Annotated in this window: 63 protein-coding genes (2 of these 63 cut by a window edge); 46 read left to right on the top strand and 17 right to left on the bottom strand. The window is 53.8% G+C overall.

Annotated features, from left to right (window positions below):
* From ybiO to rhtA, 6 genes are all read right to left on the bottom strand, one after another.
* Positions 1-556 carry the start of a mechanosensitive channel protein gene (gene ybiO, locus ACOT0L_RS11280; RefSeq protein WP_038415723.1) on the bottom strand. The gene continues 1,655 nt to the left of window position 1, outside the view, so only the first 556 of its 2,211 coding nucleotides appear in the window; its start codon is at positions 554-556; its stop codon lies off the left edge, out of view.
* 120 nt (positions 557-676) lie between these two features.
* A complete protein-coding gene (gene glnQ / locus ACOT0L_RS11275) occupies positions 677-1,399 on the bottom strand; it encodes a glutamine ABC transporter ATP-binding protein GlnQ (RefSeq protein WP_022647522.1) in 723 nt (240 codons plus the stop codon).
* Entirely contained in the window at positions 1,396-2,055 is a 660-nt protein-coding gene (glnP, locus tag ACOT0L_RS11270; RefSeq protein WP_010428919.1) for a glutamine ABC transporter permease GlnP, read from the bottom strand. Before glnP ends, glnQ begins: the two co-directional genes overlap by 4 nt.
* A gap of 93 nt (positions 2,056-2,148) precedes the next feature.
* A complete protein-coding gene (gene glnH / locus ACOT0L_RS11265) occupies positions 2,149-2,892 on the bottom strand; it encodes a glutamine ABC transporter substrate-binding protein GlnH (protein ID WP_003858455.1) in 744 nt (247 codons plus the stop codon).
* 361 nt (positions 2,893-3,253) lie between these two features.
* Positions 3,254-3,757 (bottom strand): DNA starvation/stationary phase protection protein Dps, encoded by a 504-nt coding sequence (gene dps / locus ACOT0L_RS11260; RefSeq protein ID WP_000100801.1) that lies wholly within the window; start codon positions 3,755-3,757, stop codon positions 3,254-3,256.
* Between the two features lie 298 nt (positions 3,758-4,055).
* Positions 4,056-4,943 (bottom strand): threonine/homoserine exporter RhtA, encoded by an 888-nt coding sequence (gene rhtA / locus ACOT0L_RS11255; protein ID WP_023305742.1) that lies wholly within the window; start codon positions 4,941-4,943, stop codon positions 4,056-4,058.
* 355 nt (positions 4,944-5,298) lie between these two features.
* On the opposite strand from rhtA, the gene ompX reads away from it, so the two are divergent.
* Positions 5,299-5,817 carry an outer membrane protein OmpX gene (gene ompX / locus ACOT0L_RS11250; RefSeq protein WP_003858450.1) on the top strand — a complete coding sequence of 173 codons (519 nt, stop codon included), beginning with the start codon at positions 5,299-5,301 and terminating at the stop codon, positions 5,815-5,817.
* Positions 5,818-5,933: 116 nt separating this feature from the next.
* Here the strand turns inward: ompX and ACOT0L_RS11245 are convergent, their stop codons facing one another.
* The 4 genes from ACOT0L_RS11245 to ACOT0L_RS11230 all read right to left on the bottom strand — a co-directional run bounded on the left by ACOT0L_RS11245 (position 5,934) and on the right by ACOT0L_RS11230 (position 9,701).
* Positions 5,934-7,517 (bottom strand): phosphoethanolamine transferase, encoded by a 1,584-nt coding sequence (locus ACOT0L_RS11245; protein ID WP_126503598.1) that lies wholly within the window; start codon positions 7,515-7,517, stop codon positions 5,934-5,936.
* Positions 7,518-7,786: 269 nt separating this feature from the next.
* Positions 7,787-7,915 (bottom strand): manganase accumulation protein MntS, encoded by a 129-nt coding sequence (mntS, locus tag ACOT0L_RS11240; protein WP_022647525.1) that lies wholly within the window; start codon positions 7,913-7,915, stop codon positions 7,787-7,789.
* Between the two features lie 166 nt (positions 7,916-8,081).
* On the bottom strand, positions 8,082-9,122 hold the full coding sequence (locus tag ACOT0L_RS11235; protein WP_032657694.1) for a phage integrase: 1,041 nt from the start codon (positions 9,120-9,122) through the stop codon (positions 8,082-8,084).
* Complete coding sequence (locus tag ACOT0L_RS11230; protein WP_032657697.1) at positions 9,123-9,701, bottom strand: phage repressor protein CI; 579 nt, start codon at positions 9,699-9,701, stop codon at positions 9,123-9,125.
* Between the two features lie 119 nt (positions 9,702-9,820).
* Between ACOT0L_RS11230 and ACOT0L_RS11225 the strand changes: the two genes are divergently transcribed.
* From ACOT0L_RS11225 to ACOT0L_RS11175, 11 genes are all read left to right on the top strand, one after another.
* Positions 9,821-10,042: a hypothetical protein gene (locus ACOT0L_RS11225; RefSeq protein ID WP_001247709.1), complete on the top strand. Its 222-nt coding sequence runs from the start codon at positions 9,821-9,823 to the stop codon at positions 10,040-10,042.
* Positions 10,043-10,072: 30 nt separating this feature from the next.
* Entirely contained in the window at positions 10,073-10,576 is a 504-nt protein-coding gene (locus tag ACOT0L_RS11220) for a phage regulatory CII family protein (RefSeq protein ID WP_032657699.1), read from the top strand.
* Positions 10,577-10,585: 9 nt separating this feature from the next.
* Positions 10,586-10,780: a phage filamentation protein Fil family protein gene (locus ACOT0L_RS11215; RefSeq protein WP_032657702.1), complete on the top strand. Its 195-nt coding sequence runs from the start codon at positions 10,586-10,588 to the stop codon at positions 10,778-10,780.
* A complete protein-coding gene (locus ACOT0L_RS11210; protein ID WP_032657705.1) occupies positions 10,770-11,207 on the top strand; it encodes a hypothetical protein in 438 nt (145 codons plus the stop codon). The genes ACOT0L_RS11215 and ACOT0L_RS11210 overlap by 11 nt, the downstream gene beginning before the upstream one ends.
* Positions 11,207-11,608, top strand: coding sequence for a hypothetical protein (locus ACOT0L_RS11205; RefSeq protein WP_063444158.1), 402 nt, complete (start codon positions 11,207-11,209; stop codon positions 11,606-11,608). Before ACOT0L_RS11210 ends, ACOT0L_RS11205 begins: the two co-directional genes overlap by 1 nt.
* Before the next feature lie 66 nt (positions 11,609-11,674).
* Positions 11,675-11,908: a DUF2732 family protein gene (locus ACOT0L_RS11200; protein WP_047743687.1), complete on the top strand. Its 234-nt coding sequence runs from the start codon at positions 11,675-11,677 to the stop codon at positions 11,906-11,908.
* Positions 11,899-12,195, top strand: a complete 297-nt coding sequence (locus tag ACOT0L_RS11195; RefSeq protein ID WP_063444157.1) for a hypothetical protein — start codon at positions 11,899-11,901, stop codon at positions 12,193-12,195. The genes ACOT0L_RS11200 and ACOT0L_RS11195 overlap by 10 nt, the downstream gene beginning before the upstream one ends.
* Positions 12,192-13,058 (top strand): DNA adenine methylase, encoded by an 867-nt coding sequence (locus tag ACOT0L_RS11190; RefSeq protein WP_063444156.1) that lies wholly within the window; start codon positions 12,192-12,194, stop codon positions 13,056-13,058. Before ACOT0L_RS11195 ends, ACOT0L_RS11190 begins: the two co-directional genes overlap by 4 nt.
* Complete coding sequence (locus tag ACOT0L_RS11185; RefSeq protein WP_063444155.1) at positions 13,055-13,267, top strand: hypothetical protein; 213 nt, start codon at positions 13,055-13,057, stop codon at positions 13,265-13,267. The genes ACOT0L_RS11190 and ACOT0L_RS11185 overlap by 4 nt, the downstream gene beginning before the upstream one ends.
* Positions 13,236-15,284 (top strand): replication endonuclease, encoded by a 2,049-nt coding sequence (locus ACOT0L_RS11180; protein ID WP_126503600.1) that lies wholly within the window; start codon positions 13,236-13,238, stop codon positions 15,282-15,284. Before ACOT0L_RS11185 ends, ACOT0L_RS11180 begins: the two co-directional genes overlap by 32 nt.
* Positions 15,285-15,405: 121 nt before the next feature.
* Positions 15,406-15,612 (top strand): hypothetical protein, encoded by a 207-nt coding sequence (locus ACOT0L_RS11175; RefSeq protein WP_045626031.1) that lies wholly within the window; start codon positions 15,406-15,408, stop codon positions 15,610-15,612.
* Here the strand turns inward: ACOT0L_RS11175 and ACOT0L_RS11170 are convergent.
* Genes ACOT0L_RS11170 through ACOT0L_RS11160 form a run of 3 tightly spaced genes read right to left on the bottom strand, consistent with a single transcriptional unit; the run spans position 15,586 to position 18,730 of the window.
* Complete coding sequence (locus ACOT0L_RS11170; RefSeq protein ID WP_063444153.1) at positions 15,586-15,909, bottom strand: ogr/Delta-like zinc finger family protein; 324 nt, start codon at positions 15,907-15,909, stop codon at positions 15,586-15,588. The genes ACOT0L_RS11175 and ACOT0L_RS11170 overlap by 27 nt on opposite strands.
* Positions 15,906-16,958 (bottom strand): phage portal protein, encoded by a 1,053-nt coding sequence (locus tag ACOT0L_RS11165; protein ID WP_063444152.1) that lies wholly within the window; start codon positions 16,956-16,958, stop codon positions 15,906-15,908. The genes ACOT0L_RS11170 and ACOT0L_RS11165 overlap by 4 nt, the downstream gene beginning before the upstream one ends.
* Positions 16,955-18,730, bottom strand: a complete 1,776-nt coding sequence (locus ACOT0L_RS11160; RefSeq protein WP_063444151.1) for a terminase large subunit domain-containing protein — start codon at positions 18,728-18,730, stop codon at positions 16,955-16,957. Before ACOT0L_RS11160 ends, ACOT0L_RS11165 begins: the two co-directional genes overlap by 4 nt.
* 172 nt (positions 18,731-18,902) lie before the next feature.
* On the opposite strand from ACOT0L_RS11160, the gene ACOT0L_RS11155 reads away from it, so the two are divergent.
* From ACOT0L_RS11155 to ACOT0L_RS11040, 24 genes are all read left to right on the top strand, one after another.
* Positions 18,903-19,706 (top strand): GPO family capsid scaffolding protein, encoded by an 804-nt coding sequence (locus tag ACOT0L_RS11155; protein WP_126503602.1) that lies wholly within the window; start codon positions 18,903-18,905, stop codon positions 19,704-19,706.
* A gap of 61 nt (positions 19,707-19,767) precedes the next feature.
* Entirely contained in the window at positions 19,768-20,790 is a 1,023-nt protein-coding gene (locus ACOT0L_RS11150) for a phage major capsid protein, P2 family (protein WP_126503603.1), read from the top strand.
* A gap of 3 nt (positions 20,791-20,793) precedes the next feature.
* On the top strand, positions 20,794-21,495 hold the full coding sequence (gene gpM / locus ACOT0L_RS11145) for a phage terminase small subunit (protein WP_063137269.1): 702 nt from the start codon (positions 20,794-20,796) through the stop codon (positions 21,493-21,495).
* Between the two features lie 98 nt (positions 21,496-21,593).
* Positions 21,594-22,046 (top strand): head completion/stabilization protein, encoded by a 453-nt coding sequence (locus tag ACOT0L_RS11140; protein ID WP_045891406.1) that lies wholly within the window; start codon positions 21,594-21,596, stop codon positions 22,044-22,046.
* Positions 22,043-22,549 carry a phage tail protein gene (locus tag ACOT0L_RS11135; RefSeq protein WP_032657743.1) on the top strand — a complete coding sequence of 169 codons (507 nt, stop codon included), beginning with the start codon at positions 22,043-22,045 and terminating at the stop codon, positions 22,547-22,549. The genes ACOT0L_RS11140 and ACOT0L_RS11135 overlap by 4 nt, the downstream gene beginning before the upstream one ends.
* Positions 22,546-23,253, top strand: coding sequence for a hypothetical protein (locus tag ACOT0L_RS11130; protein ID WP_058663725.1), 708 nt, complete (start codon positions 22,546-22,548; stop codon positions 23,251-23,253). The genes ACOT0L_RS11135 and ACOT0L_RS11130 overlap by 4 nt, the downstream gene beginning before the upstream one ends.
* Positions 23,250-24,377, top strand: a complete 1,128-nt coding sequence (locus ACOT0L_RS11125) for a DUF2586 domain-containing protein (protein ID WP_032657748.1) — start codon at positions 23,250-23,252, stop codon at positions 24,375-24,377. Before ACOT0L_RS11130 ends, ACOT0L_RS11125 begins: the two co-directional genes overlap by 4 nt.
* The gene (locus ACOT0L_RS11120; protein WP_032657750.1) at positions 24,374-24,829 is read left to right on the top strand and encodes a phage protein; all 456 of its coding nucleotides are present in this window, start codon (positions 24,374-24,376) and stop codon (positions 24,827-24,829) included. Before ACOT0L_RS11125 ends, ACOT0L_RS11120 begins: the two co-directional genes overlap by 4 nt.
* A 9-nt stretch (positions 24,830-24,838) precedes the next feature.
* On the top strand, positions 24,839-25,126 hold the full coding sequence (locus ACOT0L_RS11115) for a phage holin family protein (protein WP_032657752.1): 288 nt from the start codon (positions 24,839-24,841) through the stop codon (positions 25,124-25,126).
* Positions 25,123-25,464, top strand: a complete 342-nt coding sequence (locus tag ACOT0L_RS11110) for a M15 family metallopeptidase (protein WP_032657755.1) — start codon at positions 25,123-25,125, stop codon at positions 25,462-25,464. Before ACOT0L_RS11115 ends, ACOT0L_RS11110 begins: the two co-directional genes overlap by 4 nt.
* On the top strand, positions 25,464-25,832 hold the full coding sequence (locus tag ACOT0L_RS11105; protein ID WP_032657757.1) for a hypothetical protein: 369 nt from the start codon (positions 25,464-25,466) through the stop codon (positions 25,830-25,832). Before ACOT0L_RS11110 ends, ACOT0L_RS11105 begins: the two co-directional genes overlap by 1 nt.
* Before the next feature lie 119 nt (positions 25,833-25,951).
* Positions 25,952-26,212 carry a putative phage tail assembly chaperone gene (locus ACOT0L_RS11100; protein ID WP_063135641.1) on the top strand — a complete coding sequence of 87 codons (261 nt, stop codon included), beginning with the start codon at positions 25,952-25,954 and terminating at the stop codon, positions 26,210-26,212.
* A complete protein-coding gene (locus ACOT0L_RS11095; RefSeq protein ID WP_395314218.1) occupies positions 26,209-26,403 on the top strand; it encodes a DUF6890 family protein in 195 nt (64 codons plus the stop codon). Before ACOT0L_RS11100 ends, ACOT0L_RS11095 begins: the two co-directional genes overlap by 4 nt.
* Positions 26,400-28,712 carry a phage tail tape measure protein gene (locus ACOT0L_RS11090; protein ID WP_063444150.1) on the top strand — a complete coding sequence of 771 codons (2,313 nt, stop codon included), beginning with the start codon at positions 26,400-26,402 and terminating at the stop codon, positions 28,710-28,712. The genes ACOT0L_RS11095 and ACOT0L_RS11090 overlap by 4 nt, the downstream gene beginning before the upstream one ends.
* Positions 28,709-29,038 (top strand): DUF2590 family protein, encoded by a 330-nt coding sequence (locus ACOT0L_RS11085; RefSeq protein ID WP_062939446.1) that lies wholly within the window; start codon positions 28,709-28,711, stop codon positions 29,036-29,038. Before ACOT0L_RS11090 ends, ACOT0L_RS11085 begins: the two co-directional genes overlap by 4 nt.
* The gene (locus tag ACOT0L_RS11080) at positions 29,035-30,219 is read left to right on the top strand and encodes a baseplate J/gp47 family protein (protein ID WP_126503605.1); all 1,185 of its coding nucleotides are present in this window, start codon (positions 29,035-29,037) and stop codon (positions 30,217-30,219) included. Before ACOT0L_RS11085 ends, ACOT0L_RS11080 begins: the two co-directional genes overlap by 4 nt.
* The gene (locus ACOT0L_RS11075) at positions 30,212-30,799 is read left to right on the top strand and encodes a hypothetical protein (protein WP_032657774.1); all 588 of its coding nucleotides are present in this window, start codon (positions 30,212-30,214) and stop codon (positions 30,797-30,799) included. The genes ACOT0L_RS11080 and ACOT0L_RS11075 overlap by 8 nt, the downstream gene beginning before the upstream one ends.
* A gap of 9 nt (positions 30,800-30,808) precedes the next feature.
* Positions 30,809-33,268 (top strand): phage tail protein, encoded by a 2,460-nt coding sequence (locus ACOT0L_RS11070; protein ID WP_126503607.1) that lies wholly within the window; start codon positions 30,809-30,811, stop codon positions 33,266-33,268.
* A 1-nt stretch (position 33,269) separates the two neighbouring features.
* A complete protein-coding gene (locus ACOT0L_RS11065; RefSeq protein WP_032657776.1) occupies positions 33,270-33,704 on the top strand; it encodes a tail fiber assembly protein in 435 nt (144 codons plus the stop codon).
* Entirely contained in the window at positions 33,694-34,419 is a 726-nt protein-coding gene (locus ACOT0L_RS11060; RefSeq protein WP_044857639.1) for a hypothetical protein, read from the top strand. Before ACOT0L_RS11065 ends, ACOT0L_RS11060 begins: the two co-directional genes overlap by 11 nt.
* The gene (locus tag ACOT0L_RS11055; RefSeq protein WP_032657780.1) at positions 34,391-34,939 is read left to right on the top strand and encodes a protein phage; all 549 of its coding nucleotides are present in this window, start codon (positions 34,391-34,393) and stop codon (positions 34,937-34,939) included. The genes ACOT0L_RS11060 and ACOT0L_RS11055 overlap by 29 nt, the downstream gene beginning before the upstream one ends.
* 2 nt (positions 34,940-34,941) lie before the next feature.
* Positions 34,942-36,618, top strand: a complete 1,677-nt coding sequence (locus ACOT0L_RS11050; RefSeq protein ID WP_126503609.1) for a hypothetical protein — start codon at positions 34,942-34,944, stop codon at positions 36,616-36,618.
* Between the two features lie 37 nt (positions 36,619-36,655).
* Positions 36,656-37,033: a hypothetical protein gene (locus ACOT0L_RS11045; RefSeq protein ID WP_154818586.1), complete on the top strand. Its 378-nt coding sequence runs from the start codon at positions 36,656-36,658 to the stop codon at positions 37,031-37,033.
* Positions 37,034-37,235: 202 nt separating this feature from the next.
* Positions 37,236-37,568, top strand: a complete 333-nt coding sequence (locus ACOT0L_RS11040) for a hypothetical protein (RefSeq protein ID WP_032657788.1) — start codon at positions 37,236-37,238, stop codon at positions 37,566-37,568.
* 70 nt (positions 37,569-37,638) lie between these two features.
* Here ACOT0L_RS11040 and ACOT0L_RS11035 read toward each other — a convergent pair whose 3' ends face one another.
* Entirely contained in the window at positions 37,639-39,213 is a 1,575-nt protein-coding gene (locus tag ACOT0L_RS11035; protein ID WP_032657791.1) for an AAA family ATPase, read from the bottom strand.
* 361 nt (positions 39,214-39,574) lie between these two features.
* Between ACOT0L_RS11035 and mntR the strand changes: the two genes are divergently transcribed.
* The 9 genes from mntR to ACOT0L_RS10990 all read left to right on the top strand — a co-directional run bounded on the left by mntR (position 39,575) and on the right by ACOT0L_RS10990 (position 50,227).
* A complete protein-coding gene (gene mntR / locus ACOT0L_RS11030; protein WP_022647526.1) occupies positions 39,575-40,048 on the top strand; it encodes a manganese-binding transcriptional regulator MntR in 474 nt (157 codons plus the stop codon).
* Positions 40,045-41,154 carry an anion transporter gene (locus tag ACOT0L_RS11025; protein WP_126503611.1) on the top strand — a complete coding sequence of 370 codons (1,110 nt, stop codon included), beginning with the start codon at positions 40,045-40,047 and terminating at the stop codon, positions 41,152-41,154. Before mntR ends, ACOT0L_RS11025 begins: the two co-directional genes overlap by 4 nt.
* 101 nt (positions 41,155-41,255) lie before the next feature.
* Entirely contained in the window at positions 41,256-42,350 is a 1,095-nt protein-coding gene (locus tag ACOT0L_RS11020; RefSeq protein WP_023305746.1) for an HlyD family secretion protein, read from the top strand.
* Positions 42,347-43,918: a DHA2 family efflux MFS transporter permease subunit gene (locus ACOT0L_RS11015; RefSeq protein ID WP_022647529.1), complete on the top strand. Its 1,572-nt coding sequence runs from the start codon at positions 42,347-42,349 to the stop codon at positions 43,916-43,918. The genes ACOT0L_RS11020 and ACOT0L_RS11015 overlap by 4 nt, the downstream gene beginning before the upstream one ends.
* Positions 43,918-45,441, top strand: a complete 1,524-nt coding sequence (locus ACOT0L_RS11010) for an efflux transporter outer membrane subunit (protein WP_022647530.1) — start codon at positions 43,918-43,920, stop codon at positions 45,439-45,441. The genes ACOT0L_RS11015 and ACOT0L_RS11010 overlap by 1 nt, the downstream gene beginning before the upstream one ends.
* Positions 45,442-45,543: 102 nt before the next feature.
* The gene (locus ACOT0L_RS11005) at positions 45,544-46,584 is read left to right on the top strand and encodes an aldo/keto reductase (protein WP_058646138.1); all 1,041 of its coding nucleotides are present in this window, start codon (positions 45,544-45,546) and stop codon (positions 46,582-46,584) included.
* A 161-nt stretch (positions 46,585-46,745) separates the two neighbouring features.
* Positions 46,746-48,122, top strand: coding sequence for a glycoside hydrolase family 1 protein (locus tag ACOT0L_RS11000; RefSeq protein ID WP_126503613.1), 1,377 nt, complete (start codon positions 46,746-46,748; stop codon positions 48,120-48,122).
* A gap of 51 nt (positions 48,123-48,173) precedes the next feature.
* Positions 48,174-49,496 carry a PTS sugar transporter subunit IIC gene (locus tag ACOT0L_RS10995; RefSeq protein ID WP_023299655.1) on the top strand — a complete coding sequence of 441 codons (1,323 nt, stop codon included), beginning with the start codon at positions 48,174-48,176 and terminating at the stop codon, positions 49,494-49,496.
* Positions 49,497-49,510: 14 nt separating this feature from the next.
* Positions 49,511-50,227 carry a GntR family transcriptional regulator gene (locus ACOT0L_RS10990; RefSeq protein WP_015571043.1) on the top strand — a complete coding sequence of 239 codons (717 nt, stop codon included), beginning with the start codon at positions 49,511-49,513 and terminating at the stop codon, positions 50,225-50,227.
* A gap of 41 nt (positions 50,228-50,268) precedes the next feature.
* Here ACOT0L_RS10990 and ldtB read toward each other — a convergent pair whose 3' ends face one another.
* Complete coding sequence (gene ldtB, locus ACOT0L_RS10985; protein WP_003858435.1) at positions 50,269-51,189, bottom strand: L,D-transpeptidase; 921 nt, start codon at positions 51,187-51,189, stop codon at positions 50,269-50,271.
* Positions 51,190-51,411: 222 nt separating this feature from the next.
* On the opposite strand from ldtB, the gene ACOT0L_RS10980 reads away from it, so the two are divergent.
* Positions 51,412-53,007, top strand: a complete 1,596-nt coding sequence (locus ACOT0L_RS10980; protein WP_022647534.1) for an ABC-F family ATPase — start codon at positions 51,412-51,414, stop codon at positions 53,005-53,007.
* A 92-nt stretch (positions 53,008-53,099) separates the two neighbouring features.
* Here ACOT0L_RS10980 and ACOT0L_RS10975 read toward each other — a convergent pair whose 3' ends face one another.
* On the bottom strand, positions 53,100-55,463 hold the full coding sequence (locus tag ACOT0L_RS10975; RefSeq protein WP_126503615.1) for a TIM-barrel domain-containing protein: 2,364 nt from the start codon (positions 55,461-55,463) through the stop codon (positions 53,100-53,102).
* A gap of 17 nt (positions 55,464-55,480) precedes the next feature.
* Positions 55,481-55,691, bottom strand: partial view of an MFS transporter gene (locus ACOT0L_RS10970; RefSeq protein WP_023299659.1) — the 3' portion only. Its footprint extends 1,091 nt past the window's final position; the window shows 211 of its 1,302 coding nt (coding positions 1,092-1,302); its start codon lies off the right edge, out of view; it ends in the stop codon at positions 55,481-55,483.

The following is a 55,691-nucleotide window of genomic DNA, read 5'->3' as shown; positions in this document are numbered from 1 at the left end:
TCATTGCCGGAAGATGCAGCCAGCTGCTTTTATGCTGATTCTTTTTACGTCCCCAGTGGCCCATCTTCCGGTAAAGCGGCCAGACAGACAGGCGCAACAGCCAGTAAAAAATGAATACCGCGGCGGCCAGAATAGAAAACTGGGTCGCGGCTGCAGAAAAGGTGTGGGGATTAAAAGGCTTATGCGAGGTGCCAACAAGGTTGCGATAGAGCTGGGCAAAACGCGACGACAGGGCTTCCCCGTAGCGGCGACTGATATCGGTGACGTTTTCCAGTACCGTCTTTTCGTCTTCGACTTCCGGCGGCGCGATAGTCGGAACCGGATCCTGAGGCGGTGTGGCGGCCACTTTCCTCAGCTGATCGATAAGCTCCTGCCGGGACGTGTCGTTCTCAAGCACGTCGGCAAGTGCGCTGTAAGCGGCTTTTTTCTTTTCAGCGTCGGGTTCTGGCGGCGCATTTTGCTGGGTGGCGGTGGCTCCGGTGGTGACGCCGGGAATGGTTACAGCTAGTGATGGCGCGCTAAACAGGGTAAACAGTAGCAACAGGATCCACGGCACGGCGTCCTCCGACAAAAATATCGTGCAAAATGATAAGTATAGAGCGCGCGGAGCGGAGGGGAGTTTTTGGGAACAATCCGGCATAAAAAAGCCGGGCATGCCCGGCTCTGTGTATGGCTATCAGGAGACGTGTTGCAGGAACTCCTGGAGGCGTTGGCTAGGTGGGTTCGCAATCAGCGCCTGCGGATTACCGTCTTCCGCGATGCGGCCCTTATCAATGAAGATCAGACGGGACGCCACTTTTTCGGCAAAGCCGATTTCGTGGGTAACGATCACCATCGTCATGCCTTCTTCTGCCAGATCCTGCATCACTTTCAGCACCTCGTGACGCAGCTCCGGGTCGAGTGCGGAGGTTGGCTCATCAAACAGCATCATCTTTGGCTTCACCGCCAGCGCACGGGCAATGGCCACGCGCTGCTGCTGGCCACCGGACAGCTCGGAAGGATAGTGGTGGGCACGCTCCGCCAGACCCACTTTCGCCAGCAGATCTTTTGCCAGCGTTTCTGCCGCCGCTTTGCTGGCCCCACGCACGCGCAAAGGACCGAACATCACGTTTTCCAGCGCCGTCAGGTGCGGGAACAGGTAGAACTGCTGGAACACCATGCCCGCTTCCTGGCGGATCAGGCGCTCGTCCACTTTCGGATCGTTCACCTTCAGACCATCGACGATCAAATCGCCGCTGGTGATCTCCTCGAGCTTGTTAATGCAGCGCAGCAGGGTGGATTTTCCGGAACCCGACGGCCCGATGATCACCACCACTTCACCCTGCCTGATGTTCAAATCGATATTGTGCAGCACCTGGGTTGGACCAAAGTGCTTGGAAACATTTTTAAATTCAATCACAGGATTTTCATCCTTCTTTCAAGACGACGCAGAACAAAGCTCAGGACAAGCGTGATAATCAGGTAGACAACGGCGACCGCACTCCAGATTTCCAGGGCGCGGAAGTTACCCGCGATGATCTCCTGGCCCTGACGGGTCAGCTCGGCCACGCCGATAACAATAAACAGCGAGGTGTCTTTAATGCTGATGATCCACTGGTTGCCCAGCGGCGGCAGCATGCGGCGCAGCGCCAGCGGCAGGATCACGTGACGGATCGTTTCGCGACGGGAAAGACCTAACGCCAGGCCAGCTTCGCTGAAGCCTTTATGAATCGACAGCACCGCACCGCGGGTGATTTCCGCAATGTAGGCGCCGGAGTTGATCATAATGGTGACGACAGCTGCGCTGAACGGGTCAATGCGCAGATCGTTGAAGGCCATCGGCAGGGCGAAGTAGATAAACATGACCTGCACCACAATGGGGGTGCCGCGGATCACTTCGATGAAAACCAGCGCGATGTGGTTTGCAATCCAGCCGCCGTAGGTGCGGGCGAAACCGGCCACCAGACCGATAATTAACCCGCCAACCAGACCGAGGACCGAAATCCACAAGGTCATTTTAGCGCCTTCAAGCAAGAGAGGAATGGCAGGCCAGATGGCGCTCCAGTCAAACTGCATGATGTATTCCTGTATACCGTGGTGAAAAACGAAAAACGTAGGCCCGGTAAGCGGTAGCGCCACCGGGCGTTACAAACCTGAAGTCAGGTGAAATTATTTAGGCTCGGTACCGAACCATTTTTTGTAGATTTCGTTATAGGTGCCGTTCTCTTTCAGGGTTTTCAGCGCGCCGTTAACTTTATTACGCAGGTCGTCGCTGCCTTTCGGGAACGCAATACCGTACTGCTGAGCTTCCAGGGAATCACCTACCGCTTTGAACTTGCCGTTACCGGCGGTTTTGATGAAGTAAAGGATGTTAGGCGTGTCGTGCAGCACCGCGTCTGCGCGGTTGGTGCCCAGTTCCATGTAAGCGTTGTCGATGTTCGGGAACTGACGCAGGTCTTTGGTTTTGATATTGGCTTTCGCGTAATCAACGGAACCGGTGCCGCTCTTCACGGCGACCACTTTACCGTCGAGATCTTTCACGCTTTTAACGTCGTTGTTATCCGCTTTCACCATCACCAGCAGGCCGCTTTTGTAGTAGCCATCAGAGAAATCGATAGCTTTTTTACGCTCTTCGGTAATGGTGATGCCCGCCAGCGCCAGGTCAACGTTTTTGGTTTGCAGTGCCGGGATAATGCCGCTGAAATCCATTGGCTTCAGGGTGTAATCCAGTTTGAGTTCTTTTGCGACAGCGGCCCACAGATCAACGTCAAAACCAACGTATTTATCACCCTGTTTGAATTCAAACGGTACGAACGCCGTGTCAGTCGCCACAACCAGTTTGTCGGCAGCCTGCGAGGACACCGCAAACGCCAGGGTAAGTGCAGCCAGTGAAACTTTTAATACAGACTTCATAGCATTTCCTTTTATATCCACGGGGCGATCCCCTGCGAGAACCTCAGGCACAATGAAAAAATCGTGCCAGTTTTACAAGCTGTTGTTTTGCAAAGGGGATAATGTCACGCATTGCACAAAAAGCGTGGCAATTCTGTCAGGTTGCACCAGAATGGAGCACCGTTTTGGTGCGCTTCGTTAAGGTCTTCTGACAGGGGGATATTTAGCGCAGAATCTGACGAAAAAACAATCTTCCGTTAACGGTTGTGTGAGGTGATTATTACATTTTATTCACTTTTGCGGCCGTTGCGGACAAAAGTGTGCACCATAAATGTGCAAAACCCCCGCCAGGGGCGAGGGTTATTCAGACAATCCGCAGGGATTATTCGATGTTTGACTCAATGAACCACAGGAACTGATCCAGGTCGCGTGACGCGGCAGTGAAGATATCAGCGGTGTCTTCATCTTTGGCTTCGCCAATCGCTTTACGAACATCGTTCGCGACAATCGCATAACGGTCCGCCAGCTCTTTCAGGTGATCCTGAACGGTATGGATATCCAGCGGATAGCTTTTCAGTGGCGTTTTGCTGTTGATCACCTGCGTGGTACCCAGAGCCACACCGCCCAGCTGTACGGCGCGTTCGGCCATGGTATCCAGATGAGTCACCAGTGCTGTGCGGAAGCCATCCAGCATTTCATGAACGGCAATAAAGTTTGCACCGCGCATATTCCAGTGGGCCTGTTTGGTGATCAGCGAAAGATCGATGAACTGGACCACCTGGCGATTCAGCAGCTCAATGGTCGCTTTTTTATCGCTATCCGATACATCGTTACGGGTATAAAGCAGATTAGACGCTTTCGTTTTCACCAGTTTAGCGGTACTCATAATCTCATATCCTCTTGATGTTTGTGTCCCAGGTAATTACGGGATTAAGTATAGCACCGGATTTTTTCTCTGCGGTTTGGCGCTGCCTATCGGTTTAATAGCGAAAGGATGGTTGAAGTTTTAACTTAATGATTTTAAAGTTTTTTATATAAATTGATGCAGATCAATCTTAATTCGTTAAGTGACAAGGCGGGCAGGTGAAATATTTTGGCAATATTAGAGAGTTTGTAAGAAATTATTTGAAGGGCTGACGAGACCTATATTCTGCATGGCCGGTAAGCCATGCAGAATTTAAGGGCTAGTTGAGGTCAATCTTATGTACTTTTGGTTCCGGGCGCATGGTCAATGTAGAGCCCATTGACGCCGCGATAATGGAACAGAGCGCCAGCGTCTGCACCAGTGTCAGGGTTTCGCCGAGGAACATCATTCCAGAGATGGCAGCCAGCGCGGGCTCCATGCTCATGAGCGTACCAAAAATACGCGTAGGCAGACGCGTCAGGGCGATCATCTCCAGAGAGTAGGGCAGCGCCGTGGAAAGAATGGCGACCGCCAGCCCAACCGGCAGGATTGACCACTGCCATATTGAGTCCGTTGCTTGTGCCATGCCGATCGGGACAAAGATAACCGCGGCAATCAGCGAGCCTAAGGCGACCGTCGCGGGGCCGTGCTCTTCGCCCGCACGCTGACCAGTGAGAATATACACCGCCCAGCACGCCCCTGCGCCCAGCGCCAGAGCGGCCCCTGTCAAATCGATTTGTGAAACGCTTTGGCCGAGCGGCAGCAGGAACCATAGCCCCAGCACGGCCAGTATGACCCAGATAAAGTCTACCGGGCGACGAGAAGAAAAGAGGGCAACCGCCAGCGGGCCGGTAAATTCAAGCGCGACCGCGATCCCCAGCGGGATAGTCTGAATAGAGAGGTAGAACATGTAGTTCATCCCTCCCAGCGCCAGCCCATAAAAAAGCAGAGGCAGTCGCTGCTCCTTTTTAAACCGTAGCCGCCAGGGTTTAAAGACAACCACGAGGATCAGGGTGCCTAATGCGATACGCAGCGCCGTGACGCCGGGCGCACCAATCAGCGGAAACAGCGATTTTGCCAGCGACGCGCCGCTTTGTATGGACATCATCGCGATAAGTATGACTGCCACCGGCATCCAGACCGACGATTTACGAGGTAAACCTGGCATCCTTTCTCCTGTCTATTTTTGTCAAAAGAGGTAAAAGTCGCAGTGTAATGGAAATAACCTGCAATGGTTGAGCTACTGTTGAAAAAAAATCCAGGGAAAATCCGTAAAATGAGAAAACGTTGCTGATTTTATCGCCTGAAAGATTAGGAATAATCTGGATGAACTAAATGGCGATGACGCGCACTATTAGCATTTACAGGTGAAAATCTGGAGTTATTTGAACGAGATAGCTGATGCTGGAAATGTTCTGTTACAGGAAAGGTCGCATTAGACATCGTGAATGACAAAGAGTTTCACAGATTTTTTTGATATATTTAAAACTTACGGACTTACTTGAAGCACATTTGAGGTGGTTATGAAAAAAATTGCATGTCTTTCAGCACTGGCAGCTGTTCTGGCTGTTTCCGCAGGTACCGCTGTAGCGGCAACTTCAACTGTAACTGGTGGTTACGCTCAGAGCGATATGCAGGGCGTGATGAACAAAACCAACGGTTTCAACCTGAAGTACCGTTACGAGCAAGACAACAACCCGCTGGGTGTGATCGGTTCTTTCACTTACACCGAGAAAGATCGTACTGAAAATGGCTCTTACAATAAAGGTCAGTACTACGGCATCACCGCGGGTCCTGCTTACCGCCTGAATGACTGGGCAAGCATCTACGGTGTTGTAGGTGTTGGCTACGGTAAATTCCAGCAGACCGAAAACCAGGGTCTGAACCGTACTGCAAGCAACAGCGACTACGGTTTCTCCTATGGCGCAGGTATGCAGTTTAACCCAATCGAAAACGTTGCTCTGGACTTCTCCTATGAGCAGAGCCGTATCCGCAACGTTGACGTTGGCACCTGGATCGCGGGCGTAGGTTACCGCTTCTAATCACTTCGGTGAGCCAGTAAAAAATCCGCCCAATGTGGCGGATTTTTTTTGTTTGTACCCTCTCCCCGTGGGAGAGGGCCAGGGTGAGGGCATCAGCCTGCACGAGACGGCAGAGATCACTTACTCTTAATATCGAAAATATCCGTCCCCAGATGGTTATAGTCAACTTTCTGTAACCTGAAGTTGGTAATGTAAACTGGCGGGCCCTTCTTCCCGGAGATAAACGGGTAATCATTTTTTATCTCTTTCGCCTTAATCCCCGTCCACTGTGAGAAGAATTTCAGGAAATCGTTCGCGGAACGGCGCGCTTTGATGATGCGATGCGTTTTGTCATCACTCGACAGCACCATAAACGGTACCTGGAAGTTCTGCTGAAACTTGTCATCGTGGGCCAGATACTGCACCTCTTTACCGCGCTCCTTAAACGCCAGACCGTGGTCAGAGAAATAGACCATCGAGAAGCTATCGCCGCTGTTGCGCAGCTGCGCGTACAGCTTGCTGAGCAGATCGTCGGTTTGCGTCATGGTGTACAGATAACACGAGGTCTCTTTGGATTGCACAAACTCCGCATATTTTCCCCCGGTACGATCGCATGCCTGCGGGTGTGACCCCATCAGGTGCAGGACGATCAGCTGCGGCTGGGTGCGCTGAGTGGCAAAGACCTGCGCGGTCATTTTTAGCATCGCTTCATCTTTTGTGTTTTTATCGGCTTCGAAATCACCGCTTTTCAGGAACTGTACCTCGTCGGCACGCTTCGCGATGCTGGCAATGGCGGTATCATACTCGCCGATCTGCCCCTGGTTGGAGAACCACCACGTCTGAAAACCTGCCCGGTTGGCCAGGGTGACAAAATTATCCTGAAACTGCGGTTTTCCATCCACGACACGGTTGAGCGTCAGACCGAGCGATTTCTGCGTCGAGCCGCTGGCCGCCACGTAATCGGTAAACAGCGTACCGTTGACGGAGCTGGCAAACGGCGTGTTATCCCAGTGACCGCCAAACGCGCCGAGCGCATCGCGACGCGCGCTTTCACCGATCACCACCACATAGGTGTGATACTTCGGTTTCACCGCCAGCACGTTCCAGGTATCTTTCATGGTGGAAAGCTCGGCCATACGCGCCTGCTCGTCGAGCACTTCCTCGTTATTCACTACCACGTCTTTAACGAAGCGAAACACCGGATACCCGGTATCTTTAAGCTTAAACACGCCGCCCCAGGCCAGTTTTTGTACCGGCGCAACAAAAAACGTCACTACGCTAAAGGCCAGGCACAGGCTTTCAATTTTACCCCATGTTTTTTTCCCGACCTGCTTACGGCGAACCGCAATCACGCCAAGAGCAAAAATGAAAAGGCCAACCACGTAGTTGTACCACGGGAAGATCGTCAGGATCTCTGTAGACTCTTCCATATTGGTGGAGTGGAGCGCCAGCAGGGTATTAAAGTTCGGCGCGCCATAGGCCTGGCCGAACGGGAAATAGGCGGCAGCCACCAGAGAACAGATCCCGATAAGCACTTTCTGCATGCGCGGTGCGCTTCGCCATAGCAGGTGAAGAATGCAGGTGAACCCGACGGCATAAAGCAGGCTAAAGGGGTAGCCAAGAGCAAAGTTAATCAACAGCGATTGCAAAAAATAAAATCCCGTCCACGGGCTTAGGGCCCGGCTGCGGGTAACAAGTGTATCAATCAGGGTTACGTTCATAGATCACTATCACGAAAACGCCATGTGCTCACCCTGGCGTCAAGGGTCAAAGCCTGCCGGACAGTGCGTGGAAAGGGAATGGAGGTCCGCTTCAGCGAAGCCGCAAATTGTGCAGGGCTGCAAGAAGATAGTGCGAGCGTGAATCAAGGTCAACAGTTGCTAAACAGATGTTTTGCGAAGGGGGCTGCAAATCCGCAAAAATAATCAGGAAAAAGCGAGTTTACAACGAAAGTGTGACAGGAAAATGAAGCGGCGTGCCGCGACGCCGCTTAGTGAGAAGATTTGTCGTCCTGATGCGGTTTGGCGTTAAACATATCGCACAGCATGTTCAACAGCATTAGACGCACTTTAAAAGGAGAGTGGGTAAACACGTTCATACACCTCTTGAATTCATTCATAAGACCTCCTGATTCATGATCCCTTCGATCCGTGAAGGGTGACTGCATTACATACAGATATAGCACAGGCTATATTGTAAAGCATCAACTATCTACAAAAAACAATAAGTTAGATATTTATCAATAGGTTAGGCTAGTCAATAAAAGTGAGTATCAGGCAGTATTTCTAAGCTGTCGCGACATTTTTGCGACATTTTAAGGGATTGAGACGCACGGCATCTTCAAGGTGGCTAGGGGCAAAATGCGCATAACGCATCGTCATGGTGATATCAGCATGACCAAGAATTTTTTGCAGAACAAGAATGTTGCCGCCGTTCATCATAAAGTGGCTGGCAAACGTATGGCGCAGTACATGGGTAAGCTGGCCGGAGGGGAGTTCTATCTTGGCACGCTCCAAAGCAGAGCGGAAAGCGTTGTAGCAGGGCTGCGGAAACAGAGCGCCTTTCGTATCAGGTAGTTCAGCTAAAAGTTCGTCATCAAGTGGAATGGTTCTGTTGCGCTTTCCTTTGGTTTTGACAAACGTGACTTTACCGCCAGCAATCTGAGAACCTTTAAGCGTTGCAGCTTCATTCCATCTTGCCCCTGTAGAAAGACAGATTTTCACGACTAGCTCTAAGTACTTTACCTTGCTCCGTTTGCATTCCATTAAAAGCCGATCAATTTCATTAACAGAGAGAAAGGCCATTTCGGATTCATCAGTACGATACTGTCTAACATTTTCCAAAGGATTGGGAGCTGACCATTCCCCGATCCGCTTCAGTTCATTGAACATGGCAAGAAAGTAAGCATGCTCAAGATTCATTGTTTTCGGGGAAATCTTGGAGACTCTGTTGGTGCGGGCATAATGCCCTTCAAGTCTTTTAGCGCGGTAGGCAGTGAACAGCTGGGCATTGAACTCTGTAGCCAGCGGGAATCCCATGCATTCTGCCGCCCAGGCCATAGCATCTTTACGCTTTTGACCGTTGCGCAAAGCTACCCCATGGCGTTCATACCACATCGTAATAAGATCGATTAGGCTTCGTTTGTCTTTCCCTTCACCCAGCCATGGCGCACTGTCTAACTTCTGAAGCGTATGATTCTCAAATGCCAGGGCTTCGCCTTTTGTGGCAAATTTTTTACGTATTCGCTTACCGTTCTTACCATTACTGCGGTTGACGGTGTAGAAGTCGGCGATCCATTCGCCTGTCGGAAGTTTACGAACGCTCATTTATTCAATCGTCAGAACAACGCGGCCAATGATTTTTATATCGTCAATCCCGCAGTCAAAAGCCATACCTACGCCGCTTACTCTAACCTTTCCCACAGGGATTCTTGTCAGTGTTCTAACGCTGGTTTTACCTTCAACTTCAACAAGCCAAACATCGTCATAAACTTCGGTAAAGTGCTGATCGATAATGTATTGCAGTGAGTTATCAATCACACAGACTGGATTCTGCGGTAAAGGCTTACCTGGTAAAAAAATAACCTTATCGAGCATAAGAAAACCAGACTCATAGAGTTTGCCGTCCACGATCTTCTTGCGCGGCAGTTTCATGATATCTAAATCTTCATCGTTGAACTTTCTACCTTGCCCAGTCGCTAGCCATTCCAACGTTGCCCCTGTCTCAGCCATACATTTAACAACGATATCAGCTGGGAATAAATCCCTCTTATAGCGGTTAGCTAGGCTACTGCTTGCAATATCAAGATGCTCGGCTAGAGCTAATTTAGTGTTGAAGCCATACGCCTGGATAACTCTATCCAACACCTCTGATCCGCCTTTGGAAAACTCAATCTGTAGGTTCACGAAAGTTTTACCTTGAAAATTATCGCAAAGTGAGTTTAAACTTCGCTTTGTAGGTTTAAGTGAATATTGACAGTTACCGACCTGTATTGCCGTACAGGTTAACTAATGGAGTTTGCCTTATGCGTCCGAACATTACAATCATCATCCCGGAACCATACCTGCCTTTAGACGAGTACTGCCGCCGTACTGGTACCAACAAGGAAACCGCTAGAAACCTGATTGAATACGGAAAATTACCAATTAAGCCGAAGGGTAAGCAGAAGAAAGGCTTGGTCGAAGTCAACATGGCCGCGCTCACTATCCAGGCTTTAAGTGAATGTGATATTTCGCTTAACGCGTAATTCATCCTACAGATTAGAGCGGGGCTAACAATGTTTGATTATCAGACTTCTAAACATGCTCACTTTGATGCAGCTTGCCGAGCGTTTGCGCTGTCGCACAATCTGGAGGATGTCGCCGCTGCCGTTGGTATGCGTCCGCAGATCCTGCGCAATAAGTTGAACCCGATTCAACCGCATCGCCTGACCTGTGACGAGCTACTGGCTATTACCGATTACACCGAAGATGCGCGTTTACTGGATGGGATGCTGGGGCAGATTAACTGCCTCCCGTCCGTTCCGGTCAATAACGCCACTGAAGCGAATATGCAGTTTTGCGCATTAAGTGCCACCGCAAACGTGGGTGCGATCGCTGGGGAAGCCGTTTCAACTGAGCATATGACCGCCGCACGTCGCATACAAATCCTTGATCGTGCCCGTGATGCCATCCGTTCCCTTTCCGTTCTGGCTTACACCGTTGAAAGCCGCCTCCAGTCTGCGCCGGTTCTTGCTGCTGCCGTCGATATCGTGACTACCAGCGCCAGCAGCATGATGTGAGGGATAACCATGAAAGCGTTCGTTACCTATCTGAAAAAAGAATCTCCGGCCATGCAGCTGGCCAGCGGGTCAACTGGCTGGATTGAACTGCCAAACGGCCAACGCTGGAACCCTGGCCACCAGTACAAATTCAATGCCCGTTCGTCTCGTCGTCCATGGTGGTTTCGTTTGTTCGGAATTATCAGGGGGCGTTATGGCCATTAGCGAAAAGCAGCAGGAGATCGGCCTGAAGTGGCTGGAGTATATGCGCCGTAAATACTGGAGTGAAAAAAGCGAAGCCGCCGAATGGTGGGACAAATTAACACCTGAATGGCGAGGGGTTGTTTTACATGCAGCCGCAGTAAATTCCGGGTCGGACGTTTTCAAAGCCCACCTGTGTAAATGCTGCTGGCATGAGCTGTATGCACGCCTGAACTACCGCGAAATGATTCAACTGAAACAAGGTATTTCCCGCGCCCGGTTAACGTTTGAGGGGTTCGGGAGTTTGCGTGACAGCGATTTTTCCCGGCGCACCGCCAATCGCCCGGCAAAGGTGGTTAATCCGATTTACAGCAGTAACGGGGTGCAGATGGTTGTGGCACCTCAATTCGTTAGCAAAATACAATTGTTACAACAGCAGGAGAATCACTGATGTCCATTATCTCTGTAAATGCCAAAGAACTGGGACAGGAGCTGGCTGCGTGGGGTGTTCCACACAATTACGCCATTCTCTTTCTGGAGAAAAGCACCGTTAAAAATGGCCGTGTGGCCTTACATCCGTTTTTCTTTAACGACACCGAGCACATGACAAATAAACGCCATTGGCTGGCCGTGAATGTTGCGTACTGGTGCTGTGTCTATCGTGAAGCGGAAAGCCAGTTCCAGCAGGTTGAAGCAATTGCCAGCATTCGTTCCATGTATTACATCGCCGGGTCACTGGGCGCTGGGGAAGTCAAAGCGCTGATCCAGGAGTGGTGGCGCAATACCTACGAGCTGCACCAGATACCCGCGCCGAGCTACTCAGCCGCGCCTGTTACCGTCTCTTTCCACTAATTAACTGCCTGAATTTTTGGCCATCCCTGCGGTGGCCGGGGATTCTTTTGCCCTGAGGAAACCAAAATGCAAACAACACGCATGTTTTTACCCGTCAACCAATCCGGTACTGACCTGCTGGCAATGCTGGCAAAAGCTACTGAGGAAGGTAAAGCGGCCTCCGCCGATCTGTGTTCTGCCCGTCTGGATAAGCTGGCCGCGTATGCCGCGAACGAAGGTTTAAGCGCTGCCGAAATCGTAGAGTTGATCCGTGAAGAGGCTGCGGCCATTTGCAGCAAAGGCGGTGCGGCATGGAATTGAGTAAGCAATTTACTAAAGAGCAGTTAATAGAACTGGCGCAGGATGATATTGCTGCTATCAGTTCCGCTCTTCAATTGAACATGAGCGATGAAGCGAATGAGCTTCTCCAAAAGTCGCTGGCTAATCATGAAATCGCACTAGCTGCCCTCACCATGCCAGAGGTCGTTCCGCGCCCGGTGTTTGATGTTATTTATCAGGAATGTGGCGGTTTTGTTGATAGCGACGCAAATCCGCAGGTTATTTGGGATGCTTGCCGCGCAGCCATGCTCAAAGGCGGTGCTAAATGACCATTAAAACGCCTCTTAAATGGGTTGGCAGCAAAGTCCGCCTTATGCCCCAGCTGCGTGATCATCTGCCGGAAGGAAAACGCCTGGTGGAGCCTTTCGCGGGTTCGTGCGCCGTCATGATGAATACGGACTATGACGAATACCTGATCGCTGACCTGAACCCGGATTTAGTCAATCTGTATAAGGCGATGGCCTACCATACCGACGCGTTTCTTGTGGAGCTTGAAGCCCTGTTTTCTGCCGGGGCGTTAGGTGAACAGGAGAGCCGCGCCATTTTTTATTATGCCGTCCGGGATGCGTTCAATTTGTCGGGAAAGGCGCTTGGGGATGAAAGCGTTGAAGCCGCTGCCCGTTTCATGTTCCTGAACCGCCACGGCTTTAACGGACTTTGCCGTTACAACCGCCGTGGCCAGTTCAATGTCCCGTTCGGGAAGTACAAGAAAAACTATTTCCCGCTAAAAGAGGTCCAGGCATTTGCTGAAAAGGCGAAGCGCGCGACGTTCATCACCGCGCATTACTCCGAAACGCTGGCGCTGGTTCGTACCGGGGATGTGGTCTATTGCGATCCGCCATACCTGACGGAATCAGGAAATTTCACCTCATACACTGAAAGCGGTTTTTCACATCTTGATCAGGGGCGGCTGGCCAGAAAGCTGCGCCGTCTTGCTGAAAAGGGCGTGAGTGTTGTTGCGTCAAACAGCGATCTGGAGATGGTGCATTACCTGTACGCCGGGTTTGAGGCGACGAAAGTCAAAGCGCCCCGCAGTGTTGGTGCCGCAGCTGCAAGCCAGAAATCTGCCGCAGAGCTGATCCTGAAATCACCAGTTTCAACAGATTCCAGCGCTGGGGTGGTGGCGAAATGATGACTGAACCCATGACCGGGCTGTATGCGCTGACGGTATTTGCGGCTTTCATCTACTTTTCCTGGGAAGAGCGCCGGGACGCGGAGACTTCAGATGATGCAGACTTTATTTTGGTCGCTATCTCTTCCCTCGTCTGGCCTGTACTGGTGGCGGTTTGTGCCGCTGCTTACATGATTAATGCCTGGAAGAAGTGGGTTAATCGTGACTGATCTGTCTCTTGCTGGCCAACATCATGCCGTCAATGCCTGGCGGCGTGATACTTTTGCGCCAGGAACGCCAGCGAATGCAACAATCACAGAGCGCCGTTTGTGGGCAGTTAACCCACAGGACTACGAATGGCGCTCACAGTTCCTTCATGAGATACCCGACTGGCTAGCCGGGTATTTTGGCAACCGTTACGAAAAGCTGTTTGCTGGTCGTGACGGCCGCCGCCGTGCCAATACATTCCTGCGCAAAACAATCGGTGAGAATGTATTGCCACGCCTGCGGAAAGTGGCTGCGCGTTACCAGCTGGCCGCTGATGTATTCGATCTCCCTTTTGGCAAATCATTGCAGCGCTTGCCCTCGCTTGACCGTACCGATCTAAAAAAGCTGTCTGGCCAGGTCTCTGGCTGGATGGCTCAGATGTTCTATGACTTCACCGACACTCTGAAGGGTAAATCCAAAGACGAAAGGGAAATGCGCCAGCGCACGCTGGAGGCTTACCGCAATCTTTGCTCGCTTTCCCTCATGCTGAACAATCAGCCGCCTTACTGGGCAGAGCACGAAGCAAATGAAGGCCACCTGGAAACCCGAAAAGCGGAGTCCGGGATTTTGCGTCTCATGGCACCGGAATGGTGGTATCAGCGCCTGAAGCGTGCCCGTGACCTGCAACGTGAACATCTGGCCATCGCCGTTGGTCAGGTGCAGAAATCTGCCAGCGCCTACGTATCACGTAAAACCCTGGGCGAATGGATAGACCAGAAGAAACGAAATCTGGAGTTCTTCAAAAAGTTTGATCTGATGGACGAAGAGGGCAACCGTATTGCGCTGGACAGCATGGTACACCGCAGCGTTGCTAACCCGGCCATTCGTCGCTGTGAACTGATGGTGCGTATGCGCGGGTTTGAAGATATCGCCAATGAACAGGGGCTGGCTGGCGAGTTTTACACAATCACTGCGCCTTCACGTTATCACGCAGTACACAGCAAAGGTGGCTTTGTGTCTCAGTGGAACGGATTAAGCCCACGGGACACGCAGCGTTATTTATGCAACGTCTGGGCAAAAGCACGCGCGGCGATCTCCCGTGCCGGTATTCATGTTTTTGGTTTTCGCGTGGTGGAGCCACACCACGACGGGACACCGCACTGGCATATGCTGCTGTTTATGCAACCGCATGACGTTGAGGCGGTGCGCGATATTCTTTGCTATCACGCCAGGATTACCGATTCAGAAGAACTACAGACACCCAACGCGCTTAAGGCGCGTTTTCACGTTGAACCTATCGATCCCGCTAAAGGGTCGGCAACAGGCTATATCGCTAAATACATCTCAAAAAATATCGACGGCTTTGCGCTCGATGGCGAGCAGGATGAAGAAACCGGGGAAAACCTGCGCGATATGGCCAAATCCGTATCGGCCTGGGCATCCCGCTGGCGGATTCGCCAGTTTCAGCAAATTGGTGGTGCGCCTGTGACTGTATGGCGTGAGTTGCGCCGCCTGGGTGATCAGCGCCTGACTGACAGCCGTATGGATGCGGTGCTGGCGGCGGCTGATGTAGGGGACTGGGCGGCCTATACACAGTTGCAGGGTGGCGCACTGGTTGCACGTCGCGATCTGGTTGTGCGTCTGGCCTATGAAATCACAGAACAGGGTAACGAGTACGCTGAAGATGTTCAGCGTGTGCAGGGTATCTATTCGCCTTTGATCCCTGATTCCGAAGTTTGCACCCGTCTGGTTAAGTGGCAGAAGGTTGCGAAGTTGGCCGAAGCGCCAGCGGAGGCGGGTTTTTCTGGCGGCAGCGCCGCCCCTTGGAGTTCTGTCAATAACTGTACGGAGGGGGGAACCCGGAGACGGTTAAAACTGGAACTGAACCAGCGAGGGTTTGCCGGAACGGATGAAGAAATCGACATTCTGAAGCGGGGGGGCGGTCTCAAATTTGGCCGATCTGCCCTGATTTACAGGAAAGGGAGGTTACAGGAGAAGCGGAACAATCCGGAAGATGAACAATGGCCAGGCTGGCAGTAGTGGTGTGTAAGTGCGTGATTAGTAATGTGTAAATTGCGTTTTACGCTAATTATCATTTCACATATTGTGCGTTTGGGTATACTGTATGGTTATACAGTGTTTTGTTTTGTGGGAGGGCTGCATGGATATCTTAGAGGCATCAGCAAAGCTGGAGCGCATCGAATTACTGGCAAAAATTGCCCATGTAAGTGAGATAAGCGCGAAGGAAAAGACTATTGCCTTAACTTGGATCGGTGAAATTGCTGAAGAGATGCGGAACGTAGTCAGGGGGGAAATAAAAAACCCCCAGAGCGGGGGCATTTTAGGCCGCGGGCGCAGCCTTCAATAAATCCAGAGCCATTTGCTTCTGGTCGGGTGAGAGATTTTTGAGCAATGTTTGCACCAAGGAATCACCCGTTTTTGCGCTGGGGCTGAGGGTGTGGGAAAACGTCAAATTCATAACAAAAGTGTGCCCACACTCCACATCAGAACAAGCGCAGTAAATATCCGCAATCTCGCGATGTTTCCGGTTAGTCTTGCGAATTACAGCCTTAGAGCCGCATTCCGGGCATTCAATCTTCAGGACTCTCATATTCCATTCTCCGGCTGTCAAATAATGCCTGGATTTTAGCCTTTTTTGCATCATGCTGCACCCTTCACCGTTGTTTCTTCAGCAAAATTCAAATGCAGGTGGCGCGGAATCTCCGGATCGCTGTTGATGGCCATCGCAAGGCGGCGCTGAATGGGCAGCACTTCATTCTTTTTGTAGGTGCGTTCAACCTTTTCCGGGTCGCCCAGTCCGGCAGTATTCTGCGGAACGATACCCGCAAGCCCGGCCGGGAAGCGATGCGCGTTCAGAATGTCCTGGGCGCTTATGTTCTTAACACTCGCAAATTCATCTTTGGCCGAAATGTCCCCCATCTCAATAAACTTGATCGCGTCACCGTCGCCGCCTGGGATATTCACCAGGATGGTGGAGAAGTTGCCGATCCCCTTGCTGTCCCGCAGTTGCTGTTCAATTTCCTCCTCCATTTCGTCCGTCATGCTGGGGTCACGGGTATACAGAATGCCGCCCGTGTGGGCGCCGTTGTGGTAGTAGCGACGGCGGAAAATAACCGCCTCACTGTTCAGCAGGGCAGAGTGAACGCCGCCGATGTAATCCGGCAGACCATAAATGTGCTGCTGCGGATCGTACATCTTGATGAAAATGATATCTTCAGGCGGGAACGCCAGCGGCTCGCCTTCCTGTAAAACCACGTAATCCCCTGGCACAGTCTCCGCATTTTCTTTCTCCTTTCGTCGGCGGAGGTAAAGCCCCGGCAACGGCTGAAGCCCGATCACGTCTCCCCAGCCATTACGGATTTTGGCCACAGCAATATCACCAAAGGTCAGATAATCAAAAACAGCGGCCTCCAGCTCGTCGAACGTCAGGCCGCCGCCCTGATAATCTGCTGTAACCATGTTTTTACGGGCGTGGATAATCCCTCCGTGCTGGCCGTTCAGGTTGATTAGCTGCGCCAGCGCCAGACGGTCAATCGGTTGGGTGTAATGATCGGCGGCGTTGTCATACCAGATATCCCGGTAATCGGTTCCGGTAGTCAGTACCGGTTCTGGTTTGCCAAAGCTGATAATGCTCATTTTTTTGGACTTTTCGCCGCGCTGTTCACGCTTCACAAAACGTTTCTTTTTGCTCATGCTGCCTGTTTCCTTACACCCCAGCGGGATTTTGGTTTGTTTTCGTAGTTAAGTGGTTCGTTATGCAGGGCGTGGGTGATTGCCCAGAACGCCTCTGCGTGGCCAGTGTCCTGGCTGCGGTCTGCGACAAAGGTCATGGCGTTACCGCTCTGCGTGGTGGTACGCCGCACGGACATAAAGCTGGCGGGGATTTCCTTCAGGTTTTTGTCCCACTCGATACGCTGGCTTTCCACCACGTCAGCGGCCTTCAGTACCAGCTGGTTTTTGGTGTTCATGTCGTAGCGAATCGGCACGACAACCTTCATGGCAAAGTGCTGGATGTTGTCAAACACCCCCTGGCCGATCCCGGTTACGTCCACGCCCAGATACGTGAAGTTGTACTGGTCAAACAGCTTTTCGATCTGCTTTGCCTGGTAGCGGAAGTTCATTCCCTTCCAGTAAATCACCTTCAGCACGCGGAATTTTTCCACGGCAAACATCGGCGGGGCGACGATGACGAAACACGACAAATCGCCGCTGCGTGCCGGGTCAAAGCCGCCCCAGACTGGCCTGTCACCAAACGGCCGTTTTGCGTCCGGGTCGTGATCCTGCCAGGTGTCCACCTCCACGCCGCACGCTTCCAGATCGGAAAAGCTGAAAACAGAATCCTTACTGTCCACGAACACGCACATGTAAAGCATGTCGAACGTGGCGGTGTTGTAGCGGTTGCGCAGCTTCTCGATGTTGGCCAGATTGAAGCCACCCGCAATGGCATCTTCCATGGTGATGACATAGCGCCACTGGCCATCCGGACAGAGCCGACCACCGTCCCGCATTTCATCGAACAGCGGAAATTTGATGGCCGCACGTTTCTTGCTGCCCTGTTTCCACTCTTCACCCGTCCAGAACGGATACGCCTGGTGTGTTTTGGCCGATGGCGTGGAAAAGTAGGTGGTGCGCCATTTGTCATGTGTGGCCATCGCACTGGCCACTTCATTAAGTTTTGCGAAGTTGGGCACCCAAAAATATTCATCACAGTAAAGATGGCCACTGTATGACTGGGCGGTGTTTTTGTTGGTCGACAGAAAACGCAGTTCTGCGCCGTTGCTTAAGCGGATCGGGTTCCCGGTCAGCGTGATACCGAAATACTGTTCGGCAATGTTGACGATGTATGACCGGAACACCTCCGCCTGGGCTTTGGACGCGGACAGGAATATTTGCGGATCGCCCGTCATTACCGCGTTTTCGAACGCCTCAAACGCAAAGTACCAGGTTGCACCGATCTGGCGACTTTTCAGGATGTTCCTGACCAGCTGGCCAATGTTGCGGCGCAGGTGTTTCTGATATTCGAAAAGATGTTCGTCCGCCCAGGTGTCAAAATCTTCCTGGGTCAGAGACGAAATATCGTTTTTCTTGTACTTGCGTTTGCCGCGCGGTTCATCCTCGCTATCCCCTCGCGCAGCTGCCTGCCGTTCCCCCTGGCTGGAGGCCAGCTTTTCTTTATGCTTATTGCTCTGGGCGCGCAGCTTTGTGGCGTGAGTAATAAGCAAATCCATTTCTTTTAAATCCAGGTCCGTTTTATTGTCGCGGGATGCTAACAGCTGGTAACGGCGCTCAATTGCCTCCTCTGTACTTTCGAAACTGAGCAGGTCAGCCCATTTATATTTCTCCGCCCAGTAGTAAACGATCCGCGCATTCGGCAGATTTAATTCTGATGCAATTTCTTTAGGCGTATAGCGGCGCAGGTAAAGTGCGCGGACAACGCCTCTTAATTCGTCTGAGTATTTAGCCATAGATTTAATTATGCCGTGGTAATGATGAAAAAACGGCGGGGTTAATTCGGGGCTGTTCGGTAATGGCTTATAACCGAACTGTTCAGAATAAAGCGTGATGCGGGGATGCGTTTAATTAGCAATAATCAAATCCACAGCACGGTAAACAGTAAATCGACAGAGGGGGAAATATGTGTCGCATTTAAAAACTGACTGGCTGTGTGTTGCCACCGAAGGGGATACGGTAGACGGAAGAGTCATTGAACGGCAATGGATTATAGATATGGGGGAAACCTATGACTTTAACCATTACGTAGCATTGCTCTGGCCTGAACACGATCATTCTGGAGCCAGTTTCGGGGAGGTGCTTGAAGCTACCTGGCGCGATGGTGATGATGGTCTTGCCCGTTTATATGTCAGCCTCTGCCCGAACATACGTCTGCTGTATGCAAATGAAGAGGGGCAGTTACTGTTCTTTTCTATTGAGCCAGAAGAGGACTGGCGGGGGACTGGTCGTTTTTACCTTAAAGGGCTGGCAGTAACGAACCGTCCGGCCAGTGTTGGCACTACACGAATGCGTTTCAGTGAGCGCAGTTTATCTAAACAAGGTTATTACCGTTGTGTATTGACCACAGAAGGCAAAATTAAGCAGGGAGAAAAAATGTCAAAGAAAAAATGGCAGTCGTATTTTGGTATTAAGCCGAAGTTTGAAGAAGAGTCCCCGTCAGAAGAAGCGCCGCAGGGAGACGATAAATTACAGGCTCTTGCAAATGCGGTGAATGAAATTGAAGGCCGCCTGGCCACGATTGAAAATACGCTACAGGAAATGCAGGGTGATGTTGATACCATTGCAGAAGTTGTAGACACGGAAGAGTTTGCAGAATTGCGTTCCAACGCAAAAGAAATCGTTAACCGCTTTAACGATCTGGGTAGTAAAGGCGGTCAGCGCAAACAGCGCCAGGTTCCGTCCAAATCCGGGAAATTCAATTTCCTGTAATTTGCATAAAAGCAAAAAAGTAAAAACAAGTTAAATAATCGCGTAAATGCGAGGGAGTTTTATGCACCTTAATAACCGTGGGCGGGATTTACTGGATAAATATACGGCTGGAATGGCGCAGCAGTTCGGCGCACGTGATACCAGTCGCTATTTTTCCCTGAATGACCCGCAGGAAAATGCGCTGCGTCTGGCGCTGCTGGAGTCGGTCGAGTTCCTGGACATGCTCACATGCCTGGACGTTGACCAGCTGAGTGGCCAGGTGATCTCTGTTGGTTCATCTGTTCTTCATACCGGGCGCAGTGAGAACGGCCGTTTTGTCCGTCAGGTAGGCGTTGACGGTAATGATTATTCGCTGGTTGAAACGGACACCTGTGCGGCACTGCGCTGGGATTTGCTTTCCGTCTGGGCTAATGCTGGCAAAGACGAAAACGAGTTTTACAACCTGGTTCAGGCTTTCACTACCCAGGCTTTCGCACTGGATATGCTGCGCATTGGTTTCAACGGGAAGAGCCGCGCTAAAACCACTGACCCTACTGCTAACCCGAACGGCGAAGATGTGAACATTGGCTGGCATGAGCGTATGAAAACGCTGTTGGGTGGCAATCAGATTATGACCGATCCGGTCGTTCTGGATGAAGCGGGAGATTACAAATCGCTGGATGCGATGGCCTCCGATCTGATTAACGCCAAAATCCCGGCTCAGTTCCGCAATGACCCGCGCCTGGTGGTGCTGGTAGGTGCTGACCTGGTGGCCGCCGAACAGTACCGACTGTATCAGGCCGCTGATCGCCCAACGGAGAAAATCGCGGCGCAGATGCTGGGAAGCACTATTGCTGGCCGTCCGGCAATCATTCCGCCGTTCATGCCGGGTAAACGCATGGTGGTTACTCCGCTGAAAAACCTGCACATCTACACCCAGCGCAACACCCGTATGCGTAAGGCTGAGTTTGTGGAGGATCGCAAACAGTTCGAAAACAAATATCTGCGCAACGAAGGCTATGCGGTTGAAGTGCCGGAGCTGTACGCGGCGATTGATGAAAATGCCGTGACCATCGGCAAGCCGTCAGAGCCAGTGGAGGGTTAATCAATGTCTCTTTCACCCGCGCAGCGTCATAACCAGCGCATTGCGATGGAACAAAAGCTGAAGCAAAGCCTGGCAGTTGGCACCACGGAAAGCATGCACTTGCTGATTAAGGCGCTGGAAACAGATGTGGAACAGGTGCGAAGCCTGCCGCTGATTGCTGATCGCGTTGAGCATAAGCGCAATGTGCTGCTGCCGAAATGGGTTCCGACTGTGGAAGCGTATCTGGCCAGCGGCCAGGTGTATGCCAATCCGGTTCTGGCGTGGTGCGTGATCTGGCTGTTTGATGTGGGCGATCTGGATAAGGCGCTGGAATGGGCTGATATCGCTATTGCCCAGCAACAAGCTACACCGGAACGGCTGCGCAGCAATTTTCCAACGTTCGTGGCCGATACGATGCTGGCCTGGGCGGAGGAGTCTGCGGGGCGCGGGGAAAGCATTGAGCCTTATTTTTCACGCACGTTTGAGAACGTGGCCACCCGGTGGCGGCTGCATGAGCAGGTGACAGCGAAATGGTACAAGTTCGCCGGGTTGCAGCTGCTGCGCGGTGAGGATGGCCAGAAAACAGCGGCGGGTGTGGACGATGTGGAAACACTTAAGAAAGCCGATCAGCTGCTGGCCACCGCAGAACAGTATTACCTGAAAATCGGCGTTAAAACGCAGCGGCAGACCATCGCCGCACGTATCCGAAAACTGACGCAGGGTTAAAGACTACCGCAAGCCAGGCGGGCGCGGTGGAGGGCAGAAACACGATGTGAAGCTGCGCCGTGGAAACCGGACAGCCCGCCTATTTTTTCGGGGGAGCCATGTTTAGTGGAAAGCCGCTTGATTATCAGGACGAGCCGCTAAAAAACGAAGGATTCTGGCCAGACCTGAACCTGAAGGATTTTCAGGCACAGCGAGCGATCCCGGCTGATGTTGAGGCGGACACCGTTGCCCAGGCGCTGCTTGCGGCCGTGGCGGAGGTGAATGCGGAGCTGGAAAAAGTGGAAGCCAGCTGGAAGGCAAAAGGGGTTCTGAGCGCAGGGGACGCGCCGGGGGCACGGATGGGGGAGCTAAACGCCCTCTGTGCGCAGTACATGAAGGCGGTTTTTGCCAGGGCAAAAGCGGACCTGTTGGGGGAGTTTGCCACCGTTGGGCGGCGTGACTCTCACCCAGGCCAGGAAAGCACGGAAACCCGCGCCGGGTTACTGGCAGAAGCATCTGTTGTGATCCGCCGTATGAAGGGGCTGAAAAGAGCAACGGTGAAGAAGGTATGAACCAGACACAGCTTGAAAACCTGACGGCGTTCTTTACCAGCAACGTGCCAGCCCGTGCGATGAAGGCTTTTGGCAGCGTTGTGGATGAAATGGAGTTCGTACCGGCTGCAAAGGATTTGGGGCTGGGGCAGTACCGCCAGGCGGTGATCCGCTATGACGCGGTACTGAGCTGGGAGCGTTTCCCGTATCGCCTGTGCCCGCCGCAGCTGCTTATGTCGCTGATGGCTGCCTGGCTCGATGAGGCAGACAGGGAGCTGCTGGACGAAATCGGGGTAACTGAGGCCGATCCGCAGTGGGATGTGTCGGTGGCCGATGAAGAAACCGCCGATATTGTCCTGACGGTTCCCATGGCGGAAGAGCTGGTGATCCGTGAGGACGAAAAGGGATTAATCCCCTGGCAGGGAAAGCGCTGGTCTCTGGCTGAGCCGGAGATCTGGACGGCGCTGACGGCGACGGTTTACGGCGTGGATGAATCCGGTGCGCCTGTAGGCGATGCCTCGTGATTGCCGGAGGGGAGCTTAACAAGCGCCAGCTGGCGGAGCTGAAAAAGGCGCTGGCCAGCATGGAGCTGCCGCCCAAAAAACGACAGCGGCTGCTGTGGCGAATGGCGAAATATGGCGTTATTGCCGCTGCCAAGCGCAACGTGCGGAACCAGGAAACGCCGGACGGGGAAGGCTGGGAAGGGCGCAAAACGAAGCGCAAAGGCAAGATGCTGCGCAATATGCCGAAACTGCTGCATATCCGGGAAATGCCTGAAATTCAGGCCGTGCGGATTTACTTGCAGGGTGGCGGCTACCGGAACGGGGATAAACCTGTACCCGCTGGCACTGTGGGGTATTCACAGCAGAACGGTATGCGCGTTCGTGTGAGTCGCGCCAGCCAGCCGGGAAAGGTACAGGCGGGAAAGATGGCCACCGCTGCGCAGGCAAAGAAACTGCGCGCGCTGGGCTACCGGGTGCGACGGGGTAAACGCTGGAAAAAACCCACAATCCGGGAAATAACCAGCGAAATGCCATACGGACAGGCGGGTTTGCTTATCCGGAAGCTAAGCGGCAAGGCTGTAAAAACGAGCTGGACTATCGATCTCCCTTCCCGCGTATTTCTGGGAATGGGTGATGAAGATTTTAACAAGGCGCTGGCACGCCAGCTTCAGGCCATCGGCTTTGGCTGGGATGTGAATGCGCAGGATATCAGGGGGAGAACATGACCTGGCCAAATGTGACCGTTAACCAGGTAAACCAGCTACTGGGCGAGACCAATGAGGTGGAACGCACGGTGCTGTTTATCGGTACGGGAACCAAAAATACAGGCAAGACCCTGGCTGTGAACACCCAGAGCGATTTTGACGCGCTTCTGGGTGAGGCGGACAGCCAGTTAAAACGGGATGTTCTGGCGGCAATGTCGAATGCTGGCCAGAACTGGTGGGGGTTCGTCCATGTGCTGGCAGCTGACAGCGAGCCGGATGCGTGGGTTAAAGCGGTGCTGGCCGCGCAGGTGTCGTGCTCTGTTGAAGGTGTGGTGCTGTGCAATGACATTTCCACAAAGGCGGAGATTAACCAGGCCGTTAAGCTGCGCGCGGATCTGATCGCCAAATATGGCCGCTGGGTGTGGTTCATTCTGGCCACACAGGGAATACAGGAAGAGGAGGGACAGGCGGATTACCTTGCGCGCGTGGCCATCCTCCAGGACGGCATTGCGGAAAAAGCGGTGCAGCTGGTTCCCCGGCTCTGGGGGAATGAACCGGGCGTGCTGGCTGGCCGTCTGTGTAACCGTGCCGTCACCGTGGCGGACAGTCCGGCGCGTGTAAAAACGGGGGCACTTGTCAGCCTGGGCAGTGATGAACTGCCGCTGGATGGCACAGGGGCGGTGCTAGAGCTGGCCACGCTTCAGGCGCTGGAGGCGCAGCGCTTCAGCGTGCCGATGTGGTATCCGGACTATGACGGGTTCTACTGGTCAGACGGCCGCACGCTGGACGTGGAAGGGGGCGATTATCAGTCCATCGAGACGCTGCGCGTGGCCGATAAAGCCGCACGCCGGGTGCGTCTGCTGGCCATCGGCAAAATTGCAGACCGTTCGCTTAACAGCACACCGGGCAGCATTGCCGCACACCAGACGCTGTTTGCGAAGCCGCTGCGCGAAATGTCCACGGCAGCAAACATCAACGGGGTTTCATTCCCCGGCGAAGTGAAGCCGCCGCAGGATGGTGATGTGACCATTGTCTGGAAAAACAAAAAGGCGGTGGAGATTTACATTGTAGTGCGCACCTGGGAAGTGCCGCTGCAAATCACCATTAGTCTGTTACTGGATGCCAGCCTGGAGGTCGCCGCATGAGTAAGCGTATTTCGGGAATGTCGTTTGATTCATACGTTGACGGCGATCTGATCCACATCGAGAAAATTTCTCTCGATATCACGGACAACAGCGCCGCCGCGCAGACCCGTGGCGTGCCGGATGGACACGTAGATGGTGATGTGGCCGCTGAGGGTGAAATTGAAGTCAGTTCCAAAGTGCTGAGCGTGCTGACGGCAAAAGCGCGATCGGCAGGTTCCTGGCGCGGTATTGAACCTGTGGATTTCCTCTTCTATGCCAAAGCCGGTAATGAGGAAGTTAAGGTGGAGACGTTCGGCTGCAAACTTCAGCTGAGTAACCTGCTGGATATCGATCCGAAGGGTGGCAGCGTGGCCACGCACAAAATCAAATACTTTGTGACCAGTCCAAAGTTCGTAAACATCAACGGCGTTCCGTATCTGGAAGCGGAAGCCACGGAAAACCTGATCGGGTAAGGGGCAGGGATGCAGGAGTACGAAAAAGGCGCTCTGACGCTGGCGGTTATGGGGGCGCTTATCGCGCTGGGTAAGCTACTGTCCAGCAATGAGCCTGTTACGGCACGGCTGGCCATCGGGCGTGTCATTGTCGGGAGTGCGCTTTCTGTGGCGGCGGGTTCGGCGCTGTATCTGGTTCCGGAGCTTCACCCGCTGGCGCTTCTGGGGATTGGTTCAGCGCTGGGGCTGGCCGGGCTTCAGGGGGTTGAGCTTTGGCTCAAACGTAAAGGGATTAACGCAGGGGCGGGTAAATTATGACGTTAAGTGAAAAACAGCAGCTGTTTACCGTGATGGTGGGCAATCTGATCCACTGGGCTGAAGAGCACGGCTATCGTCTGACGTTTGGCGAGGCGTACCGCACGCCGGAACAGGCCGCGCTGAACGCTAAAAAGGGCAGCGGTATCACCAACAGTCTGCATACCCAGCGCCTGGCCGTGGACTTTAATCTGTTCGTGAATGGCCAGTACAAAACAGACACTGCCGATTATCTCCCACTGGGTGAATACTGGGAATCGCTGGGCGGTACGTGGGGCGGCCGCTTTAAATCCCGTCCGGACGGTAATCACTTCAGTCTGGAGCATAACGGGGTGCGCTGATGACAAACGGCCAGTGGCTGGTAGTGGTTGCGCTGGCATTTGTCTGGGGCTGGCTGACCGCTGACTGGCGGCGTGACAGTCTGGAGCTGGCGATCAACTCCGCCGCACAGGTTGCGGGTAACAAGTCCCAAAAGGCGATGCTGGAGATTGCCAGCGAATCCGCCAGGGGGCTGGAAGATAAGCTGGAGGCGCTGGAAAGTGGCAGACCGAAGGAGATCAGAACAGAAATTCTTAAGCCGGTTTTCACTAATGTTTGCGTGTCTGATGATTTTATCCGGATGTATAACGCAACCGTCGAAAATACCGAGCGTACCTTATCAGGAAAACCTGAAGCGAAAATGCCCAACGGAAAATCTTCCTCGCATTAAAGGTAATACCGGGGCGGATATTGCTGCCCCTGCTATTGAATATCAGGATTTATATTCTGTGTGTGCAGCACGTCATAACGCGCTGATAGATGAAATAAACAAACGAGAGAGTGTATTAAATGGAACAGAAAATTAATCTTGTTGTATGTGGTAAAGAAATTGTTTTCGCACCTAATCAGACCGCCTATAACAAATTCATTAATGAAATGTCGATGGATAACAAAGTTGCCCCGGCGCATAACTACCTGACCCGCATCGTGGAGCCGGAGAGTAAAGACGCGCTGGTCGAGCTTTTAAAACGTCCGGGTGCAGCATTGCAGCTGGCTGGCAAGGTAAATGAAATTTACGCACCTGAGCTGGAAATTGAAGTAAAAAACTGACAAAGCGAGTCCGGGCTATTGAAAGAAACGGACTCGATCAGTATTTAATTTTACGCCGCCACTATTTACCCCACGGGGAAGATTCTGTTGACGATATCGCCGCCGCTGTCTGGCTGGATAATCGTTTTTGGGAAAATATGCGCATTGCTACGGCAAATGGAATGAGCACTGCTTTTAAAGGCGCTGAATGAAACAGTTAGATTTTACATTAAGCCTGATCGATAAATTGTCCCGCCCTTTAAAACAGGTGCAGAACAATGTGACCGGCTTTGCGGAAAAATCAGCGGCAGCGTTTACGAAGATTGGCGGCGGCGTGCTGGCGCTGGCCGGAACGGGCATGGCCATCAAAGGCGCATTGTCCCCGGCCATAGAAATGTATGACGCACTGAACGAGGCGGCCGCAAAAGGTATCGACGATTCTGCGCTAAAAACCGTCCGGCGCGATGCGCTCATGTTCAGCACGACATACGGCGCCAGCGCCGTGGAGTTTGTTCAGTCCACTGAATCAATTAATGCGGCCATTGCCGGACTGACCGGGAATGAACTGCCGAAAGTGACCAAAGTCGCCAACGTCCTGGCGTTTGCCATGAAATCAACCGCGGCGGAAACGTCGGAGTTTATGGGGCAGATGTTCGGCAACTTTTCCTCTGATGCCGCCCGCCTGGGTAAAGTGCAGTTCGCTGAACAGCTGGCCGGAAAGATGGTTTATATGCGCAAGACGTTCGGCGCGGAAATGGGCACTATCAAAGACCTGATGGAAGGCGCGCGCGGCGTGGGAACCAACTACGGTGTCGGGCTGGATGAACAGCTGGCCGTTCTGGGGCAACTGAGCCGCACGCTGGGAACGGAAGCGAGCAGCGCTTACGAAGGCTTTATGACGGGCGCGATCGATGGCGCTAAAAAGCTGGGGCTGTCCTTTACTGACGCTACCGGAAAAATGCTGTCCATGCCTGAAATGCTGGCGAAGCTACAGGGCAAATATGGCAAGAGCCTGGAAGGGAACCTGAAGGCACAGGCGGAGCTGGATGAAGCCTTTGGGGACAGTTCGGCGGTGGTTAAGCAGCTGTATGGCAACGTGGCGCTACTTCAGCGGAATATCACCGAACTGGGCGGTGCTGACGGGCTGAAGCGCACCCAGGAAATGGCGGCCAGAATGGTGAAACCGTGGGATCGCTTTATTGCCATTCTGACGGCCATCAAAACCGTCATTGGCCTGACGCTGATCCCGGTACTGTATCCGCTGCTGAATCGCCTGGCAGATATGGGGCAAACCTTTGCCCGGTGGATGCAGCTGTTTCCCAACATCGCGCGGGTGGTGGGGTATGCCGCGTTAGCGCTGCTGAGTTTTGCCGCCGTGGGTGCTGTTGCCAATATCGTGATGGGCGTCAGTTCGTTTGTGATGATGGGCATGACGAAGGTGCTGGCGCCCATGGCCAGACTGCTGGGACTCAATCGCCTGGCAATGCTCGCCAGTAACGCCGTGACGCAGCTGTTTACTGCCGGGTTGCGGGGTTTGCGTGCCGCACTGCTCGCCGCCAGTATTGCCGCCCGTATGGGGTCTGCCTCGTTTTTACTGATGATTGCCCCGATTGCGGCTGTTGCCCTGGCCATTGCTGGCGTGGTGCTGGCGGTCATTAAGTTCTGGCAACCGATCAAGGCTTTCGTCAGCGGCTTTATCAGTGGTTTCAGCCAGGCCAGTGGCGCACTGACTCCGTTTAAAGGGCTATTCAGCGGCATCGCCACGGCGGTGGGCTGGGTCTGGAATGGCGTTAAAACGCTGTTTGGCTGGTTTGGCAACCTGCTTTCCCCGGTACAAATGACCGGGGAAAAACTGGCTGGCGTGACCAGCGCGGGGGAAACCTTTGGCCGTGTGGTGGCGGGGGCGGTTGGCATGGTTCTGACTCCGTTTGAGCTGGTTTATCGTTCCATTCAGACGGTCATTGAGATGTTCGGGATCGTTATTGAGGGCTGGGGTGATGTGGTTAACGCCTTTGATATTAATTCCCCTGTTGCCTCCTTTGAAAAAATGGCCAGCGTGATCGGTGGCGTTTTTGGGAAATTGTGGGACACCCTGAAAGGTTCATTTACCGGAACGTACAACTGGATTATTGAAAAGCTGAATAAAATTCCGGGCGTGGATATTGCCCTGGCTGCTGATTCAGGTTCGGGAGCAAATAAGGGAATCCCTTTCAACCCTAAACAGGTTGAACAGTCTGCGATTACTTCACCTGAAATAAAACAGGTTGAGTATGGCGGAAATATTACGCAGCAGTTAACGCAAAACACGTTATTACCTGAGCCACCGCCAGCAATTGCCCCCAGTGTGCTTTTAACTGGTGGGGAGCTTAAAGGCGTTGAGCGCGGCGGGATCAGTAAAACCATAAACAGCAATTCTAAATCTGTTACGGACAACAGCCGCAAAATTGACACGGTGAATATCTACCCGAAAGAAATGCTTTCACCGGGACAATTGCAGGAGTGGCAGGAGCTAAACCCATGAGTGATTTGCTTTACATCGATCTGCTGATTGAAAACGGTAATTTTGTTCTGAATACCGGGAAAGAGCCTGAGCTGTGTAATAACCGCAAAAGTATCGGGCAGGACATTATTCACAGCATTCTGGAAAGCGGTCTGGCCACGCAGCTGGTTGGCGAACGCAGCCCGACTTTACGCGCGGATATCTTCACGCAGCTGGAACTGCTGATTGAAGAAGATGAACGCATTGTGCCGGGTACGGTGGATGTGAGTGAGGAAAGCCCGAAGCGGTTATGGGTGACGGCGAGCACGTACGACTTTGGCGGAATATCAGCACAGGTGGAGCTATGACGGAAAAGCCGCAGGTTGATTTTGAAGAGGTGGTGAAGTCCAGCGGGATGCCCGTTACGGAAGAGGCGGTGCGCACCCGCTTCAACGCCATCGCCGCGCAGGAAGGGCTGATTACCAACACGTCGCGCATGTCTCCGTTCTGGCGGCTCATTACCGCCATTGTGACCGCGCCAGTAATGTGGCTGAAGGATGCGCTGGTTTCGGTGGTCATGACCAATATGTTTGTGGCCACAGCGGGTGGGCAGATGCTGCGTCTGCTGGCCTGGGCGGTGAATGTCACGGCTAAGCCTGCCAGCGCTGCGGAAGGTGTGATCCGCTTTTACAAGGAGGATTCAAAACAGGCCGTCACCGTGGCGGCGGGAACGGTAGTCCAGACCGAAAGGATTAACGGCAAGGTTTACGCCATGGCCACGGTCGCTGACGTGGTGATCCCGTCCGGCACGGCAAGTGCTTTGCTGGCCGTCAAAGCCACCGGAACGGGCGGGGCGTACAACCTTGCGCCGGGCTATTACCGCATTTTGCCCGTGGCCGTGGACGGTATCAGCCATGTGGCCAGTGAAGAGGACTGGCTGACCGTGCCGGGCGCGGATGAAGAAAGTGATGACGAGCTGCGCGAGCGCTGCCGGAACCAGTTCAACCTGGTGGGGAACTACCACACGGACGCGGTTTACCGTTCGATGATTGCGAGCGTGGCCGGACTGAGTATTGACCGGATTTTCTTTCTGCATGACGCGCCACGTGGTCCGGGTACAGCGAACGCGTATCTGTTGCTTGATAGCGGGGTCACGTCTGAGCCGTTTATTGAAGCGGTTAATGACTACATCAACACGCAAGGCCACCACGGGCACGGGGACGATATGCAGTGCTTTGCCATGCCGGAAACCCGCCACGATCTGAACGTGACGGTGTATGTCAGAAACCTGAGCAATCTTGACGAGGAACAGCAGGGCACGCTGAAGAAAGGGATTGAAAACCTGATCCGCTGCGCCTTCAGGGAAAACACGGATTATGACGTGAAAAAAACATGGCCATATTCCCGCTTTTCGTTTTCGCAGCTGGGGCGCGAGGTGCACAAAACCTTCCCGGATTCGGATTCCATCGAGTTTTCGCTGAAGGATATCACCAGCGATCTGAGCGTACCGCGCCTTAACTCCTTAACGGTGAGCCTGGAAGATGAATGATTTTCTGAAAAAACTGGCCAGCATGTCGCTGCCGTCCTGGATGAATAAAGGTGAGCCGCTGGCTTTACTGCGCACGGCGCGGACGTACTGGGCTGAGGTGTACAGCTGGATCACATGGCCATTACGTCAGTTTGATCCGCTGACCTGCATAGAGCCGGTACTCAATTTAATCGCGTATGACCGTGACATAAGCCGTTTCAGTGGCGAACCGCTGAGCCTGTACCGCAAGCGCGTGGCCTATGCCTTCATTAATGCGCGTGATGCGGGTTCCGTTGAAGGGTTCATAAACATCTTTTCACGGCTGGGGATTGGTTACGTGGAGCTGGTAGAACGCCAGCCGGACATCGACTGGGACGTGATCATGGTACGCGTCACGGACAGCCAGATTGCAGACAACACGCAGCTGATGATTCAGATAATCCGGCAGTACGGGCGAACCTGCCGCCGTTATCAGTTTGAAGTGATCACGTCTGAAAGCCTGGCTATCCGGGCGGGATGGGATCAGGGGGAATACGTGGTTTATCCGGCACGTCTGAACAGCACGGAAGCCAGTGGCGCAACGTTTAGCGCGAGTTTATAGGGAGAATTTATGTCACAGACAGCGATCACACTGGCCTTTGAGCAGTGGAAAGCAAGCCAGGCGGTAACGGGTGAAGCCGTTCTGCTGGATGAATTTGTTTTTGCCAACGTGCCGGGGCTGGATGCCACTAAGCCCGTTGACCGCAAGGAAACACTGCCACCTGCCGCGCAAATCGTTCACCGCCAGGCCGTCAGCCGTAAAGGTGTGGTCAATGAAAATGCCGTGGTTCACTCCGTTGTACTGGGCGCGGAAGTGGGTGATTTTTCGTTTAACTGGATCGGCCTGATTAACAAGGCGAGCAACACGCTGGCCATGATTGTTCATGCGCCGCTACAGCAGAAGCTGAAAACGAAGGATGGACAGCAGGGTAATGTGCTCACCCGTTCGTTTTTGATGGAGTACAACGGCGCACAGGCTGAGACCGGAATCAACACGCCAGCGGAAACCTGGCAGATTGACTTCACCGCACGTATGGCCGCAATGGATGAACGTCAGCGCATGGAAAATATCGACCTGTACGGCGCGGCGGCTTTCATGGGTAATGGCTGGCTTGTCGCAAAGAACGGCTCACAATATTTCGTGACGGCCGGGGTGGGATATGTGCGCGGGTTGCGCGCGCAGCTGGCGGCTAACCAGAATATTTCTGTTCCGGCTAAACCAGCAAAAGTCTGGCTGGATGTGGCATGGACGGGAACGCTGACCAGCGCCTGGGGTGTGGCCAGCAAAATTACAGTGGCGGCTGACCTGGCTGATTATGTGCAAAACGGTGTGCAGCATTACGTTTTTGCCGTGGCAAGTATTGATGCGAATGGCAATATTACCGATCTGCGCCCGACAGGTGATCTTGCTGACCAGGCGTTAAAGGCACATGAAAAATCGCGTAACCATCCTGATGCCACTACTACCGAGAAGGGATTCACAAAGTTAAGTAGCGCGACGGATAGCACGTCTGAGGCAATGGCTGCGACACCTAAAGCGGTTAAAGCGGCATACGACAAAGGCAAGGCCGCAGATGACAATGCGAACGGACGCGTGCCACAAACGCGAAAAGTGAACGGGCATGAGCTTAAATCTGATTTTAATATCACCCCTGGCGATATTTTTAAACTTTCTACGGGGATTGGTGGCAACGCTGATTTAAACAACTTCACCGAACCGGGATTGTATTACCAGCCAGCGAACGCTCAGGCACAAACCGGGAAAAACTATCCGGAGGCAAACGCCGGTTCGCTGGAAGTCTATAAACATGCGGGTATTACGCAGATTTACCGGGTTTACAATGGTTCCCGTACGTACATCCGTACCCTTTACAGCGGTGTGTGGTCAGCCTGGGTAAAACAATATGACGCGGCAAATAAACCCTCTGCCGGGGATGTTGGTGCGATTCCTCTGACCGGAAGTGCCGAGGTTAAAGGTCTGATTAGAAATGCTGCTGAGTTTCAGTCAACATCTGCAAACAGTTTCCGTATTGCGTACGGTGATTACGGAACATTCTGGCGTAATGACGGAAATAACCTTTATCTGATGCTCACCAATAAAGGAGATGCTTATGGATCTTATAACGCGCTTCGTCCGTTGTGGGTTAATTTGGCAACAGGTGCATTACAGACGGGTACGCCGTTAACCGTTAATAATACAATTAATGCGGATAAAGAAGTTACAGCGGGTTATACCGGACCATTTGCCTGGGCTGAGCAGTACAAAGCTAAAGCACCGTTCTTTAACTCATATTCCACAACCGGAGCGAGTGAATACCATCCGGTAATTAAACAGCAGGCAACCATTGCGGGGAAAAACTCATGGGCTTTCTCCTTAGGGTCTCTTGTCGCGGGAGATGAACTTTCATGGCATCTACACATGAAAGGCAGTGGTGGGCAAGAGGTGAATTTTAAATGGGACACCAAAGGGAATTTTAACGCGCCAGGGCAAGTTAATCCGGGCAGTTATGCCAACTTTGATTCGCGTTATTACACTAAATCGCAAACGGATGCGGGTTATATGCCGAAAACGGGCGCGTACACCAAAGCGGAGAGTGACGGACGTTTCCAGCCAAAAGGGAGCTATACCCCAGCTGGACAGGCTTATACAAAAGCAGAGTCTGACGGGCGTTTCCAGCCAAAAGGCAATTACACCCCGGCAGGTCAGGCGTACACCAAAGCAGAATCCGACGCGCGTTATGGGGTAGGTAAAACGACTACGGGAAATAACAGTGCGTACTATACACATGGCAATGGTGCTGTATTTATGCAGTCTATGAGGAATATCTCTGTCGGCAATAATGCCACCGTGACTGTAACACTGCCCACGTCATTCCCTAACGGGATTCTGGGTATAGGTTCAAGCTATTACGGAACGGGCGGGAATAACTCCGCGTCATACTGGTTCTGTACGCCTGTGGGTAAAAACCAGGTGAAAATCCAGACTCATAACTGTAGTGGTACATTCTTCTTAAACGTTACGGGCTACTGAAATGGACAAGTTTTTTAGCAATTCAGAAAATAGTTTTTATCTTGAGGAAACCGTCAATTCTTATGAGGAGCAGGGTATTCCTGTTCCCTCTGACCTGAAAAAAATTACTGACGAAGAATATGAAACTTTTATGGTTTCACCTGACAGGAAAGCGCCATATTACAGCCTAAAATCAAAATGTATGGTGTGGGTTGATATTGCGCCACCTACGCGGGAAGAGGAAATTGAAAGCGCAGAGTTATTAAAGGCGCAGCTGTTGGCTGGCGCGGCAGAAGCTATTTCCCCGCTTCAGGATGCTGTTGATTTGTCTATGGCTTCTGAGGCGGAAACAGCAAGTCTGTCGGCATGGAAAAAATACCGGGTATTACTTAACCGTGTTGATACCAGTAAGGCACCTGATATTGAGTGGCCAGAGGTGCCTGGCAATGTGGCGTGAAGCACGAATTGCATTCAGTGATTCCGTGGCCGCGCTGAATTGTTCCGTTATCCCGGTACATCCCTGGGTGTACGGGGTAGGGCAACAGACAGAAAACGGCGCGTATCTCAGCCCGGTAAACGCGATCAACTACCTGGCTGACAAGCTGGCCGGAACGGGCGGGGCGGCGGATATCGTGATCATGATGGTTTCTGGCCAGACGCATGACAGCTTTATGGCCAGCCTGAACAAGCTTGTGGATGTATTCCCCAGCCCGGCATTTACCCAGGTGCGGAGGCTGGCGCAGTCCGCCGCGCAGCTGGCTGCGGAGAAGATGCAAATTCCGGCGAAATACAGTCAGAGTTTACCCGCGGCGATCCCGCTTTCTGTGCCTACAAGCCGCACTGCTCTGGCGGCCGCTGCGGTGAAGAAAGCCCAGCAGGAGGCCGCAGCCGTCGCGGATTTGACGGGCGTAAAAAAGCTGATGGGGGATTTTAAACAGCAGCGCGAAAGCCTGATTTCTGGCATTGCCAGCGGATTAGCGGATTTGCAGGGAAAAAGCGCCAGGGCATGGGTGTTTACTGCCAGCGGCGATCTGCCGTCCACGCTTCTGGAGCTGGTAAAAGGGATTCCGCTTCAGTCCTCTGTGTACACCGCCGCCATGATGCTGGTTGGCGACAATCTCGACGGCATAAAAGGAATGATACATGACCTCGAACCCGACACTGGCGCTTAACGGTGAAGCCATTCTGCTGAAGAACATGCGCGTGACCGTATCGCAGCAATTCCAGGACAAAGACCAGTCCGGCCAGACGAGTGCAACCACGAAATCCGAGCAGGGCATCAAAGGCAAGGAGCTGCGCGTTTCCGGCGAAATTCCGTATAAAAATCCGGAGATCCTGCGCCGTATTTTTGAGCTGGCCAGCGCGACGGAGGCCAGCGGCCAGCGCCAGAAATACCGCGTTGCACATGAGGCGGCGCGGGCGGTGAATTTCCGTGAGGCGATTTTTACCGGAACACTGGACGCGCCGCCGCAGGACGGGCGCATGTCCTGGCTGGTTACATTCACCCTGACCGAACATGTCAGCGTGCAGGAAAAACGCGAGGCCAGGGCAAGCGGCAAAACCAAAGCCGTGAAGCAAACGGCGGGAAGCGGCGGAGGCCAGAACGGTGGCCAGGCTGCTGGCGAGGATGAAGAAAAACTGACGTGGTTTGAAAGCAACGTACTCAAGCCCGTAAATGACGCACTGGCATAATCATGAAACCGATTAAACGTTTATATCTTTCAACGGATGAAATTCACCTGGCTGATGCCAGCCTGGTGCTGGAGCTGAACAGCTGTGGCCGGGGGTTTATTACGGCCGGAACAGCGCAGGACTATACGGGGAAGCTGGTGCGTCTCGATGTGGGTTACACCGATCTGGTGTTGCGCTGGTTTACCGGGTACGTGGAACGCTCGCAACCTGCTGAAAACGGCTTTCAGCGTCTCTTTGTTCGTGAGCTGGTCGGCGTATTTGAACGCCTCTGGCCATGTTCGTTTCAGCACCCCACGCTGCGCGATGTGGCCAGCTGGCTTACAGAGCACAGCGGCCTGACCTTCAGCGTGCCGGATACAGAATATTCAGACCGTCCGATCCCACATTTCACCCACAGCGGGACGGGGTATCAGCTGCTGGATAATCTCGGAAAGGCTTTCGGCATTACGGATTACGTCTGGTATCAGCTGCCGGACGGCGCGGTATATGTTGGCGGCGCGGAAAAAGCCCTGTTTGCTGGTCGCCCGATTGAGATCCCACATGAATTTAATCAGGGGGCGGCCGGGGGGAACTCAATGACGCTTCCCCTGGTGCAGAGTCTGCGCCCCGGCGTGGAGCTGAATGGGGAACGGGTGACAAAAGTCCACCTGCAAAATGACACGATGGCTGTCACCTGGACACCCCGCAACCGTGCGACGGGTAAGCCACTGCAAAAAACACCCGTTCAGCGTCAGATTGAAAGCCATTATCCGGAGCTGGCATCCGGGATGCATTTGCCAAAGTTTGGCCGTGTGATGAATCCCGTTGAGGCAGTGAAAAGCGGCAATTTCTCCGATCCGTTCCGTCCCCGCTATGCGGTTGACGTGCAGCTGCTGGACGCGGACGGCAACCCGGAAAAAGACACGCCTGTTTATTCGGCCGTTCCGCTACCGGTTCCTATGGCGGGTAATGATTCGGGGATGTTCCAGTTTCCGCCTGAAGGAACGCTGGTCGAAATCGCTTTTACTGGCGGACGGCCGGATAAGCCTTTTGTGCGGCAGACCGTGCCGGACGGAACCAGCCTCCCGGATATCCAGCCTGGCGAACAGCTGCAACAGCAGCGCGCGGAAGTGTCGCAGCGCGTCACCCAGGCGGGGGACTGGGTGAGGCAGACAGACCAGACGATCAGTGAAACCTCAATGGCGCGGGTGGTTAAGGCCGATACAGAACAGCGCGAGCTGGTCAGCCGGGACACCACAGTTAAGGCCACGGATAAAATTACCGTGCTGGGCACATCCACATTGCTGGCCGGAGCCATTCAGCAGGTGTGCACGGGGGATTACAGCCAGGCTGTGAATAACCGCGTGGCGAGTATCGGCGGCAATGATGAAACAGACATAGCCGGGAGCCAGACAGTCACAACGGGTAAAGACCTGATTGAGAAAATTGGCCAGATACGTAAAAGTGTGGCGGCCGTGCAACAGCAAATTATTGCCCCTGTGGTGTGGATTGGCTCTGGCACTATCAATGTGGCACAGCTGATGCTGGACACGCTCGACGTGGTTAAAGAGCTGGCAGAGCAAACGGCAAGCCACACGCACAGCAATACGGGAGCACCGACCAACGCGGGAGCAATCCGGAACACCGGAGCGAAAGCGGACACGCTGAACGGCAAATACTCCCCGGTGATTGGCAAGTAAACCAGTCCAGAACATAACCCGCGAAAGCGGGTTTTTTATGTCCTTCATCCCCTGGCGGGGATATCTCTTTTCTTACCTCTTAAGCGGCTATCGCTACGCGCTGTCAGCGGCGCTCTGGCGCGTTCAGCCTTTTCGCACACTCAGAGCCACCCTTAAAACAGATCGTGTCCACAGCGGGGCGCTGGCGCGTCACAGCACGGCCAAAAAAATCTTTAGCAGACCAAAATCGCACTACACCGCACCCGCCTGCGGTTTTTGGATCATAAAAATTTTTCAGTTTTATTTTTCTACAAACCAGACCGCCAGACCGCGCCAGTGCTGGCGGCTTTGCGGAAAACCCGAACTGAAAAGATTGAAAAGAATTTCAGTGTTTTTCACTTTTATGGATCTGTGGAGGATCGAAGTAAAATTGTAACTACAAGATAAATAAAGAGAAAATTAATTTTACGTGTGTTTGAAGGATCGTTTTTATTTTATGGCCATGGTCAGACTGTCAAAGCTAAAGCAAGAACTGGCGCGGCTCTGGGGCAGACAGAAATCTACTGGCAAACTGAAAAACTTACGCACTATAATACTGGTTATGCATACAGTATTTGTTTTGTAAAGAGGACGAGGCAATGGGCAAAATTTCAATTAGCGGAGCGGTTTTTATCTTTCTGGACAGAGGCGAAAATCTAAAGGATTCTGACTACCTTCCCAGTACAGGAACGCCTGACCAAAAATATGTGTTGTGGCCACACGGTGAAGGATGGGACGTACGTTATCTGGAGTTCGGTACGAGAGGGATTGAGTGGTTGCCGATTGCAGAACAACTTTTCGCCGATGAGCCGGAGGCATGGCAAGCGGCATATGAACATTGGATGGAAAATTGTAGGCAATGGGAGAATATGTTGACTACTTCAGGTGCTGATAAGTGGCAATATCTTTTAAGTCATTCAATAAATATATAAAATTATAATCAAGTAGTTGAAATCCAATAAGATAAATAAAAAGGCGTGATTATCACGCCTTAGTGATGAATTAAATTACAGCAATTGCTTTGTGTATCTCTACCCGAATGTCCCTTATATAGAAATCCCACTTTTCGCTATATTTGCTAATAAAGTTTAGAACCTTGTACTCAATATTATCAAGCCTAGCCCTTCTAGCTAATTCAGGATAATAATCATGATAATCTGTAAGCGCACCGATACTTTGAGAATGTTTTTTGAGATTTACAAACATCGTTTTATCATTATCAGTCACACCATTTTCATCTATTGCTTCAAACCATAAGCGATGATTTTTTTCAGGTGATCCTTTTACGTCTGTTATATCTAAATTAAACTGAAAAATTCTTGATAAAACTTCTTCTTTTTCGACTCTTTTATCAGTTCCTGAAAGAACTTTATTGACCATCTTAGTTTTTTCAGGAGGAGTGATATAGTAATCTCCATCTAAAATGGCTAAACTGGTATCGATTCTTTTTTCTGTAAGTTTCAGACCTGATAAAATCACAGCGGAGTTTTCTGCTGAACCAAAAAGAGAGATATCAACTTTATCGTTTAAACCTTCACTTTCAATTAATATGTTTATTGCTGTCTTTGCTAAGTTATCTTCTACAAAGACATTGACCATATCGGGTTCAACATCAGTTATCTGTCTTAAAGCATCAGCTGATACACCTGGATATGCTTCTATCCCATTCCCTATGTTCCAAATGCTGATAATATTAATCTGGTTTTTAAAGTTGATTACTGACTCTCTATGCGTAGTAAATACAACCTCAAAGCACATAGCCTTACTTTCTTTGATTAAGAAACTAATAAGTTCCTGAAATGCTCGTTCATGCAGTAAAACATCTATTTCATCAATTATTAAGTAACCATTCCGATTTAGTTTTCCACTATAGACGTGTTTAACAATCTCGAAAACTCTTTTTTCTCCTGCGCCCATTGTATGTTCTGTGTATTCAATATCGCCTTTAACCATCCCTATGAACTTTTTATTGCCTTTAAGTGTATGGCATTCAAATAAATCTTTGTAATCAGCATCAAGGATTTTGTTCAAAGCTAAAATCATCTTGTCCTTGATTGTCTTTTCGTAAATGTCCACCCTTTTATATTCTGCATATCTTGAAGCTCCAGTGTTGTCGGCTAAGGTGGCTAGATTTTGTAAACCGATATATATGGATTCTCTTTCGAGTCTTCGTGCGTAAACTGGTGTCCAGCGTTTATCCTTTCCATAAATAATATCTTTTTTATCATCTATTGCGATTCCTTCAAAAGAAACTGTTCCTCCGTTATATTTTATTTCTCCAGCGCGGAAAACAACCGAGAATTTACTATCCTGCCAGTTGTTTTCATTGTGCGGGGTAAAAAAGTCCGAGAACCTATTATTTTCTTTCGAAGATTTTTCAAGTGGTTTGAAAACGCAAGAGAGAGCATGAAGGATAGTTGACTTACCAGATCCGTTAATCCCCATGATAGCGGTTACAGATTTATCTTCAGGGAAGGAAATTGGGCAGTTATTAATACCTTTCAATTTTTCTATATTAATGCTCTTTATTCTATATGATAAATTTTGGGGTTTATCGGTTTTTACTCTTTTAGCCATGTTAGGATCCATTCTAATTGCTTGTGTATAGTATGTTCTCAAAACCAAAAAGCAGCCATTAGCATAACAGTAAACTTCCTTTAGGAGTAAGGGGAGATCGAACAGGAGTCCTCAACATGCTTCTTCTATGTGTTTAAACTTTTCTCAAAGCTGAAAACCCCTTTTAAGATAGCGACACTTTTGAGCCACTCAAGATTTTTACTGTATGTAACTCATTGATTTGTTAGATAGATAAATGATTTAACAGGCTATATTGTATAGCTATGGCTAATTCGTTAATTTTTTGTGCTTGTAGAGCTATGGTTTACAATGTGCGCTCCGTTACAGGGCGCTGGAAGCGTCAACCCATTGAGGAAGCACAATGAACCGTCGCGCAGGTAAGCCAACAACAAAAAAAACGACGCAACTGGTGAACGTTGAAGAGCATGTGGAAGGCTTCCGTCAGGTGCGTGAGGCGCACCGCCGGGAGCTGATTGATGATTATGTCGAACTGATCTCTGATCTGATTCGTGAAGTTGGAGAAGCGCGCCAGGTGGATATGGCCGCACGCCTGGGGGTGTCGCAGCCAACCGTTGCCAAAATGTTAAAACGTCTGGCGTCGGTCGGGCTGATCGAGATGATCCCCTGGCGCGGGGTGTTTCTCACCGCTGAAGGCGAAAAGCTGGCGCAGGAGAGCCGCGAGCGCCATCAGATCGTCGAGAATTTTTTACTGGTGCTTGGCGTCAGCCCGGAAATTGCCCGTCGGGATGCCGAAGGTATGGAACACCACGTCAGCGAAGAGACGCTGGTGAAGTTCCGCGAATTTACGCTCAAATATGGCCCCGCCGCTGAATGAACATCCCCGGCTTGCAGGCCCTGAAACGCGATCGTTTTTTCCATCTTTTACTTATCACTGGCGTTGGGCTCAGCGTCTTTGTGCCCTTCACGCCGCACACCTGGCCGGCGGCCATAGACTGGCGCACCATTATTACCCTGAGCGGTTTGATGATGCTCACCAAAGGCGTAGAGCTGAGCGGCTATTTTGACGTGCTGGGGCGCAAAATGGTGCGCCGCTTCGCCACCGAGCGCAAACTGGCTCTGTTCATGGTCTTTTCGGCGGCGCTGCTGTCGACGTTCCTCACTAATGACGTAGCGCTGTTTATCGTGGTGCCGCTTACGCTCACGCTGCGTAAGCTGTGCGAAATACCGGTTACCCGTCTGATTATCTTTGAAGCGCTGGCCGTCAATGCAGGCTCGCTGCTCACGCCGATCGGTAACCCGCAGAACATTCTGCTGTGGGGACGCTCCGGCCTGTCGTTTATCGCATTTACCTGGCAGATGGCGCCGCTGGCGCTGGCGATCGTGGCGACGCTGCTGGTGGTGGGCTGGTTTGCTTTCCCGAATAAATCGTTGCAGTACCACAGCGGTACCACCGGCCCCCAGTGGCAGCCGCGTCTCGTCTGGAGCTGCCTGGGACTGTATATCGTTTTCATTACCGCGCTGGAGTTAAACCAGGCGCTGGCGGGCGCGCTGCTGGTGGCGTGTGGCTTCCTGTTCCTCGCCCGGCGGGTGCTGGTGAGCGTTGACTGGACGCTGCTGCTGGTGTTTATGGCGATGTTTATTGACGTCCATCTACTGATCCAGCTCCCGGTATTGCAGACCGTTCTCCATAGCGTCAGCGGTCTGTCGCAGACGGGACTATGGCTGACGGCGATTGGTCTCTCGCAGGTGATCAGTAACGTGCCGTCCACCATTTTGCTGCTTAACTATGTTCCCCCAACGGTACTGCTGGCGTGGGCGGTCAACGTCGGCGGCTTTGGGCTGCTGCCCGGCTCGCTGGCCAACCTCATCGCCCTGCGGATGGCCAACGATCGCCGCATCTGGTGGCGCTTCCATTTATGGTCAATCCCGATGCTGCTCTGGTCTGCGGCGGTCGGTTTCGGACTATTCCTTCTCATATAGTGCGCAATTTGTCAGTTTTTCCTGGCAAATGTATAGCAACGTCCTAGCTTTAGTGAACGGCATAGTGTGATGCCGCTCACTGACAGGACCGTTGCTGAACTATGGCAGAAGATCAAAATCCACCTGCTGACGAGCAGGATCAAAACAATAACGAGCGCAAGCGCCCGGGCAAAAAACCGTTAATTATCCTTGGCATCGTGGTCATCGTGATGGTGATCGTGGCGCTGGTCTGGTGGTTTTTAACCCGTAACGAAGAGACCACCGACGACGCCTTCACCGACGGCGACGTAGTGACCATTGCCCCAAAAACGGCAGGCTACGTTACCGAACTTCGCGTGCGGGATAACCAGCGTGTAAAGAAAGGGGATGTGCTGGTGGTGATCGATCCGCGTGATACCACCGCCCAGCGCGATCAGGCTCAGGCCCAGCTTGGGCTGGCGGTTGCGCAGTTGCATCAGGCGCAGGCGCAGCTGGCGCTCTCGAAGGTGCAATATCCCGCCCAGCGCGATGAAGCCAAAGCCCAGGTACTGAAAGCCCAGGCGGATATGACCAACGCTCAGGCGGAGTACCGCCGTCAGCGCGGCGTTGACCCCCGCGCGACCACACAACAAAGCATCGATGCCGCGAACGCTCAACTGCGGAGTGCCCAGGCGGGTCTGGCCAGCGCGCAGGCGCAGCTGGAGGTGGCGGAGCAAGTCCAGCTGCAAATCCGCCAGCAGGAGACTAACGTCGAAGCCCGCGAACGGCAGGTCGATCAGGCCAGAGCGCAGTTGGAAACCGCCAACCTGAACCTCTCTTATACCGAAGTCCGCGCCCCGTTCGACGGTTTTGTCACCAAACGCAACGTCCAGCCTGGTACGCTGGTGCAGGCAGGCACGGCACTGTTCTCGCTGGTTTCCCCGAACGTGTGGGTGGTGGCGAACTTCAAGGAGTCGCAGCTTGAACGTATGAAGCCGGGCGACAAAGTGACCGTGTCCGTCGATGCCTGGCCGGATATGGCGCTCGAAGGCCATATTGACAGCATCCAGCAGGGCAGCGGCTCGCGCTTCTCCGCCTTCCCGTCGGAAAACGCCACCGGTAACTTTGTGAAGATCGTTCAGCGCGTGCCGGTGAAAATCGTCATTGATAAGGGGCTGGATCCGAACAAACCGCTGCCGCTGGGGCTGTCGGTTGAACCGAAGGTCACCGTGGAATGACGGACAGCAGCCACGAAAACTGGAAGCCCGCCAGTAACCCGTGGGCGGTGGCGATTGTGGTCACCCTGGCGGTGTTTATGGAAATTCTGGACACCACCATCGTCAACGTGGCGCTGCCCCACGTCGCGGGATCGCTCTCGGCCAGCTATGACGAATCTACCTGGGTGCTCACCAGCTACCTGGTGGCGAACGGCATCGTGCTGCCGATCTCGGCCTTCCTGAGCCGGCTGTTTGGCCGCAAGCAGTTCTTCCTGATCTGCATTGTGATGTTCACCATCTGTTCGTTCCTGTGCGGCATCGCCACCGAGCTTTGGCAAATCATCCTGTTCCGTGTGATGCAGGGCTTTTTTGGCGGCGGGTTGCAGCCCACGCAGCAATCGGTGCTGCTCGATTACTTCAAGCCGGAGGACAGGGGCAAAGCCTTTGGCCTTTCATCCATTGCCATTATCGTCGCGCCGGTACTTGGCCCGACGCTGGGAGGCTGGATCACCGATAACTACTCCTGGCGCTGGGTGTTCTTTATCAATATTCCGGTAGGGATTGTGACGGTGCTGGCCATCTATCAGCTGCTGGAAGATCCGCCGTGGGAGAAAAAGTCGGAAGAGAAGCTCACCGTCGACTGGACGGGGATCGGCCTGATCGCTCTCGGACTTGGCTGTTTGCAGGTGATGCTCGACCGGGGCGAAGATGATGACTGGTTCTATTCGAACTTTATCCGCACCTTCGCGGTACTGACGCTGGTCGGCATTATCGGCGCGATCTACTGGCTGATGTATGCCAAAAAGCCGGTGGTGGATCTGCACTGTATGAAGGATCGCAACTTTGCGATCTCCAGCCTGCTGATGGCGGGGATGGCGATGATCCTGTACGGCAGTTCGGTGGTTATTCCGCAACTGGCGCAGCAGGATTTGGGCTATACCGCCACCTGGTCCGGGCTGGTGCTCTCGCCCGGCGCGGTGCTGATTGTGCTGACTATTCCGCTGGTACTGAAGCTGATGCCGGTGGTGCAGACGCGCTGGATCATCGCCTTCGGCTTTACCTGCCTGGCGGTGTCGTTCTTCTGGTCCCGGACGCTGACGCCGGATATCGATTTCGAAACGCTGGTGCTGTTTCGCAGCGCCCAGTCGATTGGACTCGGGTTCCTGTTTGTGCCCCTCACCACCATCGCCTTTATCTCGATCCCGAGGCGGCTTAACGCCGACGCGGCGGCGCTGTTTACCATGTTCCGCAACGTGGCCGGCTCGATTGGGATTTCGCTCTCGACGGCGGCGATCACCGAGCGCTCGCAGGCGCACAGCGCGCATCTGGCTTACCACGCTTCGCCGTTTAATGAGCAGTTCCAGCTGGCGATACGCGAAAGCGCCCAGGCGATCCAGAACTTCACCACTCAGGTGGGCGATCCGACCGGCATTGCCACCGGGCGGATGTACCAGACCATGATCGAGCAGTCGCGCTTTCTGGCCTACATCGACGTCTTCACCATTCTGAGCGCGGTGGCCTTCTTACTGATTCCGTTTTGTTTGTTGCTCTCGCCGGTTAAGAGCGAGGGGAGTGCAGGAGCACACTGATGATACACAGACGTTTACACCCCCTGATGATAATGATGCTGCTGGTGGGCTGCGCCGTCGGGCCGGACTACCAACAGCCTGCACCGCCCGCCACCACGCACTGGAACGATAAGGGCGACGGCGCGGTGAAATCACAAACGTCCTCCGCGGCAACTAACCCGCGCTGGTGGAAAACTTTCGGCTCGCCGCAGCTCGACAGCCTGATTGAACGCGCCATCGCCGGAAATCTGACGCTACAGCAAACGGTATTGCGCATTGCCGGCGCGCGCGAACAGATTAACCAGGCCGGCGGGGCATTTTTCCCGTCGGTGAATGGCAATGTGCAGGCGACGCGCCAGCAGCTTGGGCTGGAAGGGGAGCTGAAATCCCACGGCGTGTATGACCAGTTGAGTAATGTCGATCCGCAGCTGCGAAGCGCGTTAGGCCCGCTGACGCAGCCGATTAACCTCTATCAGGGCAGCTTCGACGCTCAGTGGGAAATCGACCTGTGGGGCAAGGTGCGCCGTCAGGTAGAAGCGGCCGAGGCGCAGCAGCGGGCGGCGATCGAGCAGCGTAACGATGCGCTGGTCTCGCTGGAAGCCGAAGTGGCGCGGGCGTGGCTACAGCTGCGAGGGGCGCAGAGCATCATTGCCACGCTTAATACGCAAATTGAAAGCGCGCAGCAGACGCTGGATCTGACCGAAAGCCGCCAGCGGGGCGGGCTGTCACCGCAGATGGACGTAGAAAACGCCCGGGCGCAGCTGGGCAATCTTGAAGCCCAATTGCCGCAGTATCAGGCGCAGGAACGCCAGGCGATGAACGGGCTGGCCATCCTGCTCGGCAAACCGCCGGGGGCGCTGGATGCCGAATTACAATCCGTGCAGCCGATGCCAGCGTTGCCGGATATTGTGCAAACCGGCATTCCGTCAACGCTGGCGCGTCGGCGCCCGGACGTGCGCGAAGCTGAGGCGAACCTCCATGCCGCCACGGCGCAAATTGGCGTCTCGGTAGCCGAACTGTTCCCAAGCTTCACCCTCTCCGGGCAGTTTGGCCTGCGTAACAGCGAATCCGGCTGGCTGACCGACTGGAGCAGCCACTTTTACAGCTTCGGTCCGCAGGTCTCCATCCCCATCTTCCAGGGCGGTCGGCTGGTCTCCAGCGTCAAGGTGGCCCGCGCACAGCAAGGGGCGGCGGTGCTGGACTACCGTCAGACGGTGCTGACGGCGCTCGGCGACGTTGAAAACGCGCTGGTGAGCTATCGCACTGACCAGCAGCGTGAGGCGGGCCTGGCGAAAACCATCGACGCGCTGCAAAACGCTTTTGATCTCGCCAGCGACAGCTACCGGCAGGGGATCGCCAGTTTTATTGACGTGCTGGACGCCCAGCGTCAGCTCGCTCAGGCCGAACAGCAGCGGGCGCAGGCGCAGGTGCAGAGCGCGCTTGACCTGGTGGCGCTCTACAAAGCCCTCGGCGGCGGCTGGGAGCCGTATCAGCAGGTTCAGCTGCCAGACTACAGCGTCTTTGGCGATGCCCCGCGCGGATAGATTCAGAGGATTGGGCAAGAAACGGACAGGAACGCCACATTCGCGATGGCTGGGGGGCGGGTATAACTAACAGACACCCAATCGACATGCGAGGAAAGCGTTATGCGTTATCAAAAACTGGGCAATACCGGACTGTTTGTTTCTGAACTCTGCCTCGGCACCATGACCTTCGGCGGCGAGGGCGGCATGTGGGGCAAGATTGGCCAGCTAAGGCAAAACGAAGCCGAGCAGCTGGTGGGCCGCGCACTGGACGCGGGCATCAACTTTATCGACACTGCCGACGTCTATTCGGAAGGACGCTCGGAGGAGATCCTCGGGCAGGCGCTGAAAAACCTGAACGTTCCACGTGAAAACGTGGTGGTCGCCACAAAGGTGTTTGGTGAAACGGGCACGGCGGGAGTGAACTCACGCGGCGGCTCGCGCTATCACATTATCGACAGCGTAAAGAACAGCCTGCGCCGCCTGCAGCTCGATCATATCGATCTCTATCAGCTGCACGGTTTCGACCCCGCGACCCCCATTGAGGAGACGCTTTACGCACTGGATAACCTTGTGCAGCACGGTCACGTGCGATACATCGGCGTCTCGAACTGGACTGCGTGGCAGATTGCCAAAGCGCTCGGTATTTCTGAACGTCTTGGGCTGGCGCGTTTCGCATCGTTGCAGGCGTATTACACCATTGCCGGACGTGACCTGGAGCGCGAGCTGGTGCCGATGATGCAGAGCGAAGGCGTCGGATTGATGGTCTGGAGCCCGCTGGCGGGCGGCCTGCTGAGCGGAAAATACGGTCGTGACGGGCAGAGCGAAACCGGAGGCCGCCGTCTGGAATTTGACTTCCCGCCGGTGAATAAAGATCGCGCCTTCGACTGCGTGGACGTAATGCGCGTCATTGCCGAGCGTAGGGGCGTCTCCGTGGCGCAAATCGCGCTGGCATGGCTGCTGCATCAAAAAGCGGTGACCAGCGTCATTATTGGTGCGAAACGCGTCGATCAGCTGGACGATAATATTGCCGCCACCGGGATCCGCTTAAGCGAAGACGAGCTTAAACAGCTTGATGCCGTCAGCGCGCTGCCGCGCGAATATCCAGGCTGGATGCTGGAGCGGCAGGGGGAATACCGTCGTAGTCAGCTCGCGCAGCAGTAACCTTCCTTTTCCCCGGTGGCGCTTCGCTTACCGGGGCTACTATCTCTGGTCTTTATTTCAACCCACCTCACAAAAAATGCTCCTTCTCTTTGCCTGATGTTTCATCTCGATCTATATGACTAGTCATGAAATTTAAATGACTAGTCATATAGGGAGCAACCATGGACAAATCACTGCCAGCCAGCTTTTTATGGGGCAACTCGGTATCCAGCATGCAGACGGAAGGGGCATGGAATGAGGGCGGGAAGGGGATGTCGGTATATGACATTCGGGAAGCAGGAGAAAACATCTCCGACTGGAAAGTGGCGACCGACTCCTACCACCGCTACCGGGAAGATTTCGATCTGATGCAGGATCTGGGCATGAACTGCTACCGCTTCCAGATCTCCTGGAGCCGCGTCTGCCCGCAGGGTGACGGCGAGTTCAACGCCGAAGGTATCGCGTTTTACGACCGCTTTATTAACGATCTGCTCGCCCGCGGTATTGAGCCGATGGTCTGCCTCTACCACTTCGATATGCCGCTGGCGCTGGCGCAGGAGTACAACGGCTTCAACGACCGCCGGGTGATGGAGGCCTTTATCCGCTACGGCAAGAAGATGATCGACTGCTACGGCGATCGCGTGAAGTACTGGCTGACCTTCAACGAGCAGAACATTTTCCATATGCCGGAAGCTTTTCGCATTTCCGGTTACATGAAAGGCGAGCAAACCCTGCGCGAGCTGTATGAGCTTCAGCACCATGCGATGGTGGCGCACATGACTCTGACCGAATACCTGCACCAGACTAAGCCAGGCAAGCTGATGGGCGGCATGCTGGCGCACCAGCTGATTTATCCAGCCACCTGCAAACCGCGCGATATCTTCTGCGCCCAGCAGTACGACGAATTCCTCAACCAGAACCTGCTGCGCGTCTTCGCGGGACAGGGCTACAGCCCGGCGGTGATGGCGGTGGTGGAGCAGGAGGGCTTCGGTGATATCTACCGCGCAGACGATCTCGCGCTGTTTGCGCGCACGAAGAACGACTTTATGGCCTTCAGCTATTACGCCAGCAAAACGCTGGACAGCGATGCCATCCCGGAAGGCACGCCGGTGAACCATTACCTGCTGCATGGCGAGAAAAATAACCCGTACCTGAAAGCCACCGAGTGGAACTGGCAGATCGACCCGCTGGGCTTTCGCACCATCATCACCCGCTATGCCAACGACTGGCGGATGCCGGTATTCCCGATTGAAAACGGCATCGGCGTGATCGAGTCCTGGGACGGGGTAAACCCGATCGAGGACACCTACCGCATCGACTACCACCGGGCGCACATCGAGGCGATGAAAGCGGCAATATTCGAGGACGGGGCAGAGGTAATGGGCTACCTCGGCTGGGGCTTAATCGACATTCTCAGCTCGCAGGGTGACATGCGTAAGCGCTACGGCGTGGTCTACGTCAACCGTGAAAATCACGACCTGAAAGACCTTAAGCGCGTGCCGAAGAAGAGCTACGCGTGGTTAAAACAGGTTATCCATACTAACGGACGCGAGATGTAAGCCGTACGCTGCCGGGCCGTTTTTGTGACTGATTGATGGGAATACTCCGCTATGTCTGAAACAAAAATAACACCGCACATGCAGTCTTTTGTCGATAAATTTGTTGAGTTCTCGGCGCGCCTGGCAAACCAGGTACACCTGCGATCCCTGCGGGACGCTTTCGCCACGGTGATGCCGATTTTCATCCTCGCCGGTCTGGCGGTGCTGGTGAACAACGTCGTGTTTCCATGGGTGCTGGAAGGCGACACGCTCACGCAGTTTAAGGTGTGGGGCGAGGCGATTATCAACGGCACGCTGAACATCGCCGCGCTGCTGCTGGCACCGATGATCGCCTGGTCGCTGGCGCGTAACAAAGATTTCGACAATCCGGTCTCGGCAGTGGTTATCGCCGTCAGCAGCTTCATCATCATGATGCCGATGCGCTTACAGATTACGCCTGTCGGCAGCGACGCCACGGTGAACGTCACCCAGGTGCTGACGTTCGCCAATATCGGCTCGACCGGGATTTTCGCCGGGGTGCTGATTGGGCTGCTCTCAACCGAGCTGTTTATCGCCATTTCACGGCTGAAGGCGCTGCACATTTCGCTGGGGGAGAACGTGCCTCCGGCGGTGAGCAAATCCTTTACCGCGCTGATCCCGACGATCCTCACGCTCTCCCTGTTTGCGGTGCTGGCGGCCATACTGGCGAACGTGCTGCATACGGATCTGATCCATCTCATTACGACATTCATTCAGCAGCCGCTGCGGCTGATCAACACCAGTCTGCCCGGGACGATCTTCATTTACAGCTTCGGTAACTTCCTGTTCACGCTCGGTATTCATCAGTCGGTAGTCAACAGCGTGGTGCTGGAGCCGTTTCTGCTGATCAACACCAACGAGAACATGCTGGCCTTTGCCAACGGCCAGCCGATCCCACACATCATCAACAACATTTTTGTGCCGACCTTTGGCATGGTGGGCGGGACGGGCAGCACTATCTCATTGCTGATCGCTATCTTCATCTTCTCAAGACAGAAATCAGCGAAGCAGGTGGCGCGTCTGTCACTGGCGCCGGGTCTGTTCAACATCAACGAGCCGGTGATTTTCGGCCTGCCGATTGTCTTTAACCTGCCGCTGATGATCCCGTTTGTGCTGCTGCCCGCCATCGGGATTTACTTTGCGTGGCTCTGTACCACGCTGGGTCTGATGTCGCGCTGCGTGGTGATGATCCCGTGGACCACGCCGCCGATCCTCAGCGCCTGGCTGGCGACGGCGGGGGACTGGCGGGCGGTGGTGGTGCAGTTGGCAATCATCGTATTTGGTGTATTCTTCTACCTGCCTTTCCTCAAGGTGGCCGAGCGAGTGGCCGTGAAAAACAGCGGGACAGAAAACTAATTTAAGGAAGGAAGATGGCGGCGAAGTACATCACCATAGCGCGGGAAATTAAGAAACGCATTATTACCCAGCAGTACGCCGCCAATGAACCGCTGCCGGACCAGTTCGCGCTGGCGGCGGAATTCAGCACCAGCCGGATGACCATTCAGCAGGCGATGCGTCAGCTGATCGTAGAAGGGCTGGTCTATACCCGGCAGGGACAGGGCACGTTCATCCGCAAAAATTTCCTCCAGCTTTCCCAGTGGGATCTCTCCGGCAGCGACTACTTTGGGGCGACCAAAACCTGGGAACATTTAGGCACGGTGACGAGCCAGGTGGTGCACTTCGAACTTCGCTTCCCGAACGAGAAAGAGCAGGCCTCGCTGATGATAAATCCGGATACGCCGATCTATGACTTCATTCGTCTGCGTTTACTCAACGGTGAGCCGATGTCCCTGGACGCCACGGTGATGCCGCTCAATCTGGTGCCCGGCCTGAACAAAACCCATCTTGAAAGTTCGGTATTCCGGTATGTGCAGGAGACGCTGGGGCTGAAGATCATGGGATCGTATCGTGTGGTGCGGGCGCTGAAGCCCAGTGCGCTGGATATGCAGCATCTGGTCTGTGAGCCAACCGACCCGGTGCTGGAGGTCGAGCAGGTGATCTATCTGGAAGATGGTACGCCGCTGGAGTACGCCCATTGTCACTATCGCTATGACCATGGCGGCATCGTTATTGTGAATAACGGATAAAAAAAAGCGGGCCTCGAGGCCCGCTTTGTTCGTGCTCGCGATTAGTTCAAACGCACCGGCATACCGGAACGGTTCTGAATCGCCTGGTCAACGATGGTCGTGTCAACATCCGCCTGAGAGGTAACGGACTGCACCGCGCTGGTCAGCTTAATCGGTACGATTTCGTTGTTGTTGATCTGATCTTCGCTGGTGGACAGCGGGTTATGCACTTCAATGTAACGGCTGCCGTCCGGCTCTGACGTCGCTTTCACCGGTTCGTTAATGAACTGCACGCGCGTACCGACCGGCACGTTATCGAACAGGAATTTGATGTCTTCATTACGCAGACGTACGCAGCCGTGGCTTACGCGCAGGCCGATACCGAAGTTGGCGTTAGTACCGTGGATGGCATACAGACGACCAATGTACAGCGCGTACAGACCCATCGGGTTATCCGGGCCAGCAGGCACAACGGCCGGCAGCGGTTCACCGGCAGCAATGTACTCAGCGTGCATTTTGGCGGTCGGCGTCCAGGTTGGGCCCGCTTTCTTACGCTCCACTTTGGTGGTCCAGTTCAGCGGGGTGTCTTTACCCAGCTGACCGATACCGATAGGCAGAACGATCACGGTGTTAGTGCCTTTCGGGTAGTAATACAGACGCATTTCGGCGCTGTTAATCACGATACCTTCGTGCACGGTATCCGGCAGGATCAGCTGCTGTGGAATGTTGAGTACGGTACCCGCTTTCGGCAGATACGGGTCAACGCCCGGGTTCGCTTCCAGCATGTTAGACAGGCCGAGCTGATACTGCGCCGCGAAGTATTCCAGCGGCTGAGTGTTACCTTCCGGAACCGTCACCACCTGGTTTTCACCCACCAGACGGCTTCCGTCTGTCGGCAGGGGATACGTCACCGCAGACGCGGTCTTACAAAAACCTACTACGGCTAACGCCGCCGCAAAAAGCGTTGTTAATTTCATGTTCATGTTATGCGAGGTATCTAAGCCATTCTGGCGATGAGTTGAGAAGTCTGAATCTGTAATGGGAGCGCATTATATGTGCATTCCCGTTAACTGGGAATTCAGATGTGTACGAAATCACATTTTTTTCGATTTTGTTAAAGTTTAGTGGATTACCGCAACACAGGATCTCAATTCGGAATTGTGGCATAATGCCGCGTTTATCACACTTTTCGCAGGAATCTCTCCGTGTTAGTTACCAGCAACGTCACTATGCAGTTTGGCAGTAAGCCGCTGTTCGAAAATATTTCCGTCAAATTTGGCGGCGGCAACCGTTACGGCCTGATTGGTGCCAACGGTAGCGGAAAATCCACCTTTATGAAGATCCTCGGCGGTGACCTGGAGCCGACGCTGGGCAACGTGTCGCTCGACCCGAACGAGCGTATCGGTAAGCTGCGTCAGGATCAGTTCGCCTTCGAAGAGTTCACCGTGCTCGACACCGTGATCATGGGGCATGCGGAGCTGTGGGAAGTGAAGCAGGAGCGCGATCGTATCTACGGTCTCGCTGAGATGAGCGAAGAAGACGGTTACAAAGTGGCCGACCTGGAAACGCAGTACGGCGAAATGGACGGTTATTCTGCGGAAGCGCGTGCGGGCGAACTGCTGCTGGGCGTCGGCATTCCTGTTGAACAGCACTATGGTCCGATGAGCGAAGTTGCGCCAGGCTGGAAGCTGCGTGTGCTGCTGGCGCAGGCGCTGTTCTCTAATCCAGACATCCTGCTGCTCGACGAACCGACCAACAACCTGGACATCGACACCATCCGCTGGCTTGAGCAGACGCTGAACGATCGCGACAGCACCATGATCATCATCTCGCACGACCGTCACTTCCTTAACATGGTGTGTACGCACATGGCGGATCTGGATTACGGCGAGCTGCGCGTTTATCCGGGCAACTATGATGAGTACATGACGGCGGCAACCCAGGCGCGTGAACGTCTGCTTGCCGACAACGCCAAGAAGAAAGCGCAGATTGCGGACCTGCAATCCTTCGTCAGCCGCTTCAGCGCTAACGCCTCTAAATCACGCCAGGCAACGTCGCGTGCCCGTCAGATCGACAAAATCAAGCTCGAAGAGGTAAAAGCCTCCAGCCGTCAGAACCCGTTCATTCGCTTCGAGCAGGACAAGAAGCTGTTCCGTAACGCGCTGGAAGTGGAAGCCCTCACCAAAGGCTTCGATGAAGGCCCGCTGTTCAAAAACTTCAACCTGCTGCTGGAAGTGGGCGAGAAGATTGCTATCCTGGGTGCCAACGGCGTGGGTAAATCCACTATGCTGAAAACTCTGGTGGGCGAAATGCAACCGGATAACGGTACCGTGAAATGGTCTGAAAATGCGCAGATTGGTTACTACGCGCAGGACCATGAATATGAGTTCGAAAACGATCTGACCGTCTTCGACTGGATGAGCCAGTGGAAGCAGGAAGGCGACGACGAGCAGGCGGTACGCAGCATTCTGGGGCGTCTGCTGTTCAGCCAGGACGACATCAAAAAGCCCGCCAAAGTGCTCTCCGGTGGTGAAAAGGGCCGTATGCTGTTCGGCAAGCTGATGATGGAAAAACCGAATATCCTGGTGATGGACGAACCAACCAACCACCTGGATATGGAATCGATCGAATCCCTGAACATGGCGCTGGAGATGTATCAGGGCACCCTGATCTTCGTCTCTCACGACCGTGAGTTCGTCAGCTCCCTGGCGACCCGCGTGATCGAAATCACGCCAGAGCGCGTGGTGGACTTCACCGGTAACTACGAAGATTACCTGCGCAGTAAAGGTATCGAGAGTTAAAAAAATAGCCGGGTGGCGGCTTCGCCTTACCCGGCCTACGTTCTATCACCTCTCCCTGTGGGAGAGGGTTAGGGTGAGGGCATCAGGCCGCACTAAACCACCCACTCGCCCCCTTCAACCCCGTTCACCCGCAGCGTACGTTTTTCCCCCGTCGGTAATGACACCTTCAGTGCCTTCCATGCCGGACGATAGTCGCCGCGCGCATTCACCTTCAGGTTGATACTTGCGCCGTCGCACACCATCTCCCATTCCACCCACAGCGCATTGCCGTTCAGGTAGCCCCAGCTTTCGCCGTCATCCTCAAACAGCAGCCCGGAGGTGGTGCCGACGCCTTTCACCGGGAACAGTTTTAGCTCACGGGTAACGTCTTTATCGGCGCTCACGTGACGGATGCGTTCGCTGAGCGGCAAACCGGCCCCTGCGCGCACCAGAAGCGGCAGCTTTTCCAGCGGCGCATCAAGGACGATCGATTGCCCGCCCGCATACCACGTGTGGGTGTAAAAATCGTACCAGCCGGTTTCGTTATCCGGCAGCCAGACGCGGCGCTCGCGCTGCCCGGCTTCGACGACGCTGGCCACCAGCAGGTCACGGCCCAGCAGGAAGTCGTCGCACTCTTCAAAGGTCTGCGCATCGTGCTCATGATCGAGGAAGGTCGGGCGCAGCATCGGCTCGTCGTCGGCGTGCGCCTGCCAGAGCAGGGTGTAGAGGTACGGCAGCAGGCGATAGCGCAGTTCAATGGCGCTGCGAATCGCAGGGGTCACGCCCGGGTACATCCACGGTTCGTTCACGGTGCGATCGTCATTCCACGAGTGGATGGTAAAGCGCGGATGCATCACGCCGTTTTGTACCCAGCGCACGAACAGCTCGGCATCCGGCTTGTCGCCGGAGAAACCGCCGACGTCGTGACCGACGTTGAACAGTCCGGACAGGCTCATGCCCAGGCCCATGCGGATGTTATAGCGCAGGGTGTCCCAGTTGGTACGGTTGTCGCCGCTCCAGGTCTGAACGTAGCGCTGCATTCCGGCACAGCCGGAGCGGGAGATCAGATACGGACGTTTATCCGGCGCAAAGCGCTGCTGTGCTTCCAGCGAGGCGCGCATCATCAGCAGCGGCATCACCGGGCGAATATGCTTGATGGCGATCTCCTGGCCGAAGCCATAGCAGCGCGCTTCCCCGTCCCACACTTCATACTCGTTGTTGTCGTTCCAGGTGGAGTCGATGCCCATCTCCAGCAGCTGCGTGGTCACGCCGTTCTGCCACCACTGCACCGTCTGCGGGTTGGTGAAATCGAGATGCGATCCTTCGTCATCCCAGAAGCTGGAACGTTCAGGCGCATCGGTTTCTGAATCGCGAATGAACAGGCCGCGTTCCGCCACTTCGCCGTAGCGGGGATGATCCTGCAACAGACACGGCTTGATGTTTGCCGCAAGCCGCAGCCCCGCGTCGTGGAACGCCTGGCTCATCACCTTCGGCTGCGGCACTTTGTCGTAGTTCCAGTTAAAAACGTAGCGCTTGCCGTTAATCGAGGTATAGCCGGAGGAGAGCTGGAACGAGTCGCACGGAATGGCATGCTCATCGCACAGGCGGATGAAGTTCATCAGCTGGTCCTGCGCGTCCGGCGCGTCGGTGTAGTGCATGGTTGAGCCGCTGTAGCCCAGGCTCCACTTCGGTCCGAACAGCGTATTCCCCGTCAGGCGCACGAAGGCTTTCGTCACGTCCAGCACGCGCTTGCCGGTGAAGAGGTAGTAGTCAATATCGCCCGCTTCCGCCTGCCAGCGGCGGTAGGCGGTGTGATAGTTGTCGATCTCGTTACCCAGATCCAGCCAGCAGCTGCTCAGGTTATCGTAGAACAGGCCGTAGCTCACGTCATCGCGACGGGTGAGGGTGAACGGGATGTGCTTGTACAGCGGATCGGTGCTGGCGGCGTTATAGCCCATCGCGTCCAGGTTACGCATCTCATAGCGTTTGCCGTTACGCTGTAAATCCCCCGCTTTCTCACCCAGACCGTAAAAACGTTCATCCTTGCGACGGCTGAGATAGTGCGCCACGCCGTCACCGTGGGCATTGAGCAGGTAGGCGCTGGTGGGACGGTCGTTAACCAGCGGCTGCCACTCGCCCGCTTCATTGCGGTAGTGCCACTCCAGCCACAGGGGCTGGTGGACGGTGACGCGCAGTTGTTCGGTCGCTACGGTTAACGCATCGCCCTGCTGCGTCAGTGTCCAGGCCGGGCAGGTGAAGCCGCTGACATCGTCGCGACGGCGGCCTTCCCACGGTACGTCTTGTTCCGGCGCGATGCTCCAGGTGCGGTCCAGCGCCAGCTGGCCTTTACGCTTGATCAGCACGCGGAACAGATTCTCTTCCAGCACATACAGGCACAGACGGTGCTGGTTATCCACCAGCAGTTCCAGATGATTCGCTGACTGCGTATCGATGGTCCAGTTTTTCAGGGTTTTCATATGCAATACATCCACTATCAGGCGCGCTTGGCGCGACGTTCAGCAATAAATGCCACCAGGAAGAAAGCGCCAATCAGGTCAAAGAAGCCCATGGCGATAAAGAGCGGGTTGAAGCCGATTTTGTCGGCGGTCACCCCAATCAAAAGAGAGAACAGGAAGCTGGCGATCCACGCCGCCGAGCCGCGCATGCCGTTAACCGTCGCCATCTGGCCCTTGTCGAACGACTCC

Origin of the sequence: Enterobacter cloacae complex sp. XAL002 (assembly GCF_049236805.1) — a bacterium.
Taxonomy (GTDB): domain Bacteria; phylum Pseudomonadota; class Gammaproteobacteria; order Enterobacterales; family Enterobacteriaceae; genus Enterobacter; species Enterobacter intestinihominis.
The sequence above is the reverse complement of the archived record's forward strand: the minus strand, read 5'-3'. Positions and strand labels throughout refer to the sequence as shown.

Coding starts and splice junctions, on each gene's coding strand:
- glnH (WP_003858455.1), bottom strand. CDS start 2,892: ATGAAGTCTGTATTAAAAGTTTCACTGGCTGCACTTACCCTGGCGTTT.
- ACOT0L_RS11160 (WP_063444151.1), bottom strand. CDS start 18,730: ATGGCTAAATACTCAGACGAATTAAGAGGCGTTGTCCGCGCACTTTAC.
- ACOT0L_RS11035 (WP_032657791.1), bottom strand. CDS start 39,213: ATGGCTAAAAGAGTAAAAACCGATAAACCCCAAAATTTATCATATAGA.
- ACOT0L_RS11180 (WP_126503600.1), top strand. CDS start 13,236: ATGCCTGGAAGAAGTGGGTTAATCGTGACTGATCTGTCTCTTGCTGGC.
- ACOT0L_RS11215 (WP_032657702.1), top strand. CDS start 10,586: ATGAAAGCGTTCGTTACCTATCTGAAAAAAGAATCTCCGGCCATGCAG.
- gpM (WP_063137269.1), top strand. CDS start 20,794: ATGTCTCTTTCACCCGCGCAGCGTCATAACCAGCGCATTGCGATGGAA.
- ACOT0L_RS11080 (WP_126503605.1), top strand. CDS start 29,035: ATGACGGAAAAGCCGCAGGTTGATTTTGAAGAGGTGGTGAAGTCCAGC.
- ACOT0L_RS11105 (WP_032657757.1), top strand. CDS start 25,464: ATGACAAACGGCCAGTGGCTGGTAGTGGTTGCGCTGGCATTTGTCTGG.
- ACOT0L_RS11040 (WP_032657788.1), top strand. CDS start 37,236: ATGGGCAAAATTTCAATTAGCGGAGCGGTTTTTATCTTTCTGGACAGA.
- ACOT0L_RS10995 (WP_023299655.1), top strand. CDS start 48,174: ATGTCTGAAACAAAAATAACACCGCACATGCAGTCTTTTGTCGATAAA.
- ACOT0L_RS11165 (WP_063444152.1), bottom strand. CDS start 16,958: ATGAGCAAAAAGAAACGTTTTGTGAAGCGTGAACAGCGCGGCGAAAAG.
- ACOT0L_RS11060 (WP_044857639.1), top strand. CDS start 33,694: ATGTGGCGTGAAGCACGAATTGCATTCAGTGATTCCGTGGCCGCGCTG.
- ACOT0L_RS11225 (WP_001247709.1), top strand. CDS start 9,821: ATGCGTCCGAACATTACAATCATCATCCCGGAACCATACCTGCCTTTA.
- mntR (WP_022647526.1), top strand. CDS start 39,575: ATGAACCGTCGCGCAGGTAAGCCAACAACAAAAAAAACGACGCAACTG.
- rhtA (WP_023305742.1), bottom strand. CDS start 4,943: ATGCCAGGTTTACCTCGTAAATCGTCGGTCTGGATGCCGGTGGCAGTC.
- ACOT0L_RS11220 (WP_032657699.1), top strand. CDS start 10,073: ATGTTTGATTATCAGACTTCTAAACATGCTCACTTTGATGCAGCTTGC.
- ACOT0L_RS11085 (WP_062939446.1), top strand. CDS start 28,709: ATGAGTGATTTGCTTTACATCGATCTGCTGATTGAAAACGGTAATTTT.
- ACOT0L_RS10990 (WP_015571043.1), top strand. CDS start 49,511: ATGGCGGCGAAGTACATCACCATAGCGCGGGAAATTAAGAAACGCATT.
- mntS (WP_022647525.1), bottom strand. CDS start 7,915: ATGAATGAATTCAAGAGGTGTATGAACGTGTTTACCCACTCTCCTTTT.
- ACOT0L_RS11115 (WP_032657752.1), top strand. CDS start 24,839: ATGCAGGAGTACGAAAAAGGCGCTCTGACGCTGGCGGTTATGGGGGCG.
- ACOT0L_RS11100 (WP_063135641.1), top strand. CDS start 25,952: ATGGAACAGAAAATTAATCTTGTTGTATGTGGTAAAGAAATTGTTTTC.
- ACOT0L_RS11125 (WP_032657748.1), top strand. CDS start 23,250: ATGACCTGGCCAAATGTGACCGTTAACCAGGTAAACCAGCTACTGGGC.
- ACOT0L_RS11015 (WP_022647529.1), top strand. CDS start 42,347: ATGACGGACAGCAGCCACGAAAACTGGAAGCCCGCCAGTAACCCGTGG.
- glnP (WP_010428919.1), bottom strand. CDS start 2,055: ATGCAGTTTGACTGGAGCGCCATCTGGCCTGCCATTCCTCTCTTGCTT.
- ACOT0L_RS11050 (WP_126503609.1), top strand. CDS start 34,942: ATGAAACCGATTAAACGTTTATATCTTTCAACGGATGAAATTCACCTG.
- ACOT0L_RS11000 (WP_126503613.1), top strand. CDS start 46,746: ATGGACAAATCACTGCCAGCCAGCTTTTTATGGGGCAACTCGGTATCC.
- ACOT0L_RS10975 (WP_126503615.1), bottom strand. CDS start 55,463: ATGAAAACCCTGAAAAACTGGACCATCGATACGCAGTCAGCGAATCAT.
- ACOT0L_RS11075 (WP_032657774.1), top strand. CDS start 30,212: ATGAATGATTTTCTGAAAAAACTGGCCAGCATGTCGCTGCCGTCCTGG.
- ompX (WP_003858450.1), top strand. CDS start 5,299: ATGAAAAAAATTGCATGTCTTTCAGCACTGGCAGCTGTTCTGGCTGTT.
- ACOT0L_RS11170 (WP_063444153.1), bottom strand. CDS start 15,909: ATGATGCAAAAAAGGCTAAAATCCAGGCATTATTTGACAGCCGGAGAA.
- ACOT0L_RS11195 (WP_063444157.1), top strand. CDS start 11,899: ATGGAATTGAGTAAGCAATTTACTAAAGAGCAGTTAATAGAACTGGCG.
- ACOT0L_RS11150 (WP_126503603.1), top strand. CDS start 19,768: ATGCACCTTAATAACCGTGGGCGGGATTTACTGGATAAATATACGGCT.
- ACOT0L_RS11175 (WP_045626031.1), top strand. CDS start 15,406: ATGGATATCTTAGAGGCATCAGCAAAGCTGGAGCGCATCGAATTACTG.
- dps (WP_000100801.1), bottom strand. CDS start 3,757: ATGAGTACCGCTAAACTGGTGAAAACGAAAGCGTCTAATCTGCTTTAT.
- ACOT0L_RS11045 (WP_154818586.1), top strand. CDS start 36,656: ATGTCCTTCATCCCCTGGCGGGGATATCTCTTTTCTTACCTCTTAAGC.
- ACOT0L_RS11120 (WP_032657750.1), top strand. CDS start 24,374: ATGAGTAAGCGTATTTCGGGAATGTCGTTTGATTCATACGTTGACGGC.
- ACOT0L_RS11135 (WP_032657743.1), top strand. CDS start 22,043: ATGAACCAGACACAGCTTGAAAACCTGACGGCGTTCTTTACCAGCAAC.
- ACOT0L_RS11185 (WP_063444155.1), top strand. CDS start 13,055: ATGATGACTGAACCCATGACCGGGCTGTATGCGCTGACGGTATTTGCG.
- ACOT0L_RS11010 (WP_022647530.1), top strand. CDS start 43,918: ATGATACACAGACGTTTACACCCCCTGATGATAATGATGCTGCTGGTG.
- ACOT0L_RS11235 (WP_032657694.1), bottom strand. CDS start 9,122: ATGAGCGTTCGTAAACTTCCGACAGGCGAATGGATCGCCGACTTCTAC.
- ACOT0L_RS11070 (WP_126503607.1), top strand. CDS start 30,809: ATGTCACAGACAGCGATCACACTGGCCTTTGAGCAGTGGAAAGCAAGC.
- ACOT0L_RS11210 (WP_032657705.1), top strand. CDS start 10,770: ATGGCCATTAGCGAAAAGCAGCAGGAGATCGGCCTGAAGTGGCTGGAG.
- ACOT0L_RS11065 (WP_032657776.1), top strand. CDS start 33,270: ATGGACAAGTTTTTTAGCAATTCAGAAAATAGTTTTTATCTTGAGGAA.
- ACOT0L_RS11005 (WP_058646138.1), top strand. CDS start 45,544: ATGCGTTATCAAAAACTGGGCAATACCGGACTGTTTGTTTCTGAACTC.
- ldtB (WP_003858435.1), bottom strand. CDS start 51,189: ATGAACATGAAATTAACAACGCTTTTTGCGGCGGCGTTAGCCGTAGTA.
- ACOT0L_RS11020 (WP_023305746.1), top strand. CDS start 41,256: ATGGCAGAAGATCAAAATCCACCTGCTGACGAGCAGGATCAAAACAAT.
- ACOT0L_RS11090 (WP_063444150.1), top strand. CDS start 26,400: ATGAAACAGTTAGATTTTACATTAAGCCTGATCGATAAATTGTCCCGC.
- ACOT0L_RS11200 (WP_047743687.1), top strand. CDS start 11,675: ATGCAAACAACACGCATGTTTTTACCCGTCAACCAATCCGGTACTGAC.
- ACOT0L_RS11110 (WP_032657755.1), top strand. CDS start 25,123: ATGACGTTAAGTGAAAAACAGCAGCTGTTTACCGTGATGGTGGGCAAT.
- ACOT0L_RS11025 (WP_126503611.1), top strand. CDS start 40,045: ATGAACATCCCCGGCTTGCAGGCCCTGAAACGCGATCGTTTTTTCCAT.
- ACOT0L_RS11205 (WP_063444158.1), top strand. CDS start 11,207: ATGTCCATTATCTCTGTAAATGCCAAAGAACTGGGACAGGAGCTGGCT.
- ACOT0L_RS11190 (WP_063444156.1), top strand. CDS start 12,192: ATGACCATTAAAACGCCTCTTAAATGGGTTGGCAGCAAAGTCCGCCTT.
- ACOT0L_RS11055 (WP_032657780.1), top strand. CDS start 34,391: ATGACCTCGAACCCGACACTGGCGCTTAACGGTGAAGCCATTCTGCTG.
- ACOT0L_RS11245 (WP_126503598.1), bottom strand. CDS start 7,517: ATGAACGTAACCCTGATTGATACACTTGTTACCCGCAGCCGGGCCCTA.
- ACOT0L_RS11140 (WP_045891406.1), top strand. CDS start 21,594: ATGTTTAGTGGAAAGCCGCTTGATTATCAGGACGAGCCGCTAAAAAAC.